The 56944-nt window shown below is 62.1% G+C and carries 53 protein-coding genes and 4 pseudogenes (1 of these 57 cut by a window edge); 17 read left to right on the top strand and 40 right to left on the bottom strand.

Translation table 11 applies throughout. The features are described 5' to 3' along the window. From AC1DQ3_RS07720 to AC1DQ3_RS07680, 9 genes are all read right to left on the bottom strand, one after another. Positions 1-687, bottom strand: the 5' portion of a protein-coding gene (locus tag AC1DQ3_RS07720; protein ID WP_477119591.1) for an SMP-30/gluconolactonase/LRE family protein. It extends 414 nt beyond the left edge of the window; 687 of the gene's 1101 nt are visible here — the first part of the coding sequence; its start codon is at positions 685-687; its stop codon lies beyond the left edge, outside the window. Positions 688-822: 135 nt separating this feature from the next. Beyond that, a complete protein-coding gene (locus AC1DQ3_RS07715) occupies positions 823-1371 on the bottom strand; it encodes a 2,4'-dihydroxyacetophenone dioxygenase family protein (RefSeq protein ID WP_477119590.1) in 549 nt (182 codons plus the stop codon). 440 nt (positions 1372-1811) lie between these two features. Continuing rightward, complete coding sequence (locus AC1DQ3_RS07710) at positions 1812-2306, bottom strand: YbhB/YbcL family Raf kinase inhibitor-like protein (protein WP_477119589.1); 495 nt, start codon at positions 2304-2306, stop codon at positions 1812-1814. A gap of 315 nt (positions 2307-2621) precedes the next feature. Then, positions 2622-2882 (bottom strand): SDR family oxidoreductase, encoded by a 261-nt coding sequence (locus AC1DQ3_RS07705; protein ID WP_477119588.1) that lies wholly within the window; start codon positions 2880-2882, stop codon positions 2622-2624. A gap of 167 nt (positions 2883-3049) precedes the next feature. Then, on the bottom strand, positions 3050-3874 hold the full coding sequence (locus AC1DQ3_RS07700) for a GntR family transcriptional regulator (RefSeq protein ID WP_477119587.1): 825 nt from the start codon (positions 3872-3874) through the stop codon (positions 3050-3052). Between the two features lie 294 nt (positions 3875-4168). Then, positions 4169-4777 (bottom strand): PqiC family protein, encoded by a 609-nt coding sequence (locus tag AC1DQ3_RS07695; protein ID WP_477119586.1) that lies wholly within the window; start codon positions 4775-4777, stop codon positions 4169-4171. Beyond that, positions 4774-6402, bottom strand: a complete 1629-nt coding sequence (locus AC1DQ3_RS07690) for a PqiB family protein (protein WP_477119585.1) — start codon at positions 6400-6402, stop codon at positions 4774-4776. The genes AC1DQ3_RS07695 and AC1DQ3_RS07690 overlap by 4 nt, the downstream gene beginning before the upstream one ends. Continuing rightward, entirely contained in the window at positions 6386-7060 is a 675-nt protein-coding gene (locus tag AC1DQ3_RS07685) for a paraquat-inducible protein A (protein ID WP_477119584.1), read from the bottom strand. The genes AC1DQ3_RS07690 and AC1DQ3_RS07685 overlap by 17 nt, the downstream gene beginning before the upstream one ends. After that, positions 7057-7737: a paraquat-inducible protein A gene (locus tag AC1DQ3_RS07680; protein WP_477119583.1), complete on the bottom strand. Its 681-nt coding sequence runs from the start codon at positions 7735-7737 to the stop codon at positions 7057-7059. Before AC1DQ3_RS07680 ends, AC1DQ3_RS07685 begins: the two co-directional genes overlap by 4 nt. A 251-nt stretch (positions 7738-7988) precedes the next feature. Here AC1DQ3_RS07680 and AC1DQ3_RS07675 point away from each other — a divergent pair, with 251 nt between their 5' ends. Continuing rightward, on the top strand, positions 7989-8696 hold the full coding sequence (locus AC1DQ3_RS07675) for a TetR/AcrR family transcriptional regulator (protein ID WP_477119798.1): 708 nt from the start codon (positions 7989-7991) through the stop codon (positions 8694-8696). Positions 8697-8711: 15 nt separating this feature from the next. Here the strand turns inward: AC1DQ3_RS07675 and AC1DQ3_RS07670 are convergent, their stop codons facing one another. After that, positions 8712-9425: a TetR/AcrR family transcriptional regulator gene (locus AC1DQ3_RS07670; RefSeq protein WP_477119582.1), complete on the bottom strand. Its 714-nt coding sequence runs from the start codon at positions 9423-9425 to the stop codon at positions 8712-8714. 360 nt (positions 9426-9785) lie between these two features. On the opposite strand from AC1DQ3_RS07670, the gene AC1DQ3_RS07665 reads away from it, so the two are divergent. From AC1DQ3_RS07665 to AC1DQ3_RS07645, 5 genes are all read left to right on the top strand, one after another. Next, positions 9786-10904, top strand: a complete 1119-nt coding sequence (locus tag AC1DQ3_RS07665) for an efflux RND transporter periplasmic adaptor subunit (protein ID WP_477119581.1) — start codon at positions 9786-9788, stop codon at positions 10902-10904. Further along, positions 10901-13954 (top strand): efflux RND transporter permease subunit, encoded by a 3054-nt coding sequence (locus AC1DQ3_RS07660; RefSeq protein ID WP_477119580.1) that lies wholly within the window; start codon positions 10901-10903, stop codon positions 13952-13954. The genes AC1DQ3_RS07665 and AC1DQ3_RS07660 overlap by 4 nt, the downstream gene beginning before the upstream one ends. Positions 13955-13998: 44 nt before the next feature. Next, positions 13999-15348, top strand: a complete 1350-nt coding sequence (locus tag AC1DQ3_RS07655; RefSeq protein ID WP_477119579.1) for a TolC family outer membrane protein — start codon at positions 13999-14001, stop codon at positions 15346-15348. A 12-nt stretch (positions 15349-15360) separates the two neighbouring features. Then, complete coding sequence (locus tag AC1DQ3_RS07650; RefSeq protein ID WP_477119578.1) at positions 15361-16095, top strand: MgtC/SapB family protein; 735 nt, start codon at positions 15361-15363, stop codon at positions 16093-16095. 160 nt (positions 16096-16255) lie between these two features. After that, positions 16256-16597 carry a hypothetical protein gene (locus tag AC1DQ3_RS07645; protein ID WP_477119577.1) on the top strand — a complete coding sequence of 114 codons (342 nt, stop codon included), beginning with the start codon at positions 16256-16258 and terminating at the stop codon, positions 16595-16597. A 276-nt stretch (positions 16598-16873) separates the two neighbouring features. On the opposite strand, the gene AC1DQ3_RS07640 is transcribed toward AC1DQ3_RS07645, so the two are convergent. From AC1DQ3_RS07640 to AC1DQ3_RS07595, 10 genes are all read right to left on the bottom strand, one after another. Further along, the gene (locus AC1DQ3_RS07640) at positions 16874-18190 is read right to left on the bottom strand and encodes a HipA domain-containing protein (RefSeq protein ID WP_477119576.1); all 1317 of its coding nucleotides are present in this window, start codon (positions 18188-18190) and stop codon (positions 16874-16876) included. Beyond that, positions 18177-18503 (bottom strand): helix-turn-helix domain-containing protein, encoded by a 327-nt coding sequence (locus tag AC1DQ3_RS07635; protein ID WP_477119575.1) that lies wholly within the window; start codon positions 18501-18503, stop codon positions 18177-18179. Before AC1DQ3_RS07635 ends, AC1DQ3_RS07640 begins: the two co-directional genes overlap by 14 nt. A 340-nt stretch (positions 18504-18843) precedes the next feature. Beyond that, on the bottom strand, positions 18844-19890 hold the full coding sequence (locus tag AC1DQ3_RS07630; RefSeq protein WP_477119797.1) for a D-cysteine desulfhydrase: 1047 nt from the start codon (positions 19888-19890) through the stop codon (positions 18844-18846). A 109-nt stretch (positions 19891-19999) separates the two neighbouring features. Then, positions 20000-20725 carry an amino acid ABC transporter ATP-binding protein gene (locus AC1DQ3_RS07625; RefSeq protein ID WP_477119574.1) on the bottom strand — a complete coding sequence of 242 codons (726 nt, stop codon included), beginning with the start codon at positions 20723-20725 and terminating at the stop codon, positions 20000-20002. A 52-nt stretch (positions 20726-20777) separates the two neighbouring features. Then, a complete protein-coding gene (locus AC1DQ3_RS07620) occupies positions 20778-21437 on the bottom strand; it encodes an amino acid ABC transporter permease (protein ID WP_477119573.1) in 660 nt (219 codons plus the stop codon). 81 nt (positions 21438-21518) lie between these two features. Further along, entirely contained in the window at positions 21519-22319 is an 801-nt protein-coding gene (locus tag AC1DQ3_RS07615) for a transporter substrate-binding domain-containing protein (RefSeq protein WP_477119572.1), read from the bottom strand. Positions 22320-22363: 44 nt separating this feature from the next. Further along, positions 22364-23542, bottom strand: a complete 1179-nt coding sequence (metC, locus tag AC1DQ3_RS07610; protein WP_477119571.1) for a cystathionine beta-lyase — start codon at positions 23540-23542, stop codon at positions 22364-22366. A gap of 5 nt (positions 23543-23547) precedes the next feature. Next, entirely contained in the window at positions 23548-24819 is a 1272-nt protein-coding gene (locus AC1DQ3_RS07605) for a pyridoxal phosphate-dependent aminotransferase (protein ID WP_477119570.1), read from the bottom strand. A gap of 127 nt (positions 24820-24946) precedes the next feature. Continuing rightward, on the bottom strand, positions 24947-25903 hold the full coding sequence (trxB, locus tag AC1DQ3_RS07600) for a thioredoxin-disulfide reductase (RefSeq protein WP_477119569.1): 957 nt from the start codon (positions 25901-25903) through the stop codon (positions 24947-24949). A 194-nt stretch (positions 25904-26097) separates the two neighbouring features. Continuing rightward, positions 26098-26445 carry a DUF3088 domain-containing protein gene (locus AC1DQ3_RS07595; protein WP_477119796.1) on the bottom strand — a complete coding sequence of 116 codons (348 nt, stop codon included), beginning with the start codon at positions 26443-26445 and terminating at the stop codon, positions 26098-26100. Positions 26446-26641: 196 nt separating this feature from the next. Between AC1DQ3_RS07595 and ftrA the strand changes: the two genes are divergently transcribed. Continuing rightward, a complete protein-coding gene (gene ftrA, locus AC1DQ3_RS07590) occupies positions 26642-27700 on the top strand; it encodes a transcriptional regulator FtrA (protein WP_477119568.1) in 1059 nt (352 codons plus the stop codon). 234 nt (positions 27701-27934) lie between these two features. Here the strand turns inward: ftrA and AC1DQ3_RS07585 are convergent, their stop codons facing one another. Continuing rightward, complete coding sequence (locus tag AC1DQ3_RS07585; RefSeq protein ID WP_477119567.1) at positions 27935-29092, bottom strand: acyltransferase family protein; 1158 nt, start codon at positions 29090-29092, stop codon at positions 27935-27937. A gap of 372 nt (positions 29093-29464) precedes the next feature. On the opposite strand from AC1DQ3_RS07585, the gene AC1DQ3_RS07580 reads away from it, so the two are divergent. After that, entirely contained in the window at positions 29465-30733 is a 1269-nt protein-coding gene (locus tag AC1DQ3_RS07580; protein WP_477119795.1) for a right-handed parallel beta-helix repeat-containing protein, read from the top strand. Positions 30734-30788: 55 nt separating this feature from the next. Here AC1DQ3_RS07580 and rfbA read toward each other — a convergent pair whose 3' ends face one another. The 11 genes and pseudogenes from rfbA to AC1DQ3_RS07525 form a co-directional block, all read right to left on the bottom strand. Next, positions 30789-31676, bottom strand: coding sequence for a glucose-1-phosphate thymidylyltransferase RfbA (gene rfbA, locus AC1DQ3_RS07575; RefSeq protein WP_477119566.1), 888 nt, complete (start codon positions 31674-31676; stop codon positions 30789-30791). Then, a complete protein-coding gene (locus AC1DQ3_RS07570) occupies positions 31673-32959 on the bottom strand; it encodes an oligosaccharide flippase family protein (protein ID WP_477119565.1) in 1287 nt (428 codons plus the stop codon). Before AC1DQ3_RS07570 ends, rfbA begins: the two co-directional genes overlap by 4 nt. A 20-nt stretch (positions 32960-32979) precedes the next feature. Continuing rightward, entirely contained in the window at positions 32980-34263 is a 1284-nt protein-coding gene (locus tag AC1DQ3_RS07565; protein WP_477119564.1) for an oligosaccharide repeat unit polymerase, read from the bottom strand. A 13-nt stretch (positions 34264-34276) separates the two neighbouring features. Next, positions 34277-35551: a glycosyltransferase family 4 protein gene (locus tag AC1DQ3_RS07560; protein ID WP_477119563.1), complete on the bottom strand. Its 1275-nt coding sequence runs from the start codon at positions 35549-35551 to the stop codon at positions 34277-34279. Further along, positions 35533-36636 carry a glycosyltransferase family 4 protein gene (locus AC1DQ3_RS07555; protein ID WP_477119562.1) on the bottom strand — a complete coding sequence of 368 codons (1104 nt, stop codon included), beginning with the start codon at positions 36634-36636 and terminating at the stop codon, positions 35533-35535. Before AC1DQ3_RS07555 ends, AC1DQ3_RS07560 begins: the two co-directional genes overlap by 19 nt. A gap of 21 nt (positions 36637-36657) precedes the next feature. Then, complete coding sequence (locus AC1DQ3_RS07550) at positions 36658-37701, bottom strand: glycosyltransferase family 2 protein (protein ID WP_477119561.1); 1044 nt, start codon at positions 37699-37701, stop codon at positions 36658-36660. A gap of 24 nt (positions 37702-37725) precedes the next feature. Further along, the gene (locus tag AC1DQ3_RS07545) at positions 37726-38736 is read right to left on the bottom strand and encodes a glycosyltransferase (RefSeq protein ID WP_477119560.1); all 1011 of its coding nucleotides are present in this window, start codon (positions 38734-38736) and stop codon (positions 37726-37728) included. Between the two features lie 40 nt (positions 38737-38776). Further along, on the bottom strand, positions 38777-40987 hold the full coding sequence (locus AC1DQ3_RS07540; protein ID WP_477119559.1) for a GNVR domain-containing protein: 2211 nt from the start codon (positions 40985-40987) through the stop codon (positions 38777-38779). 43 nt (positions 40988-41030) lie between these two features. After that, a complete protein-coding gene (locus AC1DQ3_RS07535; RefSeq protein WP_477119558.1) occupies positions 41031-42233 on the bottom strand; it encodes a polysaccharide biosynthesis/export family protein in 1203 nt (400 codons plus the stop codon). Further along, positions 42214-42807 (bottom strand): annotated as a pseudogene (locus AC1DQ3_RS07530) (sugar transferase); the annotation flags it as partial. The gene AC1DQ3_RS07535 and the pseudogene AC1DQ3_RS07530, both read right to left, overlap by 20 nt. 258 nt (positions 42808-43065) lie before the next feature. Continuing rightward, complete coding sequence (locus AC1DQ3_RS07525; protein WP_477119794.1) at positions 43066-44505, bottom strand: mannose-1-phosphate guanylyltransferase/mannose-6-phosphate isomerase; 1440 nt, start codon at positions 44503-44505, stop codon at positions 43066-43068. Positions 44506-45153: 648 nt separating this feature from the next. On the opposite strand from AC1DQ3_RS07525, the gene AC1DQ3_RS07520 reads away from it, so the two are divergent. From AC1DQ3_RS07520 to galE, 8 genes and pseudogenes are all read left to right on the top strand, one after another. After that, positions 45154-46197, top strand: a complete 1044-nt coding sequence (locus AC1DQ3_RS07520; RefSeq protein ID WP_477119557.1) for a GlxA family transcriptional regulator — start codon at positions 45154-45156, stop codon at positions 46195-46197. A 20-nt stretch (positions 46198-46217) separates the two neighbouring features. Next, positions 46218-47021: a 2OG-Fe(II) oxygenase gene (locus tag AC1DQ3_RS07515; RefSeq protein ID WP_477119556.1), complete on the top strand. Its 804-nt coding sequence runs from the start codon at positions 46218-46220 to the stop codon at positions 47019-47021. Positions 47022-47113: 92 nt separating this feature from the next. Beyond that, on the top strand, positions 47114-48178 hold the full coding sequence (gene rfbB, locus AC1DQ3_RS07510) for a dTDP-glucose 4,6-dehydratase (protein ID WP_477119555.1): 1065 nt from the start codon (positions 47114-47116) through the stop codon (positions 48176-48178). Continuing rightward, positions 48168-49085, top strand: coding sequence for a dTDP-4-dehydrorhamnose reductase (rfbD, locus tag AC1DQ3_RS07505; RefSeq protein ID WP_477119554.1), 918 nt, complete (start codon positions 48168-48170; stop codon positions 49083-49085). Before rfbB ends, rfbD begins: the two co-directional genes overlap by 11 nt. Further along, positions 49082-49189: pseudogene (locus tag AC1DQ3_RS07500) on the top strand (sugar phosphate nucleotidyltransferase); the annotation flags it as partial. The gene rfbD and the pseudogene AC1DQ3_RS07500, both read left to right, overlap by 4 nt. Before the next feature lie 17 nt (positions 49190-49206). After that, positions 49207-49758 (top strand): dTDP-4-dehydrorhamnose 3,5-epimerase, encoded by a 552-nt coding sequence (gene rfbC, locus AC1DQ3_RS07495; protein ID WP_477119553.1) that lies wholly within the window; start codon positions 49207-49209, stop codon positions 49756-49758. 82 nt (positions 49759-49840) lie between these two features. Then, entirely contained in the window at positions 49841-51226 is a 1386-nt protein-coding gene (locus AC1DQ3_RS07490; RefSeq protein WP_477119552.1) for a phosphomannomutase/phosphoglucomutase, read from the top strand. Between the two features lie 104 nt (positions 51227-51330). Next, positions 51331-52350, top strand: a complete 1020-nt coding sequence (gene galE / locus AC1DQ3_RS07485; RefSeq protein ID WP_477119551.1) for a UDP-glucose 4-epimerase GalE — start codon at positions 51331-51333, stop codon at positions 52348-52350. Between the two features lie 87 nt (positions 52351-52437). On the opposite strand, the pseudogene AC1DQ3_RS07480 reads toward galE, so the two are convergent. The 3 genes and pseudogenes from AC1DQ3_RS07480 to AC1DQ3_RS07470 all read right to left on the bottom strand — a co-directional run. Then, positions 52438-52524 (bottom strand): annotated as a pseudogene (locus AC1DQ3_RS07480) (IS5/IS1182 family transposase); the annotation flags it as partial. A gap of 135 nt (positions 52525-52659) precedes the next feature. Continuing rightward, a pseudogene (locus AC1DQ3_RS07475) lies at positions 52660-53365 on the bottom strand (IS6 family transposase). Between the two features lie 114 nt (positions 53366-53479). Further along, entirely contained in the window at positions 53480-53680 is a 201-nt protein-coding gene (locus AC1DQ3_RS07470; protein ID WP_477119793.1) for a transposase, read from the bottom strand. Positions 53681-53694: 14 nt separating this feature from the next. Here AC1DQ3_RS07470 and AC1DQ3_RS07465 point away from each other — a divergent pair, with 14 nt between their 5' ends. Beyond that, positions 53695-53979 carry a hypothetical protein gene (locus AC1DQ3_RS07465; RefSeq protein WP_477119550.1) on the top strand — a complete coding sequence of 95 codons (285 nt, stop codon included), beginning with the start codon at positions 53695-53697 and terminating at the stop codon, positions 53977-53979. 243 nt (positions 53980-54222) lie between these two features. Here AC1DQ3_RS07465 and AC1DQ3_RS07460 read toward each other — a convergent pair whose 3' ends face one another. The 5 genes from AC1DQ3_RS07460 to AC1DQ3_RS07440 all read right to left on the bottom strand — a co-directional run. Further along, complete coding sequence (locus tag AC1DQ3_RS07460) at positions 54223-54411, bottom strand: hypothetical protein (RefSeq protein WP_477119549.1); 189 nt, start codon at positions 54409-54411, stop codon at positions 54223-54225. Between the two features lie 80 nt (positions 54412-54491). Next, entirely contained in the window at positions 54492-54698 is a 207-nt protein-coding gene (locus AC1DQ3_RS07455; RefSeq protein WP_477119548.1) for a DUF2188 domain-containing protein, read from the bottom strand. Between the two features lie 27 nt (positions 54699-54725). After that, positions 54726-54935, bottom strand: a complete 210-nt coding sequence (locus AC1DQ3_RS07450; RefSeq protein WP_477119547.1) for a DUF2188 domain-containing protein — start codon at positions 54933-54935, stop codon at positions 54726-54728. 191 nt (positions 54936-55126) lie between these two features. Then, positions 55127-55489 carry a hypothetical protein gene (locus tag AC1DQ3_RS07445; protein WP_477119546.1) on the bottom strand — a complete coding sequence of 121 codons (363 nt, stop codon included), beginning with the start codon at positions 55487-55489 and terminating at the stop codon, positions 55127-55129. Positions 55490-56200: 711 nt separating this feature from the next. Next, the coding region (locus AC1DQ3_RS07440) for a pyridoxal-dependent decarboxylase (RefSeq protein ID WP_477119545.1) at positions 56201-56944 on the bottom strand (744 nt) is incomplete at its 5' end.

The raw sequence follows: 56944 nt of genomic DNA, 5'->3' as shown, positions 1-56944 counted from the left end.
GCCGGGCTCAAGCGTCGAGCCGGTCAGCGGTATCTTGACAACGATGTCGTTCGCCGTATTGGCGACGAACAAGGCCGTTGTCTTGTTGTTGAACGCCAAGCCATTGGCGCCGATGGTCGGCGGGATCCGCGTGGGCTTCAGCAGCGCGCTGGTGACCCATGCCGACGCCTCGCCGCCGTCGGGGCCGACCTTCCAGATGATGCCCTGGTGGGCGTCGGTCACGTAGACGTTTCCGGCGGGGTCGAACGTCAATCCGTCGAGGCCGGGGTTCTTGCCGGTGACCGTCATGAACACGGACGAGGCACCCGTCCTGGGATCGACGCTCAGGACCTTCGCGCCCAGGTAGTCGACGACGAGCAACTGGCCCGTGCGAGGATGGAAGCCGAGGTCAAGCAACATGCGGCTCGAGCCCTTGATGCTGACAGTGCGCAGGTGCTTGCCCTGCGGTTCGAACACAAGCAGCGCGCCCTCGCTTGTCCTGGGTTTTTCCACCGCCACCGTGACGACGTAGACGTTGCCTTCGCGGTCCACGGCGATCCCCTCCGGATGGGCCTCCCCCGGGGGCAAAGTGGCGAATGTCTCGACCTTGCCGCGCTCCCAGGCTCTTGCGGCCAGCGGCGTCGCCAGCAACACGAGCAACATCAGCATCGGCAGTATCGGCATCCTCTGGGCTTTGATCATTCTCATGTTGCACTCTTTCAATCTCGCGGATTGATGGATCGTCACTGATTGACTGATCGGTGTCGTAGACGCTGGTCTATAAGGAGCAGAGGAACGGCACCGCGCAGGCCGACAAGCGGCCTGCCATGGTGCAGTCGCTTTTTATTCCTTGATAAMGTCGGCGCCGTTGCCGCGGACGTAGGGCACCGGTCCGATGCCGCGCGCCGCCGCGAGAGTCTGGATCGCGTGCTGGATCGAGAGCGCGTCATTGAGCGAGTGGAACGTGCCGTCCTCGTTGAAGCTCACTTGCGCGCCTTCGATCCAGGCGATGGTGATCGTGTCCTCGGTGTTGTCCTCGGGCGTGTAGAAGGTATGCACCGAGCCGCCGGGCTCATACAGGTAGGAGCCCGCCGTCTGCGGCTGGTCGGGGTACTCGCGATACTTCCAGCAGCCCTGGATCGTCCATACCTGCGCCGTACCGGTGTGGTAGTGAATCGGCAGGGAACAACCGGGTTCCACGATGGCCATGAAGACCCACTCTCCGCGCTCCGGGTCCAGGCGCAGCGGCTTGATGTGGATGCCCGGAAAGACATCCTTGATCAGCGGGATCTGCTCGATGTTGACGGTCAGGAGTTTGTCCTGCGGCAGGGCGGGCAGGGGCAGCAGGGCGCCGGTAGACGTGGTGGGCTGCGCGAGAATTCTTGCATTCATGAGTTGTCTCCGTTTGTTAGAGGAGGTGAAACAGTGGACGGAAACCGTCCTTTGATGAGACAGAAGAGGCACGCCGGTCCGGCGGAAAACTCAGAGCTGCGGCGGCAACGCGCCGGAGGAATAGACGCGTCCAGCGCAAAGGTGAGGCTAACCGCTGCCGGGCCTGCATGTCACTGAATACTCCTAAAGTTCCAATGTTAGAAGTTTAGAGGCTGTGGAAGGTTTTTTCTGCCCCTTGTTTACCCTAGGGACTGAATCAAGGCCTTTAGCCTTGCTTGCGCGCGCTCGCTAGCTGTCCGCTGTTGGGGTTCGGTGATGGCGGGTACCGTTTTCAATAAGGATGCGGGGATGTCGATCTCTGAGACGTAGCGGTCACCCCGATACCAGGTAACGCCGGCGTGCGGCACGTCGCCTTTGCCGTCGACCACGCGCCGCGACATCTAGCGTTTGTAGAGGCCGGTCAGGGTGGCCGTGGCGAGCGTGTTCTGGTAGATGAAGAAGCGCACCACGGCGTTGGTCGGGTTGGCCGGCAACCCCAGCTTGGGCACGCCCAGGGCGTGCACGGTGAAGATGTAGCGGTGCGCGGGCAAGCCCTTGGGCGGGCAGGGACCGCCGTAGCCGATGGCGCCGTAGTCGTTGGCGGTCTGGGTGCCGCTGGCGCCCAGGTCAGTGCCGTCGCTGGAGCCCGGGCCTGCGGCGAGCTGGGTGACGGACGAATTGATGTCGAACAGGATCCAGTGCCAGAAGCCGCTGCCGGTGGGCGCGTCCGGGTCGTACAGCGTCAGCGCGAAACTCTTGGTGCCTTCCGGCGCGCCCTGCCACTGCAGCGCGGGCGAACGGTTCTGGCCGGTGCCGTCGTAGCCATCGAACTCATGCATCAGTTGCAACGGATCCTGATCCTTGAATTCAGGCGATGTTAATGTGAAGTTGCTCATGCCATTTCCTTTCACTTGATTTTGATAATCAGAAAGCCGTATCGCTTGTAGGTGCCCGCGGCCTCCGGACGATCCCATCGCCGTCAGCTCACCTCGAACAGGCTGGCGGCACCCATGCCTTGCGCATTCTCACGCGTCTTGTGGTTATCGGAACCGGTATCGGTGGCGCGGTCGCCCCTCGTCGGCCAACAGCCTTTTGCGAGTCACATCATGTGGACAGGTTCGCCGTAGCCCGGGCATAGGCAGCGCCCATTTCCGCGATTGTCGGATTGCGGCGTAGCGTCAGGCCGCCACTGACCTGCAGGTCCTGTCCCGTCATGAGGCGGGCGTCGCTTGCCACCACAGCGCCGCTTCAGCGACGTCGTCCACAGTGCCAATACGTCCGCGCGGATAGCAGGCCTCGAAGGCCTGCAATATTTCGGGGATGTTCAGGGCGTCACCCGACATCGGCGTGCGAGTGATGCCAGGCGAGATCGAATTGGCGCGAACTCCGAATTGGCCGAACTTGTTGACCACACAGCGCACGACATGGTCGGTGCCAGCCTTGGGTGCCAACGGCTCCGCGTTTCGTCCCATGGAGTCGTGAGCCCGCTTGCCTTCGGCCTCGCGACGGCGTAGAACCAGCGCGCTGCCGGGTCTACATGTCACTGCATATCTCCTAAAGTTCTAATGTTGGAATGTTAAGGGCTCCCAAAGGTTTTTTCTGCCCCTTGTTTACCCTAGAGACTGAACGAGGAGGGCCTTTAGCCTTGCTTGCGCTCGCTAGCTGCCCGCCGTTGCGGTTCGGTGATGGCGGGTACCGTTTTCAATGCGGACGCGGGGATGTCGATCTCTGAGACGTAGCGGTCACCCCGATACCAAGTGATGCCCGCGTACAGCACGCTGCCTTTGCCGTCAAGAAGACACCGCGACATCTTCGCGACGGGTGAGGCAAACGGGATCTTCAGCATGTCGCACAGCGGAAAATCCGCCGGCATCACGGTCATGCGTTGTCGCACACGTTTGCTCCGCGACCCCAATTCATCGAGCACCGCGGCGAGAAGCTTTTTGTTCTTGGCGGTGTCCTTGGGCAAGGATTCGAAGACCGGGGTCAACACATAGATCTCCGCGTAGCAGAACGGTTCGCCGGAATAGGTGTGCAGCTTGCGGACACAGACGTATTCACCATTCGACTGGTCGCCCGGTCCAAGCAGTTCCTGCGGCACCCTGGCGCGGCGCCGGACTTCGAGTACGTCAAAGGCGAGCGCCTCGGGCGCGGCGAACGGATCGTTGATCGCCAATTCGATGTCGCCCGTGGCGGCGGGCAGGGCCGCCACGTGGGTCCCGATGCCTCGCTGGCTACGAATCAGCCCTTCTTTAGAAAGCAGCTCATACGACTGCCGGACGGTATTGACGGCCACGCCCAGGTCAGCCGCGAGCTCCGTGATTGGTGGCAGCAACATGCCGAGCGGATACTCGCCTTTTGCGATCCGGTACCTCAGCAACGAAGCCAGCCGCTGATATTGCGCAACGCCCCGTTCAGCCGACAGCTCCGGCCGCTCAATCCCTGTCGTTCGATCGTCCGTCATTCCAATTGCCTGACATTCAGAACATTGGAGTATGCACTAGAAGAACGGGACTGGCCCTTAGCGAGCAGGCGTCGGCCGCTGTTCGGCTGGAAACGGTAGGGTCGAGATGTGGCGCAATGGCAGCAGGTTTGATTTGTACGTTGAACCAGTTGAAACGCGCGCTAGAACGCCTGGCCACGCCCTTGGTCAGGCGACGCCCCTCACAAATCTGGCTATGTCACACTTAATCGGTCGATATGCCGGGTTGGGGTTGGTCGCCGCGCTTAACCGCTAAATGTGCGTAATGACGCATATTTAGCGGTTAAGCGATCGCACGCCGACTGCTATATCGGCTGCGGTTGCCGCGAGGATCTCCCGATACGCATTCACCACGCCCTCCACCTGCCCGGGCGCAGGCACCTCTGTTTCGGTACGGCCGCTCAGAACCTTGCCGTCCGGCAGTCGCCGCACGGTCCAGGCGATGGTCGCCGCTGCCCACTTGCCCACATTGGCGTCGAGGTTTACCACCTCGGTCGTTACCCGGAAGGCCGGCTGCGTCGCCGACAGGCCGTGCTGGTAGAGATCCACCGCGTCGAGAGTCGATTGCAGTTGCTGCGACAGCGCATCGCGTAGCTCGTCGGGTAATGGAGACGTCCAGCGCGATGTGTCGAACAGCTTCACCCCCCCGCTGGTGCCGTCACGCACCACCAGCTGAATGCGGTTCAGCCGCTCGGGCACGCGCACCGGCGTGACCTCGATCCATAACGGGTCGCCGCTACGGCTCGCTCGCACTGTCACGGCCTGCGCGGCGTTGGAGCGACTGGCAGCCAGCGTGTAGTAGCGCGCCTCGGGCGACGCGCAGCCGTTCATCATGGCCGCGGCCGCGGCGGCCAGCGCAAAAAGCATCGTCAGACGTTTCATCATTTCTCTTCCCTCTTGCCTTGCAGCAGTGCTTCGGGATGCCGCTCGAGATAATCGGTCAGTGTGCGTAGCGAGACTGCCGTTTGCGTGAGTTCCTGCATCATCCGACGCGTATCCTGTTGCAGCGATGCGTCGGGCGCCAGCGCTCCATTGGCCGTGGCGAGCGTGCGGCGAACATCCTGCAGCGCGGCGAGCACTTCCGGTGCTACATCGCCATTGACCTGTGCCACGAGCTTGTCCGCGCTGACGAGCATCTTGTTCATCGACACCATCGCCGTGCGTGCGTCCTGCCCGATCTGGTCGAACGGCACCTTGCCGATCTTGGTCACGATGTCGCCAAGCTTGGCTTGCAGCTCGTCGAAAGTACCCGGTGTGGTCGGGAATTCGGGCAGCGATGCATTCAGGTCCAGAGCCGGCAGAGACGCTTTCGGAAAGAAATCGAGTGCCACATAGAGCTGGCCGGTAAGCAGGTTGCCGGTGCGCAACTGCGCACGCATGCCGCGCTGTACCAGGCTTTGCACGATGGCGCGCTTGCGCATGTCGTCAGCCACATCTTTCTCGCGCAGACCCATGCGAGACGGATAGAGCTCCACCACCACGGGCATGCGGAAGGCCTTCTTGTCACTCTGGTATTCCATACCGATCGAGCGCACCTGCCCAACGGTCACGCCGCGGAAATCGACTGGCGCACCCGGAGACAGGCCGCGCACGGACTGATCGAAATTAAGCACTGCCAGCGCGGGGGCGAGTTCCTCCGGTTCCTTCATGGCTTCAGACTGATCCGCGGCCAGCAGGTACTCGGTGTTCTCGGCGGCCGCAGTGTGCGCGGTCGAGTGCTCCGGGGCCTGGAAGGCTACGCCGCCAAGCATCACGGTGACAAGCGACTGCGTGGACAACTTCAGCCCGTTGGCGTCGAGCTTGAGATCGACGCCGCTGGCGTGCCAGAAGCGCGTATCGGCGGAGACGAGCTTGTCGTAGGGCTTGTTGACGAAGACCCGCAACGTGATGTCGCGGCCGTTCGACTCGAGTTGATACGCAACGACATGGCCGACCTGCACGCGACGATAGTAGAGCGGAGAGCCGATGTCGAGCGAGCCCAGGTCCTGCGCACGCAGCACGAACTGCCTGCCCGAGGAATCGGTGGTGATAACCGGCGGGACTTCGAGCCCGGTAAAGCTGCGCGTCGTCTTGTCCGACTTGCCGGCATCCACGCCGATATATGCGCCCGATAGCAGCGTCTCGAGCCCCGACACGCCGCTGATGGCAAAGCGTGGCCGCACCACCCAGAAGCGTGTGTCGGCCACGGCGAAGTTCTCGGCGTCCTTGGTCAGCGCGATGGTCGCGATCACATGCGAACGGTCCGCCGCCAGCCGTGCCGTCTTGACCAGTCCGATATCGACGTCCTTGTAGCGCACGGGGGTCTTGCCCGGCGTCAGCCCTTCCGCGGTGCGGAATGTGACGGTGATCTCGGGCCCGCGCGACGCAAGCGTGTTGATCAGCAGCGAAAGTCCGACTACCGCCGCAACGATGGGGATCAGCCACACGAGCGAGGGTAGCCAGCGCGCGCGATGCTTGCGTCCAGGCTGCGGTACACCGTGAGGCGGGGGATGATCAACGTGTTCTGGCATGGGCGGAGTGGGGAGGTTCGATGGGGGAAGACGACGTCTCGAGCGCATCCCACAGCAGACGGGGATCAAAGCTCAGTGACGCGAGCATGGTCAGTACGACAACCGAGGCAAAGGCCAGGGCTCCGGCCCCGGGCATGATCGTGGCCAGCGCGCCGGCCCGCACCAGCGAGGCCAGCATTGCCACCACGAAGATGTCGAGCATGGACCACCGGCCGATGACTTCGACCAGCGCGTAGAGCCGGGTCTGCTCGCGGATGCGCCAGGTCGATCTGCGGCGCACCGATAGCAGCAGCAGTGTCAGGATCATCATCTTCAGCAGCGGGACGACAACGCTGGCGGTCAGTACCACGAGGGCCAGCAGGTGCGAACCGGACAGCCACAGATAGATCACGCCGGACATGATGGTGTCGCGCTGTGTGCCGAAAATCGATTGCGTTACCATCACCGGCAGGAGATTGGCCGGGATATACAGGAGATAGGCGGCCAACAGGAAGGCCCAGGCGCGCGCCACGCTGGCCGGCTTGCGATGATGCAGTACGGCGCCGCAGCGCGGACACGGTTCGGCCTCGAGCGTCATCGGACTGAGCCGGTCGCAAGCGTGGCACGACAGCAGTCCGAGCGAAGTGGCGGTAGCTTGGGGCGATTGAGGCGTGGTCATGACGCGGCATCCGGTGAGCAGGGTGGCACGTCATCTGCATCATGGACAACGCGGTGATGCCACAGTTCGCGCGGATCGAAGGAAAGGATGGCGGCAAGTACGACCACAAGGGCACCGAACGACCAGAGGGCGACGCCAGGCCGCACCTGCGCAATGGTGGACAGCTTCACCACCGTGACCAGCACGCCGATCATGAGCACTTCGATCATGCCCCACGGCCGCGTCCGGCGAATGCTGCGCACGATGAAGTCGAACCCGGGTGGCATGCGGTACTGCGCCATCGGCACGAGCAGGTAACACATCATGAGCAACTCGGCCAGCGGAAGCAGGATCGTCGTGGCGAACACGAGCATCGCCACCAACGTCATGTCGTCCGCGTAGAGTGCCTGTACGGAGCCCCATAGCGTGGTCTCCATGCGCGAGCCCTTGAGGTCCATGACGACAATCGGATACGCGTTCGAGATCAGAAACAGAATCAGAGCGGTCACCACGAGCGGCAGCAGGCGGCGATAGGCAAGCGAACTATCGCGATAGAGCCCGCCGCCGCAGCGCAGGCAGGTGGCACGTTCGCCCGGTTCCAGTGCCACGCGCGTATGGAGTGCGTCGCAATGCTCGCATGCAACCAGCCGGCGCGGATCCTGTGGTGGAGCTGGCAGCGGGAAGTGGTTCTGATGCACTACGTGTCCTGGTATGGGTTATCGGCCTCGTTGTATGAGGCGAGCAGTGCGTGAGCGCACCGGAAGCTTTCAAGACTCCGTATTCTGCTACAAGATGACGTTAATGTCATCATGACACTAAGTATCGTATAAGAATTGCGACCCGCGCCGCTGGCGTCAAGGCGGGGATGTTCATGGCCTACGCCATGTTGTCGGCGTTGTAGCGGCGTATTGATATAATCGCCTCGTCACATAAGGACCACTAATTGAAGATGCTTGCCGATCCTGATCCCAAAGACCATCGCCCTCGCGTTGCCGCTGAACGGCGTGCACGGATGCGCAGGCGTCTCATTGAAAGCGCGATGTTCGTTTTTGCGCAGAGGGGCATCGGAGCCAGCGTGATCCCGGATGTCATCGCGGCAGCGGGCGTCTCACAAGGTTCCTTCTACAACTACTTCCGTACTAACGACGATCTGTTGGCGGCTGTCAGCGACGCGCTCAGTCACGACATGGTGCAAATGATCGAGAGCGTGGTCGGCAATATTGAAGACCCCGCGTTGCGTATTGCAACGGGTATTCGCTTGTACCTGCACCTTGCACGATCCTATCCTGTCGTGGCGGAATTTCTTTCCGCTACGGGCCTGAGTCTGGTCGGCAAGAAGAGCGCCGTGTACGAGCACCTGCCCGCGGATATCAAGGAAGGCCTGAAGAGCGGCACGTTTGACGACGTTTCGGCCGATGTTGCGTTGGACATGGTGGCCGGCGCCGGGCTGATCGCCGTTCACCGCATGGCCAAGGGCAGAACCACCAGGGATTATCCTGAACGGATCGTCCAGGCGGTGTTGCGGTCGCTCGGCGTGCCTGCACCGAGTGCCGTACAGTTAGCGTCCGCGCCTTTGCCAAAGCTGATGGCTCCGCCGGAATCATTGCTCGAAAAGGCACAGGAGAAGCTCGCGGCGAAAGCCGAGCCCTCCAACTAGCGAGTAGCGCTGGCGCTACGGCACGTCGCTGATCGATTCGGCGAGCAATCCGTCGAATAGCGCTTCGCTCGCATCCAGCGGCGACCTGGATATCGCGTCTGCCGCCGATTCCTCCACGCCTAAGGCGCACAATGCCACGGCAGCGGCGAGCTCCGAAAAATCTTCGCGACATTCGGTTTCGAGCATGCGGTGCATCGCGCTCATTGCAGCTCCGGCAACGATATTGAACCCCAGGGCGGTCGGCATGCGCTTGAAGCGATTGCGACGAACGCCCTCCTCTATGTCCCTGCGGACAAACTCCAGCATATTGGGTACCTGGTAGCCCGCCCAGCCGAGCCGGCCAAGGATGCCGGCCACTCCCGGCTGGTGTACCGTCAGCATCGACGCCAGCCGTATTCCCCTGGCGATGTGCTCGGCCGGGTCGTCATGGGCACGCACAATGGGATCGGCCGTCCGCACCCACTGTTCAGCAATCTTCCCGACAAGCTCCCGTACGATCGCGTCAGACGACGGAAAGTACTTGTAGAACGTTCCGCGCGAAACCCGTGCTGCCGAAATGATGTCGTCGATGGAAGGCGACGCGGCGCTTTTCTCTACCATCAGGCGCAGCGCGCTGTTCAGCAACAACGAACGCATACGCTGCCGCCGCTTTGCCGCAACTCGCTGCCGGTGGCCAGTCGTCTCCCATTGTTCTGTTTCAGCTGCGAATCTCGTCTGTATCGAGGTCATTGATCTGTTCTCTCCTCATGGTCAATGAGCCGACATGGCCACGCGGTCTTCCTGCGTCTTCAGCCCATGCCGGTCGCATCACTCCGCGTATTGCGATTGTCTTTTGCGCACCCCATGCTTTTGTCGCGTGCGCCATCTTCGGCGCATTTGGTCCGGCAAGTCAAAGGTGCGTCGACAAATAAATTATACGTCATCATGACATTAAAGTCATTATGATGTATATTCCAGGCTCTCGGGAGGGGCGAAAGCCCGAACAGGCCTGCCGTCAATGACGCCAGCACGAGTCCGAATGGAGTGGCTCGGTGGCCTGGACTGCTGATGACTCGCAGGCGAGCGACGGACCTTATTGGAGGGCAGAAATTGAACAGGAACCATCGAGCGGCAGCTCTTACCATCATCGCGGCGCACCTGCTGGCCGCCTGTACACAGGGTCCGGCATCCGAACACAAGGATGTTAGGCCGGTGCGGACAGTGATCGCCGGGCGCGCCGCCGGGTCGGTCAGCGCGAACTACTCAGGCGAAATTCGTGCGCGTTACGAAAGTCTGTTGGGATTCCGCACAGCCGGCAAGATCGTCGCGCGGATGGTGGAAGTTGGCAGTCATGTCAAGCGCGGCCAGCCGCTGTTCCAGCTCGATCCCACGCAGGAAACATTGCAGGTCGCCGCGGCGGGAGCGGAGGCAGATGCGGCGCGGAGCCGGGTAGCCCAGGCGCGGGTGGACGTTAAGCGTACCGAGCAACTGCTCGCGCAGAACTTTGCCTCGCAGGCCGAGTTGGACCAGCAGCGGCTGGCGCTTAACCAGGCGGAAGCCCAATTGCGTTCGGCACTGGCGCGGCAACAGTTGAATGCCAACATGCGCGGATTTACCACGCTCGTTGCCGACCGTGATGGCGTGGTCAGCGCGATCAACGCGGAAGCCGGCCAGGTGGTCTCGGCCGGGCAGACGATCGCGACCGTCGCGGCTGACGGCGAACGCGAGGTCTCCATCAGTATTCCGGAGTCGCGAGTCGACGAACTGCGCAAGGCGCCGGCGCTAACGATTACGGTGTGGGCGCATCCGGACAAGTCCTGGACGGGCAAACTCCGAGAGCTTGCTCCGGACGCGGACAGTATCACGCGGACGTACTCGGCGCGCATTTCCATCCAGGAGGCGGATCCGGAACTGCTGCGTCTAGGCATGACAGCGTCTGTCATCGCGCCCGACGTGGATGGCAGTGGCGTAGTCCGGGTGCCCCTGACCGCCATTGTCGATCATGAACGTGGCCGCCAGGTGTGGGTGGTTGACCCGAAGACGTCGCGCGTTATCGCGCGTGAAGTCAAGCTGGGCGCCGCGCAGAACGACAGCGTCATCGTGGTCGGAGGCTTGGCCGGCGGAGAAACCGTGGTGAGTGCCGGCGTGCATATGTTGCAGCCTGGCCAGCAGGTGAAGGTCGCCGAGGCGGCAGGTGTAACCGTCGCCAAGGCGGGAGGTGTGAAGTGAAAGGCATCAACCTGTCCGAATGGGCACTGAAGCATCAGCAGATGATCGCGTTCCTGCTGTTGCTGCTGTCCGTGGCCGGCGTGCTGGCATATGGCAGCCTGGGCCAGAAGGAAGACCCAGAGTTCACGATCAAGACCATGGTCGTCCAGGCGTACTGGCCGGGAAGCTCCGCACAGCAGATGGCCGATCAGGTCACCGACAAGATCGAGCGCAAGCTGCAAGAGGTGGCGGAAATCGACTATACGTCCACCTATGTGAAGCCGGGTGAAACGCAGGTCAAGGTGAACTTGCGCGAGGACGTACCACCCGGCGCAGTGCCGGACGTGTGGTACCAGGTTCGGAAGAAGATGGGCGACATCCGGCACACCCTGCCGCAGGGCACGCAGGGCCCTTTCTTCAATGACGAGTTCGGGGACACCTTCGGCAACCTCTATGCCATCACTGGTGACGGTTTCGACTATGACGATCTGAGACGGATCGCGGATGCCGCACGCAACGAATTTCTTCGCGTCGGCGACGTCAACAAGGTCGACCTGGTGGGCAAGCAGGACCAGAAGATCTATGTGGAAGTCTCCACCGCGAAGCTCGCCTCGCTGGGGATCGACCCGGCACTGATTGCGTCGACGCTCCAACAGACCAATGCCGTGATATCAGGCGGGACGGTGCAAACCACCGCGGAACAGGTGCGGCTGGCTGTCAGCGGCGAGTTTGACTCGGTCGAAGGGATTCGCGCCATCGGCATCCGTGCCGGCCAGCGTACCTTCCGCCTTGGCGATATCGCCGACGTCCGTCGGGGCTTTGTGGAGCCTGCCACCTCGAGGATGCGTTTCAACGGCTTCGAGGCGATCGGACTTGCGGTGAGCATGCGCAAGGGCGGCGACGTGATCCGGCTTGGAACAAAGCTGGAAGAAACGGTAAAGCGCATCGAGTCCACCTTGCCGGTGGGCGTGCAGATCCACGCCGTGAGCGACCAGCCACATATCGTTGAGCATTCAGTATTCGAGTTCAAGAAGAGTCTGGCCGAGGCAGTGGTCATTGTGCTCGTCGTGAGCTTCCTGTCGCTGGGCTTTCGCACGGGACTGGTCGTCGCGCTCAGCATCCCGCTCGTGCTCGCCATGACATTCCTCGCGATGTATGTAATGGGCATCGACTTGCAGCGCATCTCGCTGGGTGCGCTGATCATTGCGCTCGGACTATTGGTGGATGACGCCATTATTGCCGTTGAAATGATGGCGCTTAAGCTCGAGCAGGGCTGGGACAAGTTCCGCGCCGCCACATACGCGTACACGGCCACGGCTTTCCCGATGCTCACCGGCACGTTGATCACGGCTGCGGGATTCCTTCCGGTCGGCTTTGCGAAGTCGGGCACTGGCGAATATGTGTACTCCCTGTTCCAGGTGGTGGGAATTTCGCTGTTGTTGTCGTGGATCGTGGCCGTCCTCTTCACGCCTTACATCGGCTTCAAGCTGTTGAAAGAGCATGCGCACGCGTCGCATGACGAGGATGCCGTCTACCAGCGCGGCTTCTATGTCAAGTTCCGCCACTTCATCGACTTCTGCCTCAGGCAGCGCGCGTGGGTACTCGGCATCACGCTTGCGGCATTTGTCGGCGCACTGGTGCTGTTCAAGACGATACCCCAGCAGTTCTTTCCGGCGTCAGACCGGGCCGAACTCATTGTGGACCTGTGGATGCCGAAGGCCTCGACCTTTGCGGCGAGTCAGCGCGAGGTCCAGAAGCTGGAAGGCCTGCTCAAGGGCGATCCGGATATTGCGGCGGTGACCAGCTTTGTTGGCAACGGTACGCCACGATTCTACCTGCCGCTCGATGTGCAGACGCCCAATCTGAACCTGGGCGAGATGCTGGTGATGACGAAGGGCGGTGAGGCACGGGAGCGGGCGAAGGAGAAGCTCGAGAAGCTGTTCGACGGAAGATTCCCGAACGTGCGTGGGCGCGTCAATCGACTGGAAAACGGTCCCCCTGTCGGTTACCCGGTGCAGTTCCGCGTGTACGGGCAGGACAACGCCAAGATTCGTGCAATCGGGCAGCGGGTGGCGGACATCATGCGTGAAGAGCCCCACGTGCGCCAGGTCAACCAGGATTTTGGCGAACGCATCAAGCGTGTGCAGGTCGACGTCGACCAGGACAAGGCGCGTGCACTGGGCATCAGCTCAGGCCAGATCAAGGAGGCCCTTGAGGCTTCGCTGTCGGGCACGCCGATCACGCAGTACCGCGAGGAAGACCAGGGTATCGACGTGGTTTCGCGCCTTGTCGCGGCGGAACGTACGGACCTGAACAACTTGAAGGACGCAAAGATCTATGTGCGCGACGGCAAGTTTGTGCCGGTCTCGCAAGTGGCCCGGCTCACGCTTGACAGCGAGGACAGCGAGCTGTGGCGGCGTAACCGTGTGCCAACGTTGACCGTTCGTGCCGATATCGCAGGAGCGCAGGCACCTGACGTCACGCGTGCACTGCAACCGAAGATCGACGCACTGGAAAAGGCGCTTCCGCTCGGCTATGGCATCGAGATCGGTGGGGCTTACGAATCGAGTGCGAAGGCCCAGCATTCCGTTTTCGCGGTGATGCCTGTCACGATCGTCGTGGTGCTCGTACTGCTGATGATTCAACTGCAGGACATGAAGAAGATGGCGATGGTCCTGCTGACGGCGCCGCTTGGCTTGATCGGTGTCAGCGCGATCATGGCCGCGTTCCGGATTCCGTTCGGTTTTGTCGCCATGTTGGGCGTCATCGCCCTCGCTGGAATGATCATCCGCAACTCGGTCATCCTGGTCGTACAGATCGATCAGGATGTGGGCGCGGGCGTCGCACTGTGGACGGCCATCGTCGAAGCGGCGGTTCGACGGCTGCGTCCGATCGTGCTGACTGCCCTGGCGGCAATTCTGGCGATGGTGCCGCTTACCCATTCCGTGTTCTGGGGCCCCATGGCGTGGGCAATCATGGGAGGGCTCGCCGTTGCCACGGTGCTGACGCTCGTCTTCCTTCCCGCTCTGTATGCGACCTGGTACCGGGCTAAGCGCCCCGCGACCGTCTGATCGCAAGTATGACGATGAGAGTTATTTCGATGAAAAGATTGAGTATGGCCCTGCGGGCCGGGCAGGTGGCGTTGGGCTGCATGCTTTTCCTGAACGCTGGAGAGTCGGGCGCTATCGACCTCGTGGGGGCCTACCAGCAGGCATTGGCGCATGATCCGACGAGCCTCGCTGCAAATGATGCACTCACGGCGGGGCGGGAGATGGCTGTGCAGGGTGACGCCTTGCTGCGTCCTCGCGTAAGCCTGCAAGCGGCACTGGACCGGATCAACAATCGTTCGTCCGGCAACCCGCCGGCCGAGGCCGCACCGTTGGTATCCTCCGATAGTTCGGGCACCGCGCGGCAGGCCGGCGTGATGCTCATTCAGCCGCTGTACGACAGGACCGCGGTAGCCACGAAAAAGCAGCTGCACGAGCAATCGAACCTGGCGCAAACGCAGTTCGACCAGTCCCGCCAGGATCTGGCCTTGCGGGTGGCCGAGGCATACTTTGGCGTGGTGTTGGGCGAGGAAACGCTGCGCGTAGTGCAGGCCGAGAAGGCGGCCTTGCGACAGCAACGGGACCGCGCGAAGGCGCGCTTCGACATCGGCCAGGGCAAGATCACCGATCTTCATGAAGCCCAGGCGCGCCTGGATGGTGTCGAGAGTCGTGAAGTCACGGCGCAGTCTGCGCTCGAGCAACGACGCACGCGCTTTCTGGAAACGGTCGGCATGCCGCCCGATCGGCTCAGCGGGCTGGCGGCCAATTTCGCGCCTCGACCGCCGGAACCGGACAATCTCATGGCCTGGCAGGCAAGGGGCGAAGAGCAGAGCTACCTCGTCAAGACCAAGCAGTCGCAGTTCGACATTGCCGGCGCGGAGATCGACAAGTACCGCGTCAGCAGTCGCCCGACTGTCGCGCTCGTGGCACGTTATGGCGCACAAGGGCAAACCGGCAACCTGGCTCCCTGGATTGCAGCCAGCACCAGTCGAACCGCGACGATCGGCTTGCAGCTCAACATTCCGCTGTACGCGGGCGGCGGACTGGATTCGCGCGAGCGGGAATCCGTCGCGAGGAAGAGCCAGGCAGAGCAGGAGGTTGCCGCCGCCCGGCGAGACGTGCGCTTGCATGTGCAGGACGGATTCCTCTCGGTGAAAACCGGCGTGTCGCGCGTCGCCGCGCTCGAGCAGTCGTTGACTTCTGCGCGTAGCGCGCTCGCGGCGACGACGCTTGGCCGGGACGTTGGCACCCGTACGGAACCCGACGTGCTGGACGCGCAGCAGCGCGTGTTCACCGCTGAACTTGACCTGGTTCAGGCACGCCTGGATTACCTTCTTGGCCGTCTGCGGCTTGCCGCCGCGACGGGGGAATTGAGCGAGGAAACCCTGCGTTCGCTGAATGCCTGGCTCGCATCCTGATCGAGAAATCCTATGCTAGGAGAACTGCAGCACTATTGGAGCGGCCCTTTTCTCGCCGCCAACGCGCTCATCGGACTGAACATGGTGGGCGCGCTGCTGCTCGGCATGCTGGTTGGCTACGAGCGCTCGTACAACGGCCGCGCCGCCGGCATGCGCACCTACGGCCTCGTGTGCATGGCGTCCACGGCGCTGACGGTGTTCGTCGGTCATGCGTCGCTCTGGTACGGCGGCGCCACAGCGCACATCCAGGCAGACCCGACCCATACGATCCAGGGCGTGGTCACCGGCGTCGGCTTCCTTGGCGCCGGAGTCATCATGAAGGACGGCATGAGCATCCGCGGCCTCACGACCGCGGCATCCATCTGGGCTGCCTCGGCCATAGGCGTGTTGCTCGGCGTTGGTTTCTATGCCGCCGCGTTGCTGCYCGCCGTGCTATGCGTGGGCTCGATGTCCCTGTTGCARCGGCTGGAGTCCAGGCTTCCGGGGCGCATGACGCTTGACGTGTCGCTGACTTTCCAACCCGGAGAAGCCCCTGACTTCGATCTGCTGATCGACAGGGCAAGGTCCCGCGGCTATCGCGTGCTGCACGACAGCCTGACTATCACGTATGCCGACAGCCAGGCCGTGTGGCGCATCAGCCTGGTCGCACCGGACAAGGCGCGCGCGCTATCGCCGGCGGGACTTGCGGCCGAGATGGCTGTAACCCAGGGAGTCTCCCGGTTCAGCATCGTACCGGTGCGCAATTGATTCGGGTAAGCGAACACCTTAGTCAGGCGCGTTGTCAAGGTAGTCTCTGCGCCATATCGCCACGGCGAGCTTGCCACGATCCACTGTCAGCCTGCTCGTAAATTGGCATTGCCGGCATGCAACACCCGCCCGCACAAACCCATCATGAACAGGACCGCTCATGTTTTCAGGCCATTTGATCCATTTAAGAAACTCCACCATCGCGATCACGCTGTTGATGGCGTCGGCGGCTGCATTTGCTGCTCCGCAGACAAGCAGTCTCGCCTTGAATCTAAATACCCAGCACGGCATTAGCGACGGTCGGAGCGGCACTGAGCTGGGAACCGCATCACTTTCACAGCAGAAAATCGGCGGAGCACAGCCGACCTCAACATCCGGGACGCTGCCGGGTAACGAATTGGCGATATATCCATACATCGTCGTGCCGCCTACGCAGTTACCTGGCGTTGCGGCTGCTCCGCGTTCGCAGCCCGTTCCCCCACCGATGCCACGTTTGCCATAGCAAGCATGCACCGGATGCAGCGCGCCGCGGCTTCTGCCTGCGCCGAAACTACCCATCGCTCAAGATCACAAAAGCGCTCTGACGTAGTACATCGAGGCGAAGCCGAGGCATTCAATAGAGGCCGGGCGCCCGGGTCTGCCCGGAGACGAACAGGATTGGAAGCAAAATGGAACTTCGCTCCAGGAAATACTTCGACGAACGCGCGACGCAGTAGATGCGTGCCCACCTTAAGCCCCGTGAGCGCACGCTGCAGCAAATGCTGGGCAACCTCAAGGGTTAACCCAACTGTTTCACCATATCAGTGATGATGACGAACTGGATAGTTCTCAGCATTTTTTCTTCTCCTGCCAGAACCGCGGCAAGGGCCGGCTGAGCTTCACGAAGTTTGGCATTTTCGGCCTGAATTTCGGCTAGCAATTTTTCCGCTGCTGCTCGGATGTCCTTGCACATCTGATGCAGGAAGCGCTCAGCCGTCCTGGATGCAATGCCCAACTTGTCTGCGACACTGAGCATGAGAGTCCCTGTGACGCTATGAAATGTGTCTGTGCCAAGAAGGCCCCAGGCCAGGCGGGTGTCCTTAGGCCAACCAGTCTTGCCGTAGGCTGCGGTGTCGTAGGCGGCGACGCTCAACAGGTCATAGAAAGGCGCAAGACTAATTCCTTCTGCGGTCACCAAGAAGCTGAGATTCTTCAGGTGAGCATCGCTGTTTCCAATCAGCAGGTTGAAGACAAGCCAACGAAATAGGCTTACGCGAGTGGGTCCGGGAAAGCGCGTACGCTCGACCAATTCACCGAGAGACTCGACACTTCCTCTTGAATACTTGAAGGCACTGGACATGCTGAGCAGCTGGCAAGCATCCAGGGTATGTACACGGCTCCATTCGTCCGCCACCTCTATCCGGTCAAACCGGTTTATCAGGTAGACGGGAGAGGGTACATATAGCCGGTGGACGCCGGGAACTGGCAGCCGAAGCATGCGGGCCAGTCGCAGGGCAAAGTATTCGTTGATAACAGAGTGCGGGTAGTCGTCGGTGTCCTGGTGATTTGGTTTCAGGATGTGTGTCGACGGAGTCGGGCCGCCAGGTTCAAAAAGCTCCCCGCCGCGGAAGACAACCGCGAGCTTGTGTTGCGCGCCAGCCAGCGACATTCGCTTGATGGCGCTGTGCGTTAGGGGTACGCGCGGCAAATTCCTAATTCGCGCTTCCAGGTCTTCGAAGGACAGCGGGCGAAGCTCTGGTTTCACATGATTGGTTTGACCAGGGGGAAGCAGCGTTACGGAACCGGCTGACTCGGCACCGTAGTACTCCAACAGGGCAAAGGAGTCTCCCGCGCTAACTTTGGCGTCGGCTGCGAGCAATGTCCGTTGTCCTTCCTCCGCCAGCAGATTATCGAAGTACCACTGCACATGGCGCTTTGTGCTCCCATCCCGGATAGGTTCTGGCTGAAGCGGCAGCGCCGGACTAAGCGGGTGTCGCTCGGGGCTTGCCAGCCAAGCCGGGTCGTAGGTGAATTGCCAGATGTCGTCAGTCGCATCGAGCTCGCCGACGGGCACGCCATTGATGCTGGCAATCAGCGAGCGCTTAGTCACGGCCATTAGTCTCCAGCGGAGTCAGCTTGCCATTCTTCCGGTGACCTTGGGCCTGACGCCGCATCAGCTTTTCCCGTTCGGCGACAACCCAATTTGACGCGACATCGGGCAAGTCTGCGGACAAGCGAATGCCTAAGGACTGAAGGACCTCAAACAGGTGGCCCCAGTTGAGATTTGTATTCCCAGACTCCAATTTCAGCATGAAGCTCGCACTGACTCCGCTGGCACCTGCCGCGTCATCTTGTCTCAAGCTTTGTGCCTTTCGAGCCGCTCGCACGAGCACTGCAAAGTCTGAAGCACTCTGAATGGGAGCTTTCATGGTCAAAATCCTTATGATCGCAAGGATTTTACACCAAAGGTCTGCGGTTTACAAGAAAAACCATGCGAATGCGTGGTTTTCCACTGTTTGCCGGGTGTGCGGGCTCAAAACCGTGCGACCGCATGTTTTTTTGCAGCTGAGTGGTCGCTGCGGCTCGAAAACCCTGTGAGCGCATGGATTCTCAGATTCTCTCCCCTGAGTTCAGCGACTCGCTCGGGCTCGAGAACGGCTTCGGGGTTATCAGCAATAGCCTCGACAGTTGAGCAAACTTGCTCATTGCCAAGTAATGTGCAGAGCTACGCCGCAATTTGAAGGTGGTGTAGCGGTATGCAGTTGTGCTCTATCGGTGAATTGGGCTCGCATCTGCGAGGGCACCCCTATTTAACCTGTTGATTGCATTGCGATACGCAAACAACGCCGGCGCACCACCGGTATGCAGGAACAACAGCGGGCCATCCCCGGCAAAGCGCCCGCGCGCGACACCATCGAGCAAACCAGCCATCGCCTTCCCCGTATAGACGGGATCGAGCAATACCCCTTCGGCACCTGCCAGGATGCGGATGGCCTCCAGTCCCGCCCGGTTGGGTTCGCCATAGCGAGGTGCGAAGTACTCGTCCCACAGCTCGATCTTCAGCCCTGCCGGCACCTCCACATCGAGCAGCCCGGCGGTACCTTCGATCAGCCCTGCCACCTTCGGAGTCTGCGCTGCGACGCTGCGCGAGACCGTAACGCCGACGACCGGTGTATCCGGCATCGCGTGTGCGAGCGCCAACGCAAGCCCGCCGTGGGTTCCGGCACTGCCGGATGCCAGCACGACCGCCGAGAATGTCAGACCCATCGCTTCGGCTTGCTGCGCCAACTCCAGGCCCGCACGCACATACCCCAATGCCCCCAGCGGATTGGACCCGCCGATCGGAATGATGTAAGGCTTATGCCCGTCGCCATGCAGCCGTTGCGCAAGGGCTTGCAACTGTGCGTCGGCGTTGTCGAGATTGGCAACCGGCTCGGCCTGCGCATTGAACAGATCTAGCAGCAGGCGGTTGCCGCTATGCAGGTAATCGCAGTCTGTGGTGCCGGTCGGGTTTTCCAGCAAGGCCCTGCAGCGCAGTCCGAGACGGGCCGCCAGCGCAGCCGTCTGCCGGACATGATTCGACTGTATGGCGCCTGCCGTCACCAGCGTGTCGGCGCCCTGGCGCAAGGCGTCAGCGGCCAGGAACTCAAGCTTGCGCAACTTGTTCCCGCCAAACGCGAGTGGCGTGGTGTCATCCCGCTTGATGTAGATATCCCGCCTGAGCATCCGGGACAGGCGATCCAGCTTCTGCAGGGGCGTGACCGCGCCGACCAGATCGAGGCGGGCAAAGGAGGCAAGGCGATCCGAGATTTTCATGATTTTGACTCTGGGGGAGGTGGCCCAAGACGGGGAGGCGGCGCGCGGTGTCACCGGGGACGTTGGGCGTCCCACGACCACCGCCCGCCTTCAGGCGAGCCTGCGTGAATCAGTGCAGGATCTTGGCGAGGAATTCCTTCGCGCGGGCCGACTTTGGGTCGCCGAAGAAGGCTTCCTTGCCGGTGTCTTCGACGATGGCGCCGCCATCCATGAAAATCACCCGGTTGGCGACCTTCTTCGCGAACCCCATTTCATGGGTGACGCAGATCATCGTCATGCCTTCGCGTGCAAGTTCGACCATCACGTCCAGCACCTCATTGATCATCTCGGGATCGAGCGCCGATGTCGGTTCGTCGAACAACATGGCGACCGGATCCATCGACAGCGCGCGCGCAATCGCAACGCGCTGTTGTTGCCCGCCCGAAAGCTGCCCGGGGAATTTCCGCGCATGGGCCTTCAGGCCGACGCGCTCGAGCAGCCGCATGCCGTTGTCCTGCGCCTCCTCTTTGCGGCGTTTCAGCACCTTGACCTGTGCCAATGACAGGTTGTCGAGAATGGACAGATGCGGGAACAGCTCAAAATGCTGAAACACCATGCCAACCCGCGCGCGCAACTGGGCGAGCTTGATCTTTGGTTCGCCGACCATCACCCCGTCCACACTGATCCGGCCCTGCTGGAATGGCTCGAGCCCGTTGACCGTTTTGATCAGGGTGGATTTTCCTGATCCGGAAGGGCCGCAGATGACCACGACCTCGCCTTTGCCAACCTGGGTGCTGCACGCATCAAGCACCTTGAACTGACCGTACCACTTCGATACGCCTTCGAGCGCGATCATCGTTTTGTCTCCTACTTGCAGATTGTTTTCTTCGGTTTGCCGACCCGTTGAATCAACGCGTCACAGGCAGTGTCAGACGCGCCTCGAGGCGACGCTGCATCCATGACAATCCGGTGCTTAACAGCCAGTAGATCGCTGCTACCGACAGATACAAGGGGAGCGGCTGGAAGGTCGATGCAATGATTTCCTGCGACGACCTAAGCAACTCGGTCACGGTGATGACTGACACCAGCGACGTATCCTTGATCAGGCTGATGAGCGTGTTGCCGAGGCTTGGCACGGCAAGCCGCAATGCTTGCGGGCAGACGATGTAACGCAGCGTCTGCAGATGGCTAAGCCCGAGGCTGTGCGCTGCGCTCCATTGCCCTCTGCTGATACCGAGAATCGCGCCGCGCATGCTTTCCGACAGGTACGCGCCGGCATTGGCCGTGAGTGTAAGGATGCCGGCGCTGGTGGGGTCAAGGGAAATGCCGAGATCCGGCAAGCCATAGTAGACAACAAACATTTGCACCAGCAGTGGCGTGCCGCGCATGACACTGACATAGGTGCGGGCAATACCGCCGAGGATTGGACTGGCGCTGATACCCATGATGGCGACCACGATCCCGGCCAGCAGGCCAAACACCATCGACGCCAACGCAAATTTCACGGTGATCGCCGCTCCGTGCAGGAGTACCGGCGATGCATGAATGACAAGTTCAAGAGGTTCCATGATTCGATCCGTAGCAGTGGCCGCGTGGCCGGCCAGGCTCATGCCTGCAGCGATGGGACGAGCTGGCCGGCGTGGCAGCGATTACTGGGTGATGGGTCTGCTGGCGTCGGTGCCAAACCACTGGATGGACAGCTTGCCCAATGTGCCATCCTGTTGCAGCGCGTTCAGCGCGTCGTCAATGGCTTTGGCAAACTTGGGATTGCCCTTGCGGAAGGGGATGCCCATCTCAAGCTTCGTGCCAGCGAGCAGCGCGCCGGTGCGCAGCGGCATCTTGGAGTTCTTGATCAGGTACGGCAGCATCAGCCGGTCATTGAGAGCGGCATCGATGCGCCCGGCCGCGAGGTCACGCAGGTTTTCCGATGTACCCGGATAGGTCTGCACCAGGATACCCGGCACCGATTTGGCCAGTTCGGCATAGTTGCTGCCCAGCGTGACGCCAACTGATTTCCCCTTCAGTTCCTCCAGCGATTGGAACTCGCGCTTGTCATCGTTGCGCTGAAGCACCTGGACCGCGGAATACACGTACGCCTGGGTGAAATCCAGAGCCTGGCGGCGTGCCGGCGTGATGCTCACCTGGTTGACGATGACGTCGAACTTGGCGGCTTGCAAGCCGGCAATGATGCCACTCCACTCGGTGGTGATGAACTGGGCCTTCAGTCCCATCTTGTCGGCCAAGGCTTTGGCAACTGCCACGTCGAAGCCGTCGAGCTGGCCGTCGCCATTGCGATAGCCGAACGGTGGGTAGGTGCCCTCCAGGGCGACTTTCAGGACACCGCTGGCTTTGACCGAATCCAGCAGATCTTCAGCGTGCACGGCAGGCGTCGTGATATTCAGGAGGATCGCGATGCACGCGCTTTGCAACAGCAACTTCAGGGATTTCATGCCTTGTCTCCAATATGGGTATCAGTATTTGTTGAAGGGCAACGCTATTGCCCGACAAGTCGGCGGAACGCGGTCTCCAGATCGGTGATCAAATCCTCCTTGGCCTCAAGGCCGACGTGCAGTCGAAATGCCTGGCCGGCATACGGCCATGCGGCTGCGGGGCGCTCCTCCTTGGGATCGAAGGGCATCACCAGGCTCTCGAATCCGCCCCAGGAAAAGCCCAGGCGGAACAGCTTCAGGTCGTCGATGAAGGCGCGGAACGCCTCACGCCCATATCCGGGCTTGAGTACGACGCTGAACAATCCTGAAGCCCCCGTGAAATCCCGACGCCAGAGTGCATGGCCCGGCGCACCAGGGAGCCCGGGGTGCAACACCTGGGCCACCTCCGGCCGGCCCGCCAGCCAATCGGCAATGGCCAGTCCGCTGCGCTGATGCCGCTCAAGGCGCACGGCCATCGTCCGCAAGCCCCGCTGTGCGAGATAAACGTCGTCCGGGCCCGCGTGCTGGCCGGTGGCGAAGACATACTCGCGCACTGATTTCCATGCCTCACGGTTGGTCGTGATCACACCCATCAAAGCGTCAGAATGCCCGACGATGTATTTCGTCCCCGCATGCACGGAGACATCCACGCCGTGCTCGAATGGCTTGAAGAACAAGGGCGTGGCCCACGTGTTGTCGATGACGACGACCGCGCCATGCCGGTGTGCGACCTTCGCAATGGCAGGAATGTCCTGCATTTCAAACGTCTGCGAACCCGGTGACTCGGCGAACACGAGGGTCGTGGCCGGGCGGAACAAGGCCGCGATGTCGGACCCAAGCGTGGGGTCGTAGAACGTCGCCGACACGTTGCAGCGGGCAAGTACCGTTTCGACGTAGTGACGCGTCGGGCCATAGACGCTGTCGCTCACCAGAATGTGATCGCCGGCTTTGACGAACGCCATGATCGCGCTCGTACACGCCGCCAGGCCCGACGACACCAGCAGCGAACGGTGCCCGCCYTCGATCTGCGCCAAGGCATTCTGCAACGCGAAGGTGGTCGGCGTGCCTTTGCGGCCGTACCACATGACATCCGTGTCAGCGTCCGACATGGCGCGCCCGCGCGCTTCCATGTCGTCGAGATTGCGAAACGTCACGGTCGACGCGTGGAAGACCGGCGGATTGACGACGCCGCCGAAATCGTCGGGATCGATGACGCCGTGCAAGAGGTAGGTATCGGGGGACATCCGGATTACCCTCGTCTGGCGCTGTTGACCATGTCGCCCAGGCGCTCCAGTCCCATGCGGAGATTGGGCTCGGGCGGGCCGAACGAGAAGCGCACCCAGCTTGCGTCGATATACTCGGTCGCTCGCTGCTTGCCCGGATTGACGTCGAAGAACCTGCCGGGCACGGTCATGACCTTGCGCTTGAGACCCTCGGTAAAGAAGGTGTCCGCGGTGTTCAGCGGCGCGGGCAGCCGATGCACCCGGCCCCACAGATAGAACGTGCCGTTGCCGGGGCGGGGGATTTCGACACCCATGTCGGTCAGCGCGTCGAGCATGATGCGGCGCTTCCTGGCGAAGATTTCCCGCAATGCGGACGTTTCCTGATCCGCACGGTCGTGTTGCAGCGCCTGCACGGCAAGCCGTTGCACGATCGTCGGCGGGCCGCCGTCGATGGCGCTTGCCGCACGGCTGATCATGTCGATCACGTCGGTCGGCCCCACCACCCAGCCTACGCGCAGGCCGGGGTAACGGTGATTCTTCGTCAGGCCGTCGACGATGACGACCGGGTCCGTCTCCACGTCCTCGACGAACTCGGCGGCAGACACCGGCTGGTCCGCGGGGGCGTGGCCATCGTCGAACACGAAGTGCGAATAGAACTCGTCGAGCAGCATCCAGCAGCCCGTGTTGCGCGCCGCCGCCACATACTGCGCCAGCGCTTCACCACGCACCACTGCGCCCGTGGGGTTGTTGGGATTGCTCCACAGCAGCGCGCCCAGTTTTTCCCTGGCGATCAATCTCTCGAGCGCCTGCGCCGGGATGGCAAAGCCGTCTTCGGGCCCCACCGGCAGCGTGACCGGCGTGAAGCGATGGCGATGGTAGGCGATCAGATCTTCGTAGGCGGTGTAGTCGGGTACGACGTGGCCCAGACGAATTTCTCCAAGGGTGGCGAGCAGGCGCGACAGCGCAAGCCGCCCACCGGACGCGATCGCGACATTGTCCTTCGTGTACTGCGATGCCTTGCCGCGACGATAGCGACGGTTGTAATCGTTCGCCACCGCCTGACGCAGGTCATCGATGCCGCCGACCGGCCCGTAGGCGCAATCGGTCACGTCAAACTGCAGCGAAGCCAGCCGTTCCGGCGCGCCTGCCATGGGCCCGATTTCAGGCTGCCCCTGGCCGAGGTTGCACCAGTCGGGATGACCGTTCCGGAAACCGAGCTTGGCGGCTTCGTGAACGACGTGGATCACGCCCATGTAAGGGACCGGGCGTAGAAGGGAAGACGCTAGTGAATTTGTCATGTTATTGTCGAAGAGGGGGCTTGCTTATCGGTGACACGACGCCATGCGGTTGCGATGGGTGACCATGCGCTCATGCAGCCGCGAGATCGTGTTGCTGCCCGTGGTGATGACGACGCAATGTAGAAAATCAGGTCAGCGTACCTTCCAGATATCGCTGCGCATCGAGCGCGGCCATGCAGCCCGTGCCGGCGCTGGTGATCGCCTGCCGATAGATGTGGTCCTGCACGTCGCCCGCCGCGAACACGCCCGGCACGCTCGTGCCCGTGACGTTGCCCGAGAGGCCGCCGTTCGCGATGATGTAGCCGTGCTTCATCTCGAGCTGGCCCTTGAAGAGATCGGTGTTCGGCTTGTGGCCGATGGCGATGAAGACGCCTTGCACCGCGAGGTCAGCGATCTCGCCGGTTTGCGCATGCCTGAGGCGCAGGCCGGTCACGCCGGCCGCGTCGCCATTCACTTCGTCGAGCACGTGGTTCCATTTGATCTCGATGGTGCCTTGCCTCTCCTTCTCAAGCAGACGATCGACCAGGATCGGCTCGGCGCGGAACTTGTCGCGGCGATGGATCACCGTGACCTTCTTCGCGATGCCAGCCAGATACAGCGCTTCCTCGACTGCCGTATTGCCGCCGCCAATCACGGCCACATGCTGCTGCTGGTAGAAGAAGCCATCGCAGGTTGCGCAGGCGGACACGCCACGGCCCATGAAGGATGCCTCGGACGGCAGGCCGAGAAACTGTGCGGATGCGCCGGTCGCGATGATCAGCGCGTCGCAGGTGTACTCGCCGGATTCGCCGATCAGGCGAATCGGCTTCGCGTCGAGCTTCGCCGTGTGGATGTGGTCGAACACGATCTCGGTGTTGAAGCGTTCCGCGTGGTCGAGAAAGCGCTGCATCAGCTCGGGGCCCTGCACGCCGGTCGCATCCGCCGGCCAGTTTTCGACATCAGTCGTACTCATCAGCTGGCCGCCCTGCGCAAGGCCCGTGACGAGCACCGGCGACAGGTTGGCGCGCGCTGCATAGACGGCGGCGGTGTAGCCGGCAGGGCCGGAGCCGAGAATCAGGACCTTGGCATGCTTGGGCGAAGACATTGGAGAATCCGTAGCTTATTCAAGAGACTTCAGACGTTTGTCTGAAGCGATTACCCAACAGGGTCGAAGTCGAGGCCCGCCATGCATGGGTACCGCAATGTTGCGGTAGACGATGCCGCCGATCGCAATGGTTACGATGGCGCGCCGGGGCTGCATGGACGGCCTCTTCATGCATAAGCCGGGTTGGGCTGTAGTCAGGAAGCGGGACGCGCCACACCGTACTGCGACGACAGGTATCGACGGATATGGTCGGGCGAATCGATAAAGCGCGTCTGACCGTGTACGTGAATCTCCACACCGTCATCAACCGGCGCGCGCCCGGCGCCGAGCACCAGGACGGGGGCGGACTGGTTCGCTTCGCCGATCAGTTCGACAATTGCCATGCGAGGGCGGGGCGCGTCGATGTATTCGACATCAACTTCATTGCGCAACTGCGGGAAGAAACCGAGCAGGCCTTCAACGGCAACGGAATCTCCACAATAGAACGGACCTTCCGAGCCTGAAAAAAAACCGGGGCGAAGCATGAATAGTTTGTCTTTCACTTTCACTCTCTCTGCGGGTTGAAATTGCTGGCAGACGCGCATCGCTTTCCGTATCGCGAACCACCGACCACAGGATAAGCGGTGCAAGTTGAACCCACTAGTGGCGCGAACGACAACTTACGTAAAGATCGTGCCAACTTGAGAGGAGTGGCGGCAATCACGACCGCAGCACACGCAACAGACACGGGGGAGAGTCTTGCGAGACGTCGAGCAGATGGGGCAAAATCAATGGCTAGTGGCATCAAAGCCAATTTCCGTCCCTATCGTGCCAAAGACAAAATCACAATCATCTGTCAACGCAGGACTGGTTGCCGTCGTCGTGTATGACGGTCTGAGCCTCTTTGAATACGGCTGCGCCGTTGAAGTGTTCGGTCTGCCAAGACCTGAAATGGGCGACAACTGGTATCGCTTCATGACCTGTTCCGCCGAATCGGGGAGGTTGCGCGGTTCGGGTGGCATCCAGGTACAGGCTGACGGTGGCCTCGAACTCCTGGCCAAAGCGAAGACCATCATCATCCCGGGGTGGCGCGGTATCGAAGCGGACGTCCCGCCGGAACTTTGCCGCGCGTTGCGGAAGGCGAACAAACGCGGAGCGCGCATCATGTCAATCTGCACGGGCGCCTTTGTCTTGGCGGCAGCAGGGTTGCTCGACGGAAAGCGTGCGACTACGCACTGGCGTCATGCCGCAGCACTCGCGGCGCGATATCCGGAAATCCACGTGGAAGCGGACGTGCTCTACGTCGATGCCGGCGATGTCCTCACGTCTGCCGGCAGTGCGGCGGGGATCGACTTGTGCCTTCACCTGATTCGCCGGGACCTTGGTCCGCGCGCGGCCAATCAGGTCGCACGCCGACTTGTCATGCCACCCCACCGCGAAGGCGGGCAGGCCCAATATATCGACGAGCCGGTCTCAAAGCGTAGCGGCTCTTCGCTGGCACCCTTGGTGGACGCGGTGCGCGCAACGTTGGACGAAGGCTGGTCGATTGTCAGAATGGCAAAGCAAACGGCAATGAGTGCCCGAACCTTTCAGCGGCACTTTGTCAGTACGATGGGGATGCCACCAGGGGAGTGGCTGCTTTCCGAGCGCCTGGGCCGGGCCAGGGCATTGCTCGAAGAGACCGATTTATCCGTGGATGAAATCGCAGTGCAAGTCGGTTTTGGTGCTGCAGCCACCCTGCGCAATCATTTCAGGACTCGGCTTGGAACCAGTCCGGGTGACTACAGGCGACGGTTCAGCGCATCCGAGGCACACTGATTACCTAGTCGAGTTATAGCGAGAGATCGTGAGCGGAGCGCAGCTCGATTTCCCATTTAGGGCTGCGCGCCTCAGTCGGCCGACCCTCAAATTCCTCTGGGCCTATGTCGGTGCGCAACTCGGCGTAACCCCGCCGGATATGGGCGCGCTGATACCCCTACCCGGGGCAGTGCAGAAGATCTCTGGTTCGGATGGGCCTCATCTTGTCTCTCGGAGATGTTCAACCGCGGCCCATCATGAGGTCTGACCCAGCGCGCGCATGGTCGCCCCGACCAGAGGGTCCTTGAGCTTGAGCGCACGACTCTCTACCAGATGCCACGACAGCACTGCAAGCGCCAGCGTCACGACACCGGACGACAGGAGCAACGCCATGACTGAGATGCCTGGAAAGAGGGCGACGATCGACTGCTGGACCGGGAAGGCGTAGATATAGATGCCATACGAAAAGTCGCCCAGGCGGTTGTAGCGGAACAGGGCAGGTGACTGTACAAACGCTGCAAAAAGCACCAGGTATGGCATTGCCAACAGGTACATCAGCGCGAACACATGGTGATTCGGCACGAAGGCGCTGCCGACGACGGCGGCGAGCAGCAGCCCCGCGACGGGTGCGGACAGTTCCACGTACGCGCTTAGGATGAACAGGCTGGCGCCCGCGAAGAACATCAGCGGCAATGCTGTCTTCTGCATTGCGGAGCCGCCGAGGATTGCGAAGACGCAATAGAGGAACGAGGCCGCCGCGACCACCAGCACCGCCGCGCGGAACACGCGCTGGTGCGCGTGCCATGCGACCATGGAGATGACCCATAGCGCGGCCAGTGCGAAGTACATTCGGATCTCATACATCATGGTCCACAGCGAGCCATTCACCGTATCCGGATATGGATTGGTCGCGAATACACCGGGCAAGGGATAGACTGCGCCGGCGACCAGCGTGGTCGTCTTCAGCAAGAACTGGCGCGTTGCCGGATCGATGAGGTATGCGGAGGCCGGCAGCGTCGTGAACACCATGCACAGGCCGAACACCACCAGCGCAACCATGACAAGCAGCGCCGGATAGATCCGCAGGAAGCGCGCCCACAGGAACTCGAGCACGTTCCCGCGCGTCAGCAGGCTCTTGGTCACGAGGAAGCCGCTGGTGACGAAAAACACGTCGACGGCAATCGTTCCGGGGGTCATCCCGATCAGCCTGCGCAAGGGCTCGTCATTGACGTCGCCGGAGGCCAGTGAGTAACTGTGGGCGACAAGCACAGCGAGCGCGGCTGTGATCCGCATCAGGTTGAAATTGTTTTCGTCCTTTCTTCCCCCAGCGACGTGCGCGAGCCTCATATGCCCCCCCTTTTTCATCCAGCCGGCCTCGGTTGACTGAACGACGCCGACAGCTTCCGGCAGCATAGACCGCAGTCAGGACATAAGTTGACGCTTGTCCGATAGCGCCGAGGGATTGGCGGAATAGCCAGAGAGGCGAGCGGCGGCGTTGTATCGCACCGATACTGCAGCCGTTGCTGCCGATGCGACTCTCGGTCGACTTTTTCACCCCGCGCATGCGCGCGACGTCCGTCAATATCCGCCAAGTTCTCAGAACTTCCGGACAAGCGGCCGTTCCTGGCAGCCGTAGAAGCTATGATGCAAGCGGAAAATCGACCAGCACTGGATGGAGGCGGCAGCTATGAAACATCCCGGCAACCCGTTGAAGGCCGTGATCGACGCTGAGCCAGGCAGGCCATCGTGAAGCCATCTCTACGCAGAGCCTGCGTCGCAGGCACCATGCTGGCGGGTCTGGTCGCGGGTGCTGTCGCCGTGTTGACCGGTAGTCCGCGAGCTGCGGTCCGCGCGTTCGCCGCGGTAGGCGCGACGGCCGATGTATCGGTGCAGCCTGCACCCGGCGGCGCCGACCAGGCAGATAGCCTGCAGGCGGCGCTCGACAACCTGCAGGCGGGACAGCGCCTGGTGCTGGCGCCGGGCACCTATGTGGTGGGCCACGTGCTTGCAGTGCGCGGCGAGCAGGTTGTGGTATCGGGCTATGGCGCGACGCTGGTCGCCACGAACCCCGACGAGCAGGCCATCATGATGACCGGCGCGAACTCGACGCTGGTCGGCGTGACGCTGACGGGCATCGGCACGCAGCGGCTCGAGTCGGCCACGTCGACCAAGGTCGCCGTGGACGGACCGGGTATCCAGGTGCTCGATGTCAACGTCAATGGCGGTGCGAGTGTCGGCATCTTTGTCTCGCGCGGCAGCAGCATTGCGCTGGTCGGCAACAAGGTCCATGGCACGCTGGCCGACGGCATCCACATCACAGGCGGTTCACGCGACGTGCTCGTACAGGACAACGCGGTCACCGCCACCGGCGACGACATGGTGGGGATCGTCAGCTACCAGCGGGATGGTGCGCTCAGCCAGAACGTCTACGTAGCGGGCAACTATCTGGCAGGCAACGCGTGGGGCAGGGGCGTTGCTATCGTCGGCGGTGCCGACGTGACGGTCGCCGGCAACCGGATCGAAGGTGTGCAGAAGGCTGCGGCGGTGCTGGTGGCGCAGGAGGATGGCTATCGCACGGCCAGCGTGACCAATGTAGTGGTCGCGAACAATATCATCTCCGACGACCAGAACGCGACGCAACCTGGGAACGACCGCCCCGTCGCAGGCCATGCCGCTATCGACATCAACACAGGCAGCGGAGCGGTGTCGCAGGTACTGGTGACGGGAAACCAGGTAACGCGCGCGAGCTTCGACGGGTTCCGGGCCATGAACAATGTTTGCGGAGTCCGCGTCTCAGGCAACCGCTTTGCTGCGATCGGTGGCCTCGCCCTGTCGCTGCAGTACCGCAACTGTACGGCGACGCAGTTTATCTGCGACGCCAATATGCTCGATGGCGTGAGCCTCGCAGCCCCACCAGGATGTTCCAGCGCGGGCACCATCCCGGCTTCCGGCGCGGACGCGAGCCGCCTGCCGCCGGTGCGTACCTCCCTGCGCCAAGGCCTGCAGGCCTCAATGCCAGCGCGCCCGGCACCTTCGGGGGCACGGTCGGGCTGAGGGCCGCCCATGCACAGCACTTCGCCCCGGGGCTGGCGCGATCTGCGCATGATGGTCACCTGACCCGCGGCGTTTCCGCCAGCAATTGCTGCAAGTATCTGCCGTAGTGGCTTTTCACGAGCGGAGAGGCGAGCCTACTCAACTGCTCCGCATCGATCCAGCGATGGCGGTACGCGATTTCTTCCGGGCATGCCACCATCAGCCCCTGGCGCTTCTGCAACGTGGAGACCAGCAGCGCCGCCTCGATGAGCGAATCGTGCGTGCCGGTGTCGAGCCAGGCATAGCCGCGGCCCATGATGTCGACGCTTAGCTTGCCCGCTGCGAGGTAGCGCGAATTGATGTCGGTAATCTCCAGTTCGCCGCGGGCAGATGGCCGGATATCTGCCGCGATGTCGCACACCTCATGGTCGTAAAAGTACAGACCGGTCACCGCATAGCTGGACCGTGGCGAAGCGGGCTTTTCCTCGATCGACAATGCGCGGAAGTCTTCGTCGAATTCGACCACGCCATACCGCTCGGGATCGTGGACGTGATAGGCAAATACCGTGGCGCCTTCCTCGCGTCGGCTCGTCCGGGTCAGTCGTCTGGCGAGATCGTGCCCATAGAAAATGTTGTCGCCGAGGATCAGCGCCGATGGATTCCGGCCGACAAACTCACGCCCGATGATAAATGCCTGCGCCAGCCCATCGGGCGAAGGCTGTTCCGCGTACCGGATGTCGAGGCCCCACTGGCTGCCATCACCGAGCATGCCGGCAAAGCGAGGGGTGTCCTGCGGGGTGGAAATGACCAGCACGTCGCGAATGCCGGCAGTCATCAACGTTGACAGCGGGTAATAGATCATCGGCTTGTCGTAGACCGGCAGCAATTGCTTGGAAACGCTCTGCGTTACCGGATACAGTCGGGTGCCGGATCCACCGGCCAGAATGATGCCTTTTCGGGTCATGCCTGAATCTCCGTCGTGGATGGTCTTTCATGTATCTTCAGGATCGATGCGCTGGAAGCTGTTTCGCGGCGATAGCAGACAGCGAAGGCCGCGGCTCCGAACGCTTCAGTCAGGATGACGGAAATCACCGTCCCTTCGGCGCCCAGGTACAACACAAGCGGGACCACATAGATGAGATGGAGCAACGTCGCCGCCGCGTAGATGTTCTGCACCAGGCGGTGGCGCCCCAACGCGAGTAGGCCAAGGTTGCCGAACACAAAGGCAATGCTGGTAACTGGCAGCAGCATGCCCTCCAGCCGCAGCAAGAAGATTGCGGCGTGGAACGGTTCGCCCAGCCACATCCGAATGCCAAGATCCGCGAACAGCTCGATCGCGATGAACATCGCAACCGAGCAGCCGAACACCGCCAGCATGGCCTTGCGCATCAGCGCCTGCGCTGCGGCAGCATCTGTGGCGTTGTACTGGCTGATACGCGGGAAGAACGCGGTGCCGATGACGGTAAAGACAGTCTGGCCCGCAATGCGGATCTTGTCCGCCATGGAGAATTGCCCGACCGCGATCGGGCCGTGGAAATAGTTGAGTAGGATCGCGTTGAAGTTCACGTAGAAGCTGACCAGCACAAGGGAAAGGAACACTGGATACCCCTCGCGAAATGACGCCACGATCGCGCGCACTGGTACGGCGACCAGCGTGGCAAGGCGCTGCCGATGGACCCCCCATAGTGCTGCAGCGGCCAGGATGACAGTGCCGATGCTGATCCCCAGCGCTGCCAGCGCTGCGTCGCCGGGCCCCTGAACCCAGGCAAGCACGCAGGACAGACTGACCGCCTTGGAGATGAAATTTGGCAGCACGAGCGACTTCATGCGCTCCTGCCCCTGGTACAGCCAGAATGGAGTGATCGCGTTGGCGACGACGCCGACGAACGCTGCGGCCAGGATCCCCCAGTGCTCCCGCAAGCTTGGCACCATGGCCAGCGCGCCGAGCATGAGCAGCGCTGAGACAAGGGTCAACAGCAACTTGGCGCCCATGGTGGCCGAGTACACCTCGGCCACTGCTTGTTGATCGTCGCGTTGCAGGGACACCAGGCGAGTCGCCGTGAGATTGTGGCCATAGTCGGTCAGCAGGACCAGGTATTGCGCCAGCGCCTGACAGTAGGCCAGGACGCCAAACTCCCTGACGCCAAGCACTCGGCCCAGAAACGGCAATAGCAATAACGGGAACAGATAGTTGCCTGCCTGGATGAGGAGAAGATAGGCAGCGGTCGCGCGGATCGATGGCGGCATGGGCTTGATAGATGGAGACGTCATGGTTTGCCCGGTAGCGGGGCGCTGCGCCTGGCATGGTGCGGGGGCACATTGGGCGAGATCTGGTGTCGGGCTGGCTGGCCAAAGCATTGGAATATCAGCCACAGCAGCGCGAGCGGCACGAAGTTCCGCCCGCTGAACAGGTTCGGCACGCGCAGGATCTCCATCAGCGACACCAGCAGCACGGCATGGGCACAACACCAGAAGCCATCGCCCGCCCGCCAGCCGGAATAGCTGCGTGCCAGCATCAAGCCGATGAGCGCTGCCAGCAGTAGTGCGAACCACCCCCACTCGTAGAAGTGCACGAAGATGCCGGACGGATTGTTGAACTCGGGATCACCAAAGTTGTTCAGGAACAGCCCGTAGCCGTCACCCCCACCCACCAGCAGCCGGAACAACTCGCCGAGTACCGGGAATCGGATGAGCCAGTCGAACGTAAAGGTCGGCTCGCCGGTTCCCCAGCCCATGATCGTCAGCAGGCCAGCGCCGTTGTTCAGCGCGGTCGAGTAATACATCGCCAGCCGCTCAAGGGCGAAGTCGAAGATGTTGTCGTAGATATTGACGTAGTAGGTTTCCCAGGAGCGGTTGTATTCGTTCGCGATGAAGAAGCCAATCATCGGCACGATCGCGGCGAAGGGGCCCAGCGTGAGCAGCGCCGAGCGCCTTGGGAGGCTCCTGAAGCGGGTAGCCATCAGCGCCCAGGGAAGGACTACCTCTACCAGCGCGAGTCGCTCGGCAAAGACGAAGCTGCGCAACAGTGTCAGCACGCCCAGCACGAACATGTAGGCCTTGTAACGATTGAAGCCGCGCACGGGCCTGCGGAAAACATAGAAGTACAGCGGCACGTAAGCCACGGCGGCTTGCGTGAGCGTGCTGATGCCGGCAATGCGGCCCTTCAGCTCAAGGACGTCGTAGGTGTTTGCCCCGCCGTTCAGGAAGGACAAGAGGATGGCAGGTTGGGCGATCACGCCGCCCATCATGACCAGGTAGCCGGCCAGTGCGAGCCCGAACATGGCATCAAGGACTCGCGCCGGGATTTCAGGGGGCTCGTGGCGGGCCGGCGGCACGAGGATACGTTCGGCATATGCCGCGACGGTGAGTACACCGAGAAAGAGGGCCCCCGCCAGAGCATGTAAAGTGGTGAAGTAGACTCGGTTGATGGCCTTCTGTTCGCCAAGCAGGTCCAGCGCGATCAGCACGTATAGCGGCAGGATGAAGTACAGCAGCAGCCTGGCGGGGTCTTCCCACCAGTAGCCTTCATGGTGATCGGGCGTATTGGGCATCGTAGCGGCTCCGTCAGCGCTGCAGCGATTCGAGCGTGTCGGCGATCACCGGCACCGGCAACGCTGCCACGTCGCCCTGGGTGTCAGCCGAAGGGCCAATCCCTGCGAGCGGCGTGGTCGACGCCTGCGCCATCGCGTTGCGCACCAGGGCGAGAAGCTCCCGCCGGAAACGCTMGGGCGAGAACTGGAGCGCATTGCGCCGGCATGCGGCAGGGTTGAATGGTCCGTTGTCCTCGAATCGGCACACGGCGCGCACAATGTCTTCCACGGTCTGGCGTGGAAAGAAGACGCCGGTGCGGATATTGCGATCCAGGCTGTCGATGACCGTCTCGCGGGAACCGCCGCGTCCCAGGGCGATCACCGGTGTCCCGCACGCCTGCGCTTCCAGGGCCACAATGCCGAAATCCTCTTCCGCTGCAAAGACAAAGGCACGCGCGCGTTGCATATGGTCGATCAGCACGTCGGTCGACTGATAGCCGAGCAGCTGGACGTTGGGGGGCGCCATGTCCCGGATGCGTGCGAGGTCGGKACCGGCGCCGATGACAACCAGACGTTTGTCCGGCATGGCCGCAAAGGCTTCGACGATCAGCCCGACCTTCTTGTACGGCACCAGACGCGATGCGGTGAGGAAGAAATCTTCGCGGCGATTGCCCAGGCTGAACCGTTCGATATCGACCGGTGGGTAAATCACCGAGGCATCGCAGCCGTAGACCTTGCGGATGCGACGTGCAACGTAGGCAGAGTTGGCCACGAAGAGGTCGACACCGTGTGCGGTCCGCTGGTCCCAGATCCGCATGTAATGCAGGATGGCGCGGGCCAGCCAGCTCTTGACGCCGCGCGTCAGGCGGGATTCGTCCAGGTATTGATGTTGCAGATCCCACGCATAGCGGATCGGTGAATGCACATAGCTGACATGCAGCTGGCCGGGGCCGGTGATCACGCCCTTGGCCACGGCATGGCTGGACGAGATCACCAGGTCGTAGCCGGACAGGTCGAACTGCTCCACCGCCAGCGGCATCAGGGGCAGATAGGCGCGGAACGATTGCCGGGCGCGCGGCAGGTGCTGGATGAAGGACGTCCTGGCGTACTTGCCTTGCAGGACGGCCCGGTCTGCGTCCGGGAAAAAGTCAACCACGCTGAACAGGTCGGCATCGGGCCAGATTTTCAGGATCTGTTCCAGGACGCGTTCGGAGCCGGCGTAGGTCGTTAGCCACTCGTGTACCACCGCGACCCTGCCGAACTCGTCTGCCGTGCGCAATTGGGTAGGATTCATCGCTGTGGGAGCCATGGAGTGATCTCGCTGAGTAGCCTGGCAGCAGTGGTGCGCCATGAATACCGTTCCACGTGGGCATAGCCTTGCGCGCGCAATCTGTTCCGCAAGGTGTTGTCACGCATGACGTGGGTCAGCAGCTCGCCAAGTTCGCGAGCGCTGGTCGGGTGGAAATAGAGCGCGGCATTGCCGCAGGCCTCGCGCACCGAAGGCAGGTTGGACGCAATGACCGGACATCCCAGCGTCATGGCCTCCACGGGGGGCAAACCATAGCCTTCATAGAGCGACGGGAACACAAAGCAGGCGGCATGGCGGAACAGTGCCTTGAGGTCTTCGTCGTCGACATAGCCCACGCGTTTGACGAAATCAGGTGCTACCTGCTGCAGCGACTGGAACACGGGCAACGTGGCGCCCACGATGACGACTTCATATTCCGTCGTCCTGAGCAGCTCGATGGCCTCTACCACGAGCCTGAAGTTCTTGTGGTGGCTGGCACTACTGACAGCCAGTACGTAGGGCCGGCCCGATAGCTGGAACTTTCTGTGGACGTCCGGAGCTTGCGGCAGCCGCAGCATGTGGTCACCGCTCATTGGCAGGACGCCGATCTTGCGGCCGGGAATGCGATAGGCCTGGGAGAGTTCGCCGCGTGAGAACTCCGACACAGTGAGCACGCGCCGCGCGATGCGCCCGATCCACGGTGCCATGATGCGGTACCAGGCGCGGAATGCGCGCGTGTAGGCTTGCGGAATCCGTATTGGCGCAGCGTCATGCATGACCGTGACCTGGTTCGGAAACAGCAACGGCGCTGCGTTGCATAGGTTCAGCAGCAGCGTGCCGCGGGCAGCGAGCGGCAGGCTGACCTGCTCCCAGTATTGCCCCGTGCCGCCACGGATCGTCCGGATCCGCAAGTGCGGGAATTGCTGGGGATCCACCTGTACGGATGGCGGGACCAGAAGGTCCAATGACAGCCCGGCAGTGACAGGCTCGTGGTCGGCAACGAGCTGGTCGATACCGCGTACGACCTCGTAGGCAAAGCGGTCGACGCCGGTCGCGCGCCTGCCCAGGAAGCGGCCGTTGATGGAGACGGTTGAGGAGGCGGACACGGTTGCCGTTTCCGATACGGTTCAATACCCCGCACGGGCGAGGGGATTGGCGATGTAGCGAACCGCCCGATTGCTGATGGATGCCACCGGCACCAGGCAAAGCGCGGTCAGGCACCATACGGCGAGCTTCTTGCGCGCGCTCCAGAAGGGATTGGCGGCAACCGTATGAAAGTAGCGGCTGGACTCATGACGGAACCAGTGCCATCGCCGAGTCAACGGCGCGCCATGGAGAAGGCTGGCGAAGTGGGCCTTCTCCGCGGAAAAATCGAGAAATTCGGCAGGCAGGACGATGCCAAGCCGTTGCCAGGCCAGCTCGCGCAGGATGGCCCAGCGCCGGGCAGACTGCCTGGCTCCGGCCAGTGCGTCTTCGGCATTGGCGAGCGACAGGTTGGCGCCGCCCGCACGGCTTGTTTGCGCAGCGGTATGCCGATGCACGCGATAGCGGCCGAGCGGACGATCGAGCGCGTAAACGGCACCGACCAGCGCAATGCCGTAGATGGCGTAAAAGTCGGCACCGAGTATGTTGTCGGCAGTCACCGGGACAGGAAAGATGCGCCTGAGCGCATCCACGCGATAGGCGTTTCCCGATCCGGGCGGTGACGGGTACAGCCATCCGTCCCGCAGCAGCCTGCCGCAGTCTGTCACGGCGCTGGATTGCGGAACCTGCACCCCGGTGAGGGTCCCGTCCGCGGTCATCACCTCCAGCTGGAACTGAACCTTGACATAGTCGCCGGCTGCGAAGGCGGCCAGCACCGCTTCGCCGGCGTCCGGCTGCAGCTGGTCGTCGGCGTCAAGGAAGAGGACGCAGGGCGTGTCGAGCCGACGTAGCGCGTGGTTGTAGGCCGAGACCTGCCCGCCGTTCGGCTGGAACACGGCTTCTATGCTGTCGCCGTAGCCCAGGATGATGTCACGCGAACCATCGCTGGAGCCGTCGTCGATCACCATCACCCTGACCCCTGGCGCCGTCTGGCGTAGCGCGGAGTCAATTGCTCCCCCCAGGTACGGCGCGTAGTTGTAGTTGCAGATGACGATCGTCAGAAGGGCGGGGGAGGAGTTGGTCGGCATGACGGCCTCTGCGATGGATGTCGGCTACAGGGAATAGTCGGCGTTGAAGCCGAGGCGGCATGCCTCGCCGTCGGCGATCGCGCGTTCAAGCAGATCGAGCCGGGCGGCAGCGCCATGACGCCTGCCGTAGATCCGCAGCAGGGCGAGGAAGACGAGCCGGTTCAGACGGTACGTCAGGCCTGAGGTCGACCAGTGGTGCTTGTCGAACCATGCCTGGTTGCGGCTGCTGTAGTAGGCGCGGAAATCCGACCGGCTCAATAGCAGGCACTCGAAATGATTCTTCCAGTTCCGCTTGACGTTCCACGATCCCTCCAGGTCTTCCAGGCGGGCGCCGGTCACCAGCGCAATGCGGCCGCCGCGCGCGGTCAGGCGCCATGTGTATTCGATGTCGTCCGCATACAGCACGAGCTGCCGTTCCGGCAAGCCGAGATCGAGGTAGAGATCGCGGTGCCCGAGGAATCCGCCATACGGCGCAAAAGGCAACGGCAGGACTTCCGGTATGTCCGCCGGCTTCGGGCGGCCCCACGGCGTGCGGCGCCATAGCTTGTAGGGAATGCGCGCCACATGAAAGCCGAAGTAGCTGGAGCGCGGCGGCATCGCCAGCGCCACGGGCACACCCATCGCGATATCGGCCTGGTGATCCGGGCGGAAGCCAAGCACCGCCGCACGGTTGCGGCCCAGTTCGCGCGTCAGCCGGTCCAGCTGATGGCAGAGGACGTCGAGTGCGCCGGTGCACGGGGCATTGTCATCGTCCATCAGCCACAGGTAGTCGGTGTCGCGGCTGAGCGCTGCGTCGATGCCCACCGCATAGCCATTGGCCGACCCGGTGTTGGTCGGCAACCGGACCACGGTAACCCGCGCGCCCCAGTCGTCCTCGAACCGGCTAAGGTCGGACGAGGAATTGTTGCTGACGACCACGGCGTGCGCCACGCCCTCGTCCTCGAACGCCCGCCGCAACAGTTCGGCGCAATAGTGCAGGCGCGCGCCGTAGGTCACGGTTACCAACGTGATGCGCTTGTGATGCGTGTGTTTCATGGTTGCCCTTTTTCTGCTGATTGCCGCTCATTTCCGCTGATCATGCAGGCGTGCCCGGTCCGGACGCGTCGGCGCCGTAGGCATAGCTGTAGCGGTGCAGGTGGCCGGTGAAGTCGTTGAAGATCACGCCCCGTACGGCGACGTCGGCCTGCGCCAGCCGGCGCGTGCTTTCGTCGATCTGTTCTACGGTGGTAACCCGGTGCCGCGCCACGATGAAGACAGTGCCCGCCATGCGTCCCAGCACGAGCGCATCCGCCACCGGCAGCAAGGGCGGCCCGTCAAGCACCACCATGTCGTACTGGGCGGCAACGCGTTGGACAAGTACGGCCAGCTCTGGCTGCAGCAACAGCTCGCTTGGCCCGGACATGTGCCATCCGGTGGCCAGGAAATCGAGCCCATGCGATACATCGCGGCGAAGCGCGTCCTCGTACCGGCACGTGCCAGCGATCACCTCGGCAAGTCCCGGGCCGCGGTCCACATGGAATCGCTTGTGCAGCACGCCATTGCGAAGGTCGGCGTCAATCAGCAGCACACGGCGCTTCGAGGCACCCGCCAGTGTGGCGAGATTTGCGGCGACGAAGGACTTGCCAACCCCGCCCGTGGGGCCTGTGATCAGCACCACACGGTTGGGCGCATCGTTCAAAGCGAAGTGCAGCGTGGTGCGGACTGCGCGCAGGCTCTCGATCGCTGCATCGGGCAACAATGTACGGTCTGCGCTGCCCGCGAGCCTGCGGGGCCAGGCAGGGCGGTAATCGGAAGTCAGCCGGCTGCGCGGCACCGTGGCATACACCGGCAGCCCCGTGCCTGCCTCGATCTCCTCTCGGTCCTGGACGGTACCCGCCACGCGGCGCCGGAGGACGGCCAGGACCACGCCTGCCAGCAAACCGGTTAGCAGCGAACCGCCCACTGCGACGCCGCGCCGCGGCATGATCGGTGTCTCGGGTGGCGTTGCGGGGTCGATCAGTCGCACATTGGCGACCTTGCCGGCGCGCACCAAGGTAAGCTGCTGGCGGGCGTTAAGGCGGTTCGTGTAGAGCTCCGTGTCCACCTGCATGTTACGCTGCAATTGCAGGACCTTCTGCTCGATCAGGGGCAGTCTGCGCGTACGCGCCTCGATGACGGAGAGCTCGGCCATAGCCCCTTGCAGCTGGCCGTCGATGGCAAGCAGTGCGGGGTGCTTGTCCGTGTAACGCGTGGACAGTTCCTGCCGCTTCTGCCGGAGGTCGACGACGCGCGTTTCGGCTTCCACCGATTGCTGGAGAAGGGCGCGCGCCTCCTGGCTGGTGTCTACGGTGCCCTGTTGCGCACGAAACGCGTTGTAGCGACTCTCCGATTCCTCCAGTTGCCGCTTGAGCTGTGGCAATTGCTCATCCAGGAAGCGAATGGATTTGTCGGCCTCTTCTGAGCGGCGTCGCACGTTCTGCTCCACGTACTCCTTGCCGACCTCATTCAGGATCTGGCTGGCGCGGACCGGATCGACGCTGTCCAGCGCGACGCCGATGATGCTCGATTGCTTGCCGCGTTCCCCGATGGCCATCGTCCTTTGCAGCCATTCGGTGGTGGCGATCTCGGAGTAGCGCCTGATCGAAAAGCACGCGCCCGGCTCGCCGTCGGCGGCGCGGACTAGCAGGTCGATCGGTCCATGCGGGGTTTCGGCGTGTAGCGGCATACCGACCTTGCCGTGAAGCGTCAGCAACGGCGTGTCCCAAGAGCCGGGCAGGGTGAGGACATAGGCGCCCTCATGGCCGAGCGTCAGCACGAAGGTCTTGCCCTGCTGGGAAGCCGGCACGTCGAACATGGCCACGTCGATGCGTTCCGCGCCGTACACGTAGCCGCCAAGCGGATGCGACAAGCCATCCGTGCGCGCGGCGAGCCACCATCCAATCACCGGCACATAGCGGGGGCTGGCCTCGATATATAGTTTCAGCTTCTCGACCGCGCGTGACACCACCATGCGCGAGTTCAGTACCTGGATTTCCGAAGTCGTGTCCGGCTTGATCTCGGAGGTCAGCTTGGGGTCGTCGGAAGTGGATCGGGTCCCGATGGAACTGGGTTCGACCTGGATCAGGATGTCGGAGCGGTAGAGGGGGCGCGTGAACAATGCATGCGCGATCCCGGCGAGCAGGCACACGGAAGTGGCGACCACGATCAGCCACCTGCCGGCGTACAGTGTCGTCAGATTGTTCAGGGATCGGGCCGGCGCGCGACCGGGCAGTTCATAGACCGGGTTCGCGATGTAAGAGGTCTTCATGCCGCACTCCTGCGTGGGTATCGATCGTGCATAGGCGCTGATTTCACGGGACAAGCGCCCGGCCGACGGTCGCAGTCTGGGCGGTGGGCAACAGCAGGTTGACAACGCGGCTCCAGCGAACCAGCGCCGACGCATCGACGAACACCACGTCGTTGGCCTGCAGCGAAAAGCCGTCTGCCAACGCCATCGCCGATGGCGTACTCGCGTCGAGGTGGTACACCACTGGCTTGTTGCCATTGTCCCCACGCACGACATACACGTGTCGCGCGTCGCCGGAGTACTGGCTGACGCCACCGGCATCGCCAAGCGCCTGGTTCAGGCTCAGCTTGCCGTTATTGAGCGTCAGCGTGGATGCCCGCGCCACTTCGCCAAGTACAAAAACCTTGCTGTCGGTGGCGGCGTAAAAACGTACCAGGTCGCCGTCGCGCAGCAGGATGTCGGATGGATTCCGGCCGTTGGCGATGAGGTCTGGCAGGTTGATGCGTACGGTCTTGTCGCCACGCGTCAGAGCCACCCAAGAGCGGTCCGCCGTTGCGGTGAAGCCGCCGGCGCGATTGATCGCCTCGGGTAGCGTCATTGGCACATCATTGATGATCTGCAGACCGGGGGTCTGCACGGCGCCGTCCAGATAGACGCGCTTGCTGCGATATGCCTGGATGCGCAGGGTGATCTGCGGATTGCGCACGTATTCGGACAGGCGCCTGGTGAGAAGCTCGCGCGCATCAGCCTCGGTGAGGCCCGCCACAGGGACGATGCCGACGAAAGCGAACTGCACCATGCCGCGAGCGTCCACGGTATAGCCGGTTACCACCGCGTTGGAGCCGGCAGTATCCGCGCCACTGGTTACCTGCAGCGCCGGCATATTCAGTTCCGGATGGTCCCACACCACGATGCTCAGCACATCGCCGGGTCCCAATACGTAGGCGCGCGGCTTGTCGAACAGCGCGCGGACCTCTTGCGGCACACCCTGGGGCCGGGTGGCTTGCTGTGCATCGATCAGGGTACCGGTAATCTCGACCAGGTTGTCGCGAGTGACAGACTGCATGCCTTTTATCGACGGCAGCTCGGGTACGGTCCCCACGGAGGATGGCTGCGTCGCGCGAGCGGCATCGGGCGGAGGACCGGACTGGGATTGGAACGACATCCCGGGCGCCATCGTACAGGCGCCGAGGAGGGCCGCCAGGCCCGACAGCAACGTCGCCGCCAGGATCCGGCCATGCAGTTGGTCAGTACGCGCCGCGGCCATGTAGCACCACCCCGATCGTCTTGAACAGGATTCCGATGTCACCAAGGAACGACCAGTTCCTGACGTAGGCAACGTCGAGCGAGACGCGCGTCCCGTAATCCGTTTCATTGCGGCCGCTGACCTGCCAGAGGCCGGTAATGCCGGGAAGGACGCGGAGGTAATACGCCGCAGCATCGCCGTACCGCTCGAGTTCCTTCTCGACGACGGGGCGCGGACCGACAAGGCTCATGTCGCCGCGCACGACATTCCACAGTTGTGGCAATTCATCGATGCTGGTACGCCGGATAAGGCGCCCGAGCGGGGTGACCCGGACATCGTTCCTGAGCTTGAAATCCTTTTCCCATTCGGCGCGCGCCGCCGGGTCGGTCGCCAGCAATTCCTTCAGCACGGCGTCTGCGTTGAGCACCATCGAACGAAACTTCAGGCACTTGAACTTCCTGCCATCCACGCCAACGCGGGTGTGCCCGAACATGCATGGTCCGCCGTCCCGCATCACCAGCATTGCCACCACGGCCAGCAGTGGCGACAGCAGCAGCAACAGCGCAAGCGCTGCAGCGACATCGAACGCCCGCTTGGCGCCCAGTCCCAGCGGTGACGGAAATCGCAGGTCCACGCCTGCCGCCAACGGCTGGGAGGGCGCTCCGAATGCCGCCATTGTGCCGGGCAAGCCAGCCTCCATGCCCGGCGCGGCAGGAGAGGCCGCGGTCAGGCGGCTGGGTACGATACCGGATCTTGCAAAGAGTGATTTCACTGTGAACATGGCGACGCTCCCTGGTAGAGGTTGGACTGCAGTCGATCTCCCTTGCCGCTGGCTGCGGCTGTCGGACGGCCGTCAGACGCAGCGCCCGTAGGTGTCGGCGATGCGGACAATGTCGTCCTCGCCGAGGTACGCGCCGGACTGCACCTCGATGATCTCGAGCGGCAGCTTTCCGGGGTTCTCGAGCCGGTGCGTCACGCCGATGGGGATGTAAGTGGATTCGTTCTCGCTGAGCAGGAACTGCTCGTCGCCACGCGTGACCCGCGCGGTGCCGCGTACCACCGTCCAGTGCTCCGCGCGGTGGTGGTGCAGCTGCAAGGAAAGAGCGGCGCCGGGATGCACCACGATGCGCTTGACCTGGAAGCGCTCGCCATGGTCGAGCGAGTCATAGCTGCCCCATGGCCGCTGAACCTTTCGATGGGTCTCGGCCTCCGGTCCATGCTGGCGCGCGATGCGCTCGACCAGGCCCTTGACCGCCTGGACCCGCGAGCGGTCCACCACCAGCACGGCATCGGCGGTTTCGACCACGATCAGATTGACCGTACCCACGCAGGCCACCAGCCGGCCCTCCGAATGGGCGTAGCACGAGGTGGCGCCCTCGAACATCACGCGGCCGCGCGCGGCATTGCCGTCGTCGTCCTTGTCGATGGCATCCCATACCGCGTCCCACGAACCGAGGTCGGACCAGCCCGCCTCCAGCGGTACCACAATGCCTTCGAGCGCATCGGCGCGTGCCAGGTGCTCCATCACGGCGTAGTCGATCGAGTCCGATGGCACCTCTGCGAACGACGCCGCGTGCGGATGAAAGAACGCGCCGTCGCCGCGTCCGGCCGCGCAGGCGCTCACGCAGGCCGCGTGCATTGCCGGCTGGAGTTGTTGCAGCGTGGCCAGCCAGGTGCTGGCGCGCACCACGAAGATGCCGCTGTTCCACCAGTATTCGCCGGACGCGAGGTACTGCGCCGCAAGTTCGGCAGCGGGCTTCTCCACGAACGCGTCGATCCGGTGCGCCATGCCGTCGAGCGGCGCACCGAGGCGGATATAGCCGAAGGCCGTGTCGGCGCGCGTAGGCGGCACCCCGAGCGTGACGATGGCCCCCTGTTCTGCAAAGCGTGCCGCGCGCAATATGGCGAGACGGAACGCATTGCCATCGGCAATCACGTGGTCCGCGGGCATGGCGACGAGGATGCTGTCGTTGCCATGCTCACAGGACAGCAGCGCGGCGAGCGTCAGCGCCGGCGCCGTATTGCGCCCGACCGGCTCGACGACGATACGCGCGTCCAACCCTGCCTCGGCCAGTTGCTGCGCGGCCATGAAGCGGTGTGCTTCGCCGCAGACGATGATCGGCGCGACATCAGCGCCGGCGTTGCCATGGAGGCCGGCCAGGCGGCGTGCGGTGGCCTGCAGCAGGGAATCGCGGCCGATGATGTCGATCAGCTGCTTGGGAAAGTGCTTGCGCGACAGGGGCCACAACCGGGTGCCGGAGCCCCCGGCAAGCACCACTGCGGAAAGCCGCATGCCCAGGGCGGGCGGCGATGGCCAGTCCTGGCCGGCAAGTGCATCGATGGCGGTGTCATCCACAACATCGACTGCATCCAGCGGGTCCGTCGTGCGCATGATCTGCTCCTGTCCGGCGTGGGCCTGCAAGCGGGGAAACGGGGAAACCGTCTTTGTTGCAGCGAAGCATAGATGCGCCGAAAAGCCTTAGAAGCGGACTGGCGGAAAACGCAGAATGATTGGCCGATTAACCGGGAAATTGATTATAAAAAGTAGTGCGCGAGCCACCTGGAGCTACGGGGGGAAAATGCTGAAATGTATGGAATGACAACGGCGCCACTCAGAATTCAGTCACAATGCCAAAAATTGCGGCGAGGCGATATTTTCGATCACGATTTGCCAAATCCCAGTGCAGAAGCCACTCTATGGGGCATCTAGTCATTATCTTTACCTAATTTAAAATCCCGGAATTAGGGAAAGTGACTCAAATCAGATACATAACATGATTGGCACGCCGCATTTTTGCAGAAAACCAACTAGTGCCAAGTAATGATCCGCCAACATAGCGGAACTTTCAGCCAGTCGACCTTGCACGGCGTCCAATTTCCATTATGATGCAATGCAACATATTTGATTTTTTTGGATTCCACACAAGGGGGTAGTGATGCCATGGAGCACCTTGTCGATATGCCGCCGCCGGTCCGGTGCCTCGGTCCGCTACCGGTAGCCGGCCAACGGGAAATTCAGCGCATCGGGTTGCTGCTGTTTGAAGGCTGCTCGCTGCTTACTGCCGGCATCATCGCGGAAGCCTTCCGCGTGGCCAACGAACTCGAACTCCTGCGTCGCAGGCGACCTGTCTACCAGCTCTCCCTCTTTTCTTACCGCGGCGGCAATGTCGCGTGCTCCTCTTCCATCCGGATCTGGACGCAGAGCCTGGACGCGCTGGGTCAGCGAGACTTCAACGCCATCTTTATTGCCTGCAGCGAGCGCGAGCCGGTCGTTGAGCGCGATGCGCGGCTCATGACCGCCATGCTCGAGGTCAGCGAAATGGTGCTGGAGCGCTCCCGCGCGGGGCGGGAGCCGACCCTGCCCCGCGTCTCCCGGGCACATCCGCTGCGTATCGCCAAGAGGGACAAATTCGTCGGCGCCAGCCATGCCACGCCTTCCGTATTCTGGTGCCGGGGAGGCGTGGACTCCGCTCCGGACGTCATGCCGTCTGCCGTCGATATGGCCCTGGCACAGATCGAGTCGGACCTTGGCTTCGTCATGGCCCGGGAAGTTGCAAGGCAGCTCGCGCCGCAACCGGACATGCCGCTGGTGCGCCCGGATGCCGGGGAAGCTGGCGACGCGCCCGACATCGCATCGTCCGAAACCACCGAAAAGATGCGCGCGTCGGCACGGTGGATCGCGGAGCATTACACGGAAGCGATCTCCGTGGCCGACGCGGCGCGTGTTGCCGCCATGAGCGAGCGCAACTACCTGCGGCGCTTCAAGTGGGCCCTGGGCGTGACGCCGTCGGAGTACTTGCTTCGCGCGCGGCTGGACATGATTTGCCGGCTGCTGATGGAAACGGACCTGCCGGTCGACAAAATAGCGCGGCGCTGCGGGATGGGAAACGGAGACCGGCTCGCCAAGATTTTCCGCAAGCGCTTCTCGCTGTCGCCCACGGCGTACCGCAATCAGGGCAAGACAAAGCAGTGCGAAACAACCTAGCTACTGGAGGAGACCTGAGCATGCGCCACGACCTGCTGGATGTTGCGAAACTCGAGGGGATGTCCCGTGAACTGTCGGAAACCTACCGTTGCGCCGACCCGTTCCCCCATATCTGCATCGACAACTTTCTTGATGAAGACGTTTATCGGGAAGCCAGCGATGCGTTTCCAGGCGCAACGGAGCACGTCTGGTTCAAGTTTCACTCGGCCACCGAGAACCTGAAGCTGCAAAGCCAGGACTTCTACGCCATCCCGCCTGCGCTGCGGGCACTGATCATGGAGTTCAATGCGCCCGGATTCACCCGCTTCCTGGAAACGCTGTCCGGCATCCAGGGGCTGGTGCCGGACCCCCACCTCCATGGCGGCGGCCTGCACCAGACGCTGCCTGGCGGCCACCTGTGCCTGCATATCGACTACAACTACCATCTCGAATGGGAGCTTGACCGTCGGCTCAATGTGCTGCTGTATCTCAATGACAAGTGGGAGGACAGCTGGGCCGGCCATCTGCAACTGTGGGACAACGAGGTCCAGCGCTGCGTGCAGAAGATCGCGCCGATCGGAAACCGGCTGGTCGTCTTCAATACCAATGAGTGCTCATGGCACGGGCATCCCGAACCCCTTGCGTGCCCGCGAGGCGTCACGCGACGGTCGATCGCGCTCTACTACTACTCCAACGGCCGGCCCGAGCCGGATGCCGCCGATGAGCATTCCACCCGCTTCCAGACGCGGCCGGGCGAGCRGTACGGCTTCACCGCACGGGACATCCTGCATGGCATTACGCCGCCTTATGCGAAGGCGTTGGCCAAGCGGATTGTTGGACGATAGCGGGGACCGCAATCACTTGCGATGGAGGGATCATGCCACGATACGCCCAAGCCGCTATCACAAGGCCGTACCGCGCTGACGAGGGCAAGAGGATGTCATATATGCTCGTCACCGGCGGTGCCGGCTTCATCGGCGCCAACTTCGTCCTGAATTGGCTGAGCCAGGATGTCACGGACGGTATCATCAACGTCGACAAGCTGACCTACGCCGGCAACCGCAACACCCTGGCCTCCCTCGGAGGTGACGCCCGCCACATCTTCTCGCAGACTGATATCTGCGACCGCGCCGCCCTGGACAAGCTGTTTGCCGCCCATAAGCCGTGCGCGGTGGTTCACTTTGCCGCCGAAAGCCACGTCGACCGCTCCATCCACGACCCGGCCGAGTTCATCCAGACCAATATCGTCGGCACCTTCAACTTGCTCGAAACCGCGCGCACTTATTGGGGAGGTCTGGACGCCGCCGCCAAGGCTGCCTTCCGCTTCCTGCACGTCTCCACCGACGAAGTGTTCGGATCGCTGGGCCCCAGCGATCCCCAATTCTCGGAAACCACCGCCTATCAGCCGAATAGTCCGTATTCGGCCTCCAAGGCTGCGTCAGACCACTTGGTCCGGGCCTATCACCACACTTACGGGCTGCCGGTGCTGACGACCAACTGCTCGAACAATTACGGTCCCTATCACTTTCCCGAGAAGCTGATTCCGCTGATGATTACCAATGCCTTGGCTGGCAGGTCGCTGCCCGTCTACGGCGATGGCCTCAATGTGCGCGACTGGCTCTACGTGGGTGACCACTGCGCCGCGATCCGCGCAGTGCTGGCACGCGGCCGCGTGGGTGAGACTTATAACGTGGGCGGCTGGAACGAGAAGACTAACCTCGATGTGGTCCACACCCTGTGTGACTTGCTGGATGAACTCCGCCCCAAGGCTATCGGCTCCTATCGCGACCAGATCACCTTCGTCAAGGATCGCCCGGGCCACGACCGTCGCTACGCTATCGATGCCCACAAGCTCGAGCGCGAGCTGGGCTGGAAGCCCGCCGAGACTCTAGAAACCGGCCTGCGCAAGACCGTGCAGTGGTACCTGGACAACCAAGCCTGGGTTCAGAACGTGATGTCGGGCGACTACCGGAACTGGGTGGGCAACCAATATGCAGCATAAAGCGATCAGCGTCCCCACCTTCTTAGTGACCGGGAGCAATGGCCAGGTCGGCTTCGAACTGCGTCGTAGCCTGGCCCCGCTGGGCCGTGTCGTGGCATTGGATCGTACCGGCTGCGACCTGTCTTGCCCGGACGAAATCCGCCGCATGGTGCGCGAGTACCGGCCCGACGTGATTGTCAACCCGGGCGCCTATACCGCGGTGGACAAGGCGGAAACCGAACCCGATCTGGTCTTCACCATCAACGGCACGGCTGCTGGAATTCTGGCAGAAGAAGCCAAGGCGCTCGGGAGCCTGCTGGTCCACTATTCTACGGATTATGTCTTCGACGGCACCAAAAACGGGACCTATGTCGAAACCGACCCGGTCAATCCACTGTCGGTGTACGGCAAGAGCAAGCTCGCCGGTGAACAGGCCATTACCGCCACCGGTGCACGGTCGTTAATCCTGCGGACCTGCTGGGCGGCAGGCGCGCATGGCGGCAATTTCGCCAAGACAATGCTTCGCCTGGGGCGTGAGCGCGACAGCCTACGCGTGATTGCCGACCAGTTTGGCGCACCCACCACTGCAACGCTGATTGCCGACGTGACCGCGCAGATCGTGGGACGACGCTGGCTGTCTGGCGACCGCACGTCGTTTCCCTCCGGCCTCTATCACCTGGCCGCTGCTGGTGAAACCACTTGGCACGCCTACGCAACCGAAGTGCTGCGCTATGCCGCCGCCCATGGTATCGAGTTGAAGGTCGATCCAGGGTGTATCGAGCCGATTCCCGCCACGGCTTATCCTCTGCCGGCGCCGCGCCCGGCCAACTCGCGCCTGGACACCAGCAAGCTGCGCCAGACCTTCGATATCCACCTTCCAGATTGGCAGCAGGGCGTGCATTTCCTACTAGACCAGATTTTTTCCTGAGCCTGTTTACCATGCGCAAAGGCATTATCCTGGCCGGGGGTTCCGGCACCCGGCTCTATCCGACTACGCGATCGGTATCGAAGCAATTGCTGCCGGTCTACGACATTTTGGATCCTATCAAATGAGCTTGAATGTTATTCAAACTGACATTGCCGAGGTTTTGATCATCGAGCCAAAGGTGTTCGGTGATGACCGCGGCTTCTTTTATGAGAGCTTCAATGGGCGCTTGTTTGAGGAGGCGACGGGCGTGAAACGAACCTTTGTGCAAGACAATCATTCGCGCTCCGCACGCAATGTATTGCGCGGGCTTCACTATCAGATCAAGCATCCCCAAGGCAAGCTGGTGCGCGTGGTGGTGGGCCAAGTGTTCGATGCCGCGGTGGACCTGCGCATGAGCTCCCCGAATTTTGGCAAGTGGGTTGGTGTCACGTTATCAGCAGAGAACAAGCGCCAGCTGTGGGTGCCAGAAGGCTTCGCCCATGGATTTGTAGTGACATCTGAATATGCGGAGTTTCTCTATAAAACGACGGACTATTGGTATCCGGAACATGAGCGTAGCTTGCTCTGGAACGATGCGCAGGTAGGCATCGACTGGCCGATCAATGGCGAACCTGTCCTCGCCGCCAAAGATGCCGCCGCGAAATCAATCGGACATGCAGAACTGTTTGCGTAGGGAACTCAGAAGCGGCAGATGACTTCGATTTCGGAGACGAGCGGCCGGCGTGGCTTCAACCGATTTTAACGAGACATATCCCATGCCAGTTAGCCCTTCCGTTTTCAAGGCCTATGACATTCGTGGCATCGTCGGCAAAACGCTTACCCGCGACGTTGCCCGGCTGATTGGTCTGTCCTTCGGCTCGGCTGCCCGTGAGCTTGGCGAAAAGTCCGTCGCTGTCGGCCGTGACGGCCGCCTGTCAGGCCCGGATCTACTCGGCGGCCTGGTCGAAGGCCTGCGCGCAGCCGGTGTGGATGTGACCGACCTGGGCATGGTTGCCACCCCAATGGTCTACTTCGGGACCAATATCGAAGTGGATAGCGCGCGCGCCACCTCGGGCATCATGGTCACCGGCAGCCACAACCCACCCGACTACAACGGCTTCAAGATGGTCCTGGCAGGCAAAGCGATCTACGGCGAGCAGATTCAGGCGCTGCGCCAGCGGATCGAGGCCGGCAGCTGCGCAAGTGGCGCCGGTTCCTACCGGGAAGTGGATGTGCGTCAGCAATATCTCGAGCGCATCATCGGCGACGTGGAGCTCGCGCGCCCCATGAAGATCGCGCTGGATGCAGGCAACGGCGTGGCAGGCGCTTTCGTTGGCGACCTGTTCCGCGGGCTGGGCTGCGAGGTGACGGAACTGTTCTGCGAGGTGGACGGGCACTTCCCCAACCACCATCCGGACCCGGCCCATGTGGAGAACCTGCAAGACCTGATGAAGTGCCTGCGCGAGACGGATTGCGAGCTGGGCCTGGCCTTTGATGGCGATGGCGACCGCCTCGGCGTGGTGACCAAGGACGGTCAGGTGATTTTCCCGGATCGCCAACTGATGCTGTTCGCCGAAGAAATCCTGTCGCGCAACCCGGGCGCGCAGGTGATCTACGACGTCAAATGCACGGGCAAGCTGGCCCCGTGGATTCGCCAGCATGGTGGCGAGCCGCTGATGTGGAAGACCGGCCATTCGCTGGTGAAGGCCAAGCTCAAGGAGACTGGCGCACCGATCGCCGGCGAGATGAGCGGGCACGTGTTCTTCAAGGATCGCTGGTACGGCTTTGACGATGGCCTGTACACGGGCGCCCGCCTGCTGGAAATCCTGTCGCGCCACGCCGACCCGAGCGCCGTGCTGAATGCGCTGCCGAACGCCAACAACACCCCCGAGTTGCAACTCAAGTGCGCCGAGGGTGAGCCGTTCACGCTGCTGGACAAGATCAAGGCCAACGCGAAGTTCGAGGGTGCTCGCGAGGTCATCACCATCGACGGCGTGCGCGTCGAGTACGCCGATGGCTTCGGCCTGGCCCGTCCGTCCAATACGACGCCGGTGGTGGTGATGCGGTTCGAGGCGGACAACGACGCCGCGCTGGCGCGGATCCAGGCTGAATTCAAACGCGTGATCCTGGGCGAGAAGCCGGATGCGCGGCTGCCCTTCTGAATATGTGCTTGACCCTTTGAACATGGCAGGCTTGCGCACCTGCGCCGGTGGCAAGGGTTGTATGAGGCTTCCTTAACCCATTTTCTTCAACCTGAAAAATCCTCATGTCTGAGTCATTGCTGCTGACTGGCGCCACCGGATATATCGCATCGCATACGTGGGTGGCGCTGCTTGACGACGGGTACGATGTCATCGGTCTGGATAATCTGTGCAACAGCAATCAGATAGTGGTGGAGCGAATTGCCGCCATTTCGGGAAAAACCCCGCATTTTGTCAAAGGTGATGTGCGCGACCGTGCGCTGCTCGACCGCCTGTTTGCCGAGCATCGCATCACCGGCGCCATCCATTTCGCGGCACTCAAGGCGGTAGGCGAATCCGTGAGCCAGCCGCTGGCGTACTACGATAACAACCTGAACGGTCTGCTGACCCTATGCACGACCATGCAGGCAGCAGGGGTGAAACAACTGGTGTTCAGTTCTTCAGCCACCGTCTATGGTAATCCGCACACAGTCCCGATTCTCGAGAACTTCCCGCTGTCCGCAACGAATCCCTACGGCCAGACCAAGCTGATGGGTGAGCAGATCCTGCGCGACCTTGAAAAATCCGATCCGGACTGGCGCATTGCCCATTTGCGCTATTTCAACCCGGTGGGCGCGCACGAGAGCGGGCTGATCGGCGAGGACCCGAGCGGTGTGCCAAATAACCTGATGCCTTACGTGGCGCAGGTGGCGGGCGGGCGCCGCAAGAAGCTGATGGTGTTCGGCGGCGACTATCCTACGGCCGACGGTACCGGCGTGCGCGACTATATCCACGTATCCGACCTGGCAGACGGCCACCTCGCGGCGTTGGCTTACCTGCGCGGCCACCAGCAGGGGATAACGGTCAACCTCGGCACCGGCCGCGGCTACAGCGTGTTGGAAGTGGTCAGGGCGTACGAGTGCGCCAGCGGCCGCCCCGTGCCGTATGAAATCGTGGCGCGCCGAGCCGGCGATATCGCTTCCTGCTATGCCGATTCCGCGCTGGCACACCGCATGCTGGGCTGGCGTGCGCGGTACGACCTTGCCCGCATGTGCGAAGATTCCTGGCGTTGGCAATCTATGAATCCGAGTGGGTTTGCCGGCTGAAACTGTGCGACGTAACCGTTTCTGAGTGGGCGCTGCGGCCCGCTCGGTTTGCTCGCTTCTCTCAGCCGGGGAAGCGGGGGAATCGACCAGATAGCTATCGGCGAGCTTGTCGTATCGAGTCGCAACACGACGAAAATGTTTGATTCTGCTGAAGAAGCGTTCGACCAGGTTGCGCGCATACGATTGTATGCGGTGCTTGATCTTGCGATTCTAGCGCGGAGGGATAGCCACCTTCGCCTTGATCGCTCGGATGGGGTTTTGTCGCAATAAGGCGGTTGAAGCGAGCTGGGTTGATGTGCTGAGGACCGCTTACGTCGCCAACGAGTAGAACTGGTCGGCTGCGGACGGATTGGTGCCGCGAGCGTACTTCATCTGTCCTTTCACGATCATATGCATCACCTCGATGCCGCCCAGCAGAATCCGCGCGCAGCGAAAAACCTTGAACCCGAGCATGGGTCGGGTGCGGCGCTTGATCGCCCGATGGTCCTGTTCCACGATGTTGTTCAAATACTTGGCCTGGCGAATCCTGATGGGCCTTTCGCGCTGTGCGTTGATCACGTGCAGCCCGGCCAGATTGGCGCCGCTCTTGTCGATGGTCACTGTTCCGGGCGCGCCATTCTGGTCGATGGCCTTCTCGAAGTAGCGCCGGGGCGCCGCCGTATCCCGTTTGGCCCGCAACAGAAAATCGACTGTGTCGCACGCCTTGTCCACGGTCCGGTATAAATACTTCCACTCGCCCTTGACCTTGATATACGTCTCGTCCATCCGCCAGCTTCTGCCGACTGCACGCTTGTGGCGGCGGAACGCCTTCTCGAGGCACTGGCAGCAGCTTGAGCGCCCAGCGGTGCACCGTCGAATGATCAACCGATATACCTCGCTCGGCCATCATCTCTTCGAGATGGCGCGGGCTCAGCGGGTAGGCCACGTACTACCACCGTACGCAGGTCAGCATCACATCCAGCAGATAATGCAACCGTTGAAGCACATTCGCCACCGCCGGATTCGGCTCTCTCATCGTCGTTCACATGGTTCTTCTTGCGAGGTCCGCAGCATACCAGCCTCCCATAGTGCGACAGAAACGGTGGAATCGGTGTAGCGGAATATGCGCCTCCCTAGGGCCTGTTGACAATCAGCAGATCCAGATGAATGCGGCGGCGAGCGCAACGAACGATGAGAAACGTTCGGAGAGCTTGTCGTAGCGCGTGGCAACGCGGCGGAATTGCTTGATGCGGCAGAAGAAGCGTTCGATCAAATTTCGCGAGGCATACAGATGCTCGTCCAGGGGGCGTTGTTCAAGACGATTGGCGCGACTGGGGATGACGGCTTGAATACCGCGGACTGCAGGTGTTGCAGGATCGCGTTCGAATCGTAGGCTTTGTCGGCGGCCAGACTGGCGGGCTTCAGTTCGTCAAGCAAAGGCAGCGCTTCGCGGCTGTCCCCGGCCTAGCCGCCGGTCAGGCGAAAGCGCGTGAGCATACCCAATCCATCGACCAGCGCATGAATCTTGGTGGTCAATCCGCCACGCGAGCGGCCGATCGCCTGATCGCCTTTTTTTGGGGCGCGCCGGCGGCATGCTGGTGGGCACGCACAATGGTGCTGTCGATGAAGACTTCCTCGAAGTCGGGGTAATCGTCCTTTTGCTGCAGATTGAGGGGCGGCCGGGATTCGCAATTATGAGCGGCAGAGCATAAGCCGAATCCCGGCCGACCCCCCAGTTGTCCTTGGCAAGCCAATCAAAATGCAATTAATCGCCAGGATTCCTCCCCAACCTTAAACCCCGGTTTGGCAGCACAGGCCACTTGGCAGGGGAGCGACGTGGCGTGAGGATTGGCCGGATCAGCGTGCGCGGGACGCGTCGCGATCCTGGTCCAGTCACTCGTGGCTCCAAGATGCTTCGCACATGACCCACAGTGCAATGGCCACCACCGATACAAACAGCGGTTCCTTGCTGAGGGTTATGGCGGAGAGACCAACCGCTGAATCAGTGGCATGCAGACCAATGATGAACAGGGATACTGCGCCGATCAGGCGCGCGATAATCTTGGCCAGGACCTGGCCCATCTCGGCCATTCCATTTGGGTTCATTTGCATTCTTTCAATGCGTGTGGCGCATGACGTCTCAGCCGTTGGCGTCCCGCAGGTCAGTTGCCATGGCTACTGCACAGACGGATCTCGCCGTCCTTGCCATGCACCACCAACTCGACTTCTTCGCGCTGGGCAAGTGCACTGCCAGCTTTGATCGCATCTTCCTGGCTGTCATAGTGGAACCGCGCGCGCACCGCGCCTTCCTGCTTGACATCCCAGCCCCTGCCGTGAGGTATGACGTGGAAATTGCCCTTATGTATCATGGCTATGCCCCTAAGGCGGCACCGTGGTCATGCCGGCGATGGCAACGGCGAGCAAATGATTTGCTTTATGCCAGTCCGATCCTCGATCACTAGATTGACACCGCTGCGGGCCGCCATGGTGCTTCCGACGCTCAGTGCTTCGTCTTGAGCTTCGAACTCCAGGATTGCGGTGGTGGCGCCACATAATTTCAAGACCCAACCGGCCGGCACGGCACAAATCAGGATGTCTCCTCGCATCTCAGTTCCTCGTGAGGGAGATGCATAAAGCTTAGGAGAGACAGGTAAAAGCCGGCATCGGGCGCCGTCCTACCCAGCGGACTGCACCTCTGCCTTTTCTCTGGCATTTTGCCCTTGACGCCAGCGCCCTAGTTCGGCCGTGTCGCCAGGCAGAAACTGGGATTCCAGGAAGATCGGTTCGGCCTGAAAGGTCAGAGCTGGCATGCTGCCTCCTGGCGCGTTGCGTAGTGGCGCTCGCCGCGGGTGCGCAGGGAGATCGAGCGTGGGCCCGTGAACTGGATGCTGTAGTCAAGCAAGAAGCTTAGCCAAGCGCCTTGGCAGTCAAACTCTAGACGGTCGATTGTCCAAGGCAGCACCATAATTGCTGCGGTGTCGATACCACGCAGGACGAGCCGAGCGCCGGCAGCCTGTGCCGCAGCCTCTACCTCGGGATTCCACGTGTCGGCGGTCAGCAGTGGATCGTACACAGTGATGCGCGCGCATGTGAAGGGCACGGCGACCGCATTGGCTGCGCGGCGGTACAGGAAGACGGTCTCGAGATCGCAGGTGAACATGTCTCTCTCACTTATACTGTATGGATATCCAGTATAGGGCCGTTCCAAGTCAATCGTGGGTAGTTGAGTTAACTGTATGGATATACAGTCTATGGAGCAAAGGGAGGAAAGAGGCAAACGCCGCACACTTGTAGGCGGGGATGTAAATCGAGGGAATCGTTGGAAGGGCCGGGACAAACGGGTATTCCCACCGTGGGAATATGGTGGGAGCAAAGCTCCGCTTTGAGACGTACAAACAGCGAAGGTTAAGTCGCTTTGGTGTGGATGATGGGACTCGAACCCACGGGCTGCGCCGAGCCGGTGTCGGCGAAATTCTATTGCTGGCCGGGCAGGGCGGACGGACGGACGGTCGGACGGGGAGGGTGACAGTTCGGTAGAGCCATGCGTATGACCTCGCGAAAGATCGGAAAAATAGGGGTATTCTGGCGATCCGCGTTCACGCCACGACCTGCGCGCCAGGGAGATCTCCATTGAAAGCACTCGCGAGCATCGGCAGGAGAAGAGCAGTTTTCCTTCATCTATCCTGGCGCGCATCCACATTTGCGTAATTAGAGGTCGCCATTAGCCGAAATAGCAATCTGCAACAGCAGGAGCCTTGGCTAGACGTTCCACGGGTTCGATTTGCATTCCGCGAGCCGCGTTTCCCGCTTTAGGTTGCCGGTCGCGGTCGCCAATGGAGTCGGCGAATGGCGCCCGCCAGTTGCAAATGCCTCACGCGCCGTCCGGTGCCCCCACCAGCGCCATCAGCCGCGCCATGCATGGGCTGGCCGCCGCCAGCGCGCGATGTTCGTCGAGGATATCCTGCAGGATGGCATGCGTCGTATCCGGGTTGGCCAGCACCACGCGGAAAACGGCAATCGGGCGGCCACCCCACTGTGTCGACATCAACTGCGTGCGCGATACGAACGAGCGGCCGGCATCGCGCTGCATTTCCTGAATGCTGATGGTCAGCGCATCCAGCGCGTCCAGAATCTTCTCGCGCCTGTCGGCCGAAGCCGTTGCCAGCGCGGCACGCACGGTCTCGGGCATATGGCGATAGGTCAGGATGCAAAGCTGCGGGTGGCTGTCGAGCTCGAAATCGGGCTGCTGCGCAATCAGGGATGCAAAGTAGTGGGCGTTATCGATGCTACGATCGATCAACTGCGCCAACCCCTTGCGACCGAGCAGATGAAGGTTTGCATAGAGCATGACTGCCGCCGCGCCGCGCGATCCTTCGAGCGTATGGCGCCCCAGGTCCACCGAGCCCTTGCGCACGATGTAGTTCGCATGCTGGATGATTTCCTGCGTCCACGCCGGGCTCCGGAACAGCACCATGCCGGCACCCATCGGCACGTAGAACTGTTTGTGCGCATCGATGACGACGGAATCGGCACGCTCGATGCCCGCGAAGCGCCAGCGCTCGCGCTCCGACAGCAGTGTTGCGCCGCCCCATGCGGCATCCACGTGGAAATGGCA

This window comes from Cupriavidus sp. 01T418 (genome assembly GCF_056398885.1).
The sequence above is the reverse complement of the archived record's forward strand: the minus strand, read 5'-3'. Positions and strand labels throughout refer to the sequence as shown.

Excerpts from the sequence above, each read along its gene's own strand:
- AC1DQ3_RS07710 (WP_477119589.1), bottom strand. The coding sequence starts at position 2,306 with ATGAGCAACTTCACATTAACATCGCCTGAATTCAAGGATCAGGATCCG.
- AC1DQ3_RS07705 (WP_477119588.1), bottom strand. The coding sequence starts at position 2,882 with ATGGGACGAAACGCGGAGCCGTTGGCACCCAAGGCTGGCACCGACCAT.
- AC1DQ3_RS07700 (WP_477119587.1), bottom strand. The coding sequence starts at position 3,874 with ATGACGGACGATCGAACGACAGGGATTGAGCGGCCGGAGCTGTCGGCT.
- AC1DQ3_RS07695 (WP_477119586.1), bottom strand. The coding sequence starts at position 4,777 with ATGATGAAACGTCTGACGATGCTTTTTGCGCTGGCCGCCGCGGCCGCG.
- AC1DQ3_RS07690 (WP_477119585.1), bottom strand. The coding sequence starts at position 6,402 with ATGCCAGAACACGTTGATCATCCCCCGCCTCACGGTGTACCGCAGCCT.
- AC1DQ3_RS07685 (WP_477119584.1), bottom strand. The coding sequence starts at position 7,060 with ATGACCACGCCTCAATCGCCCCAAGCTACCGCCACTTCGCTCGGACTG.
- AC1DQ3_RS07675 (WP_477119798.1), top strand. The coding sequence starts at position 7,989 with ATGCTTGCCGATCCTGATCCCAAAGACCATCGCCCTCGCGTTGCCGCT.
- AC1DQ3_RS07670 (WP_477119582.1), bottom strand. The coding sequence starts at position 9,425 with ATGACCTCGATACAGACGAGATTCGCAGCTGAAACAGAACAATGGGAG.
- AC1DQ3_RS07655 (WP_477119579.1), top strand. The coding sequence starts at position 13,999 with ATGGCCCTGCGGGCCGGGCAGGTGGCGTTGGGCTGCATGCTTTTCCTG.
- AC1DQ3_RS07645 (WP_477119577.1), top strand. The coding sequence starts at position 16,256 with ATGTTTTCAGGCCATTTGATCCATTTAAGAAACTCCACCATCGCGATC.
- AC1DQ3_RS07640 (WP_477119576.1), bottom strand. The coding sequence starts at position 18,190 with ATGGCCGTGACTAAGCGCTCGCTGATTGCCAGCATCAATGGCGTGCCC.
- AC1DQ3_RS07635 (WP_477119575.1), bottom strand. The coding sequence starts at position 18,503 with ATGAAAGCTCCCATTCAGAGTGCTTCAGACTTTGCAGTGCTCGTGCGA.
- AC1DQ3_RS07630 (WP_477119797.1), bottom strand. The coding sequence starts at position 19,890 with ATGAAAATCTCGGATCGCCTTGCCTCCTTTGCCCGCCTCGATCTGGTC.
- AC1DQ3_RS07625 (WP_477119574.1), bottom strand. The coding sequence starts at position 20,725 with ATGATCGCGCTCGAAGGCGTATCGAAGTGGTACGGTCAGTTCAAGGTG.
- AC1DQ3_RS07620 (WP_477119573.1), bottom strand. The coding sequence starts at position 21,437 with ATGGAACCTCTTGAACTTGTCATTCATGCATCGCCGGTACTCCTGCAC.
- AC1DQ3_RS07615 (WP_477119572.1), bottom strand. The coding sequence starts at position 22,319 with ATGAAATCCCTGAAGTTGCTGTTGCAAAGCGCGTGCATCGCGATCCTC.
- AC1DQ3_RS07605 (WP_477119570.1), bottom strand. The coding sequence starts at position 24,819 with ATGACAAATTCACTAGCGTCTTCCCTTCTACGCCCGGTCCCTTACATG.
- trxB (WP_477119569.1), bottom strand. The coding sequence starts at position 25,903 with ATGTCTTCGCCCAAGCATGCCAAGGTCCTGATTCTCGGCTCCGGCCCT.
- AC1DQ3_RS07585 (WP_477119567.1), bottom strand. The coding sequence starts at position 29,092 with ATGCTGCCGGAAGCTGTCGGCGTCGTTCAGTCAACCGAGGCCGGCTGG.
- AC1DQ3_RS07580 (WP_477119795.1), top strand. The coding sequence starts at position 29,465 with ATGCTGGCGGGTCTGGTCGCGGGTGCTGTCGCCGTGTTGACCGGTAGT.
- rfbA (WP_477119566.1), bottom strand. The coding sequence starts at position 31,676 with ATGACCCGAAAAGGCATCATTCTGGCCGGTGGATCCGGCACCCGACTG.
- AC1DQ3_RS07570 (WP_477119565.1), bottom strand. The coding sequence starts at position 32,959 with ATGCCGCCATCGATCCGCGCGACCGCTGCCTATCTTCTCCTCATCCAG.
- AC1DQ3_RS07565 (WP_477119564.1), bottom strand. The coding sequence starts at position 34,263 with ATGCCCAATACGCCCGATCACCATGAAGGCTACTGGTGGGAAGACCCC.
- AC1DQ3_RS07550 (WP_477119561.1), bottom strand. The coding sequence starts at position 37,701 with ATGCCGACCAACTCCTCCCCCGCCCTTCTGACGATCGTCATCTGCAAC.
- AC1DQ3_RS07545 (WP_477119560.1), bottom strand. The coding sequence starts at position 38,736 with ATGAAACACACGCATCACAAGCGCATCACGTTGGTAACCGTGACCTAC.
- AC1DQ3_RS07540 (WP_477119559.1), bottom strand. The coding sequence starts at position 40,987 with ATGAAGACCTCTTACATCGCGAACCCGGTCTATGAACTGCCCGGTCGC.
- AC1DQ3_RS07535 (WP_477119558.1), bottom strand. The coding sequence starts at position 42,233 with ATGGCCGCGGCGCGTACTGACCAACTGCATGGCCGGATCCTGGCGGCG.
- AC1DQ3_RS07525 (WP_477119794.1), bottom strand. The coding sequence starts at position 44,505 with ATGCGGCTTTCCGCAGTGGTGCTTGCCGGGGGCTCCGGCACCCGGTTG.
- AC1DQ3_RS07520 (WP_477119557.1), top strand. The coding sequence starts at position 45,154 with ATGGAGCACCTTGTCGATATGCCGCCGCCGGTCCGGTGCCTCGGTCCG.
- rfbB (WP_477119555.1), top strand. The coding sequence starts at position 47,114 with ATGTCATATATGCTCGTCACCGGCGGTGCCGGCTTCATCGGCGCCAAC.
- rfbD (WP_477119554.1), top strand. The coding sequence starts at position 48,168 with ATGCAGCATAAAGCGATCAGCGTCCCCACCTTCTTAGTGACCGGGAGC.
- rfbC (WP_477119553.1), top strand. The coding sequence starts at position 49,207 with ATGAGCTTGAATGTTATTCAAACTGACATTGCCGAGGTTTTGATCATC.
- AC1DQ3_RS07490 (WP_477119552.1), top strand. The coding sequence starts at position 49,841 with ATGCCAGTTAGCCCTTCCGTTTTCAAGGCCTATGACATTCGTGGCATC.
- galE (WP_477119551.1), top strand. The coding sequence starts at position 51,331 with ATGTCTGAGTCATTGCTGCTGACTGGCGCCACCGGATATATCGCATCG.
- AC1DQ3_RS07460 (WP_477119549.1), bottom strand. The coding sequence starts at position 54,411 with ATGGGCCAGGTCCTGGCCAAGATTATCGCGCGCCTGATCGGCGCAGTA.
- AC1DQ3_RS07455 (WP_477119548.1), bottom strand. The coding sequence starts at position 54,698 with ATGATACATAAGGGCAATTTCCACGTCATACCTCACGGCAGGGGCTGG.
- AC1DQ3_RS07450 (WP_477119547.1), bottom strand. The coding sequence starts at position 54,935 with ATGCGAGGAGACATCCTGATTTGTGCCGTGCCGGCCGGTTGGGTCTTG.
- AC1DQ3_RS07445 (WP_477119546.1), bottom strand. The coding sequence starts at position 55,489 with ATGTTCACCTGCGATCTCGAGACCGTCTTCCTGTACCGCCGCGCAGCC.